54 protein-coding genes, 2 pseudogenes and 1 riboswitch (2 of these 57 only partly in view) are annotated in these 57,671 nt (G+C 46.4%); of the genes and pseudogenes, 40 read left to right on the top strand and 16 right to left on the bottom strand.

Annotated elements, in window-relative coordinates:
- Both IEX62_RS00850 and IEX62_RS00855 read right to left on the bottom strand, forming a co-directional pair.
- A protein-coding gene (locus IEX62_RS00850; protein ID WP_188773521.1) for an efflux RND transporter permease subunit crosses the window boundary here: on the bottom strand, positions 1-2,025 show its 5' portion. The gene continues 1,098 nt to the left of window position 1, outside the view; only the first 2,025 of its 3,123 coding nucleotides appear in the window; its start codon is at positions 2,023-2,025; its stop codon lies off the left edge, out of view.
- Positions 2,018-3,535 carry an efflux RND transporter periplasmic adaptor subunit gene (locus tag IEX62_RS00855; protein WP_188773522.1) on the bottom strand — a complete coding sequence of 506 codons (1,518 nt, stop codon included), beginning with the start codon at positions 3,533-3,535 and terminating at the stop codon, positions 2,018-2,020. The genes IEX62_RS00850 and IEX62_RS00855 overlap by 8 nt, the downstream gene beginning before the upstream one ends.
- A gap of 440 nt (positions 3,536-3,975) precedes the next feature.
- Here IEX62_RS00855 and IEX62_RS00860 point away from each other — a divergent pair, with 440 nt between their 5' ends.
- The gene (locus IEX62_RS00860; protein WP_188773523.1) at positions 3,976-4,146 is read left to right on the top strand and encodes a hypothetical protein; all 171 of its coding nucleotides are present in this window, start codon (positions 3,976-3,978) and stop codon (positions 4,144-4,146) included.
- A 322-nt stretch (positions 4,147-4,468) separates the two neighbouring features.
- Complete coding sequence (locus IEX62_RS00865) at positions 4,469-5,767, top strand: TolC family protein (protein WP_188773524.1); 1,299 nt, start codon at positions 4,469-4,471, stop codon at positions 5,765-5,767.
- A 291-nt stretch (positions 5,768-6,058) separates the two neighbouring features.
- On the opposite strand, the gene IEX62_RS00870 is transcribed toward IEX62_RS00865, so the two are convergent.
- Positions 6,059-7,318, bottom strand: coding sequence for an MFS transporter (locus IEX62_RS00870; RefSeq protein WP_188773525.1), 1,260 nt, complete (start codon positions 7,316-7,318; stop codon positions 6,059-6,061).
- 743 nt (positions 7,319-8,061) lie between these two features.
- Here IEX62_RS00870 and IEX62_RS00875 point away from each other — a divergent pair.
- From IEX62_RS00875 to IEX62_RS00895, 5 genes are all read left to right on the top strand, one after another.
- Positions 8,062-8,751: a GntR family transcriptional regulator gene (locus tag IEX62_RS00875; RefSeq protein ID WP_188773526.1), complete on the top strand. Its 690-nt coding sequence runs from the start codon at positions 8,062-8,064 to the stop codon at positions 8,749-8,751.
- A 148-nt stretch (positions 8,752-8,899) separates the two neighbouring features.
- A complete protein-coding gene (locus IEX62_RS00880; protein ID WP_188773527.1) occupies positions 8,900-9,643 on the top strand; it encodes an ABC transporter ATP-binding protein in 744 nt (247 codons plus the stop codon).
- On the top strand, positions 9,640-10,527 hold the full coding sequence (locus IEX62_RS00885) for an ABC transporter permease (RefSeq protein WP_188773528.1): 888 nt from the start codon (positions 9,640-9,642) through the stop codon (positions 10,525-10,527). Before IEX62_RS00880 ends, IEX62_RS00885 begins: the two co-directional genes overlap by 4 nt.
- A gap of 275 nt (positions 10,528-10,802) precedes the next feature.
- Complete coding sequence (locus IEX62_RS00890) at positions 10,803-11,876, top strand: ABC transporter substrate-binding protein (RefSeq protein ID WP_188773529.1); 1,074 nt, start codon at positions 10,803-10,805, stop codon at positions 11,874-11,876.
- A gap of 395 nt (positions 11,877-12,271) precedes the next feature.
- Positions 12,272-13,678, top strand: a complete 1,407-nt coding sequence (locus IEX62_RS00895; protein ID WP_188773530.1) for an allantoinase — start codon at positions 12,272-12,274, stop codon at positions 13,676-13,678.
- Between the two features lie 260 nt (positions 13,679-13,938).
- Here IEX62_RS00895 and budA read toward each other — a convergent pair whose 3' ends face one another.
- From budA to queC, 6 genes are all read right to left on the bottom strand, one after another.
- Positions 13,939-14,664, bottom strand: a complete 726-nt coding sequence (gene budA, locus IEX62_RS00900; protein ID WP_188773531.1) for an acetolactate decarboxylase — start codon at positions 14,662-14,664, stop codon at positions 13,939-13,941.
- A 91-nt stretch (positions 14,665-14,755) separates the two neighbouring features.
- On the bottom strand, positions 14,756-16,462 hold the full coding sequence (alsS, locus tag IEX62_RS00905) for an acetolactate synthase AlsS (RefSeq protein ID WP_188774012.1): 1,707 nt from the start codon (positions 16,460-16,462) through the stop codon (positions 14,756-14,758).
- A 1,338-nt stretch (positions 16,463-17,800) separates the two neighbouring features.
- Positions 17,801-18,298: a preQ(1) synthase gene (gene queF, locus IEX62_RS00910; protein WP_188773532.1), complete on the bottom strand. Its 498-nt coding sequence runs from the start codon at positions 18,296-18,298 to the stop codon at positions 17,801-17,803.
- A 29-nt stretch (positions 18,299-18,327) separates the two neighbouring features.
- Positions 18,328-19,065: a 7-carboxy-7-deazaguanine synthase QueE gene (gene queE / locus IEX62_RS00915; protein WP_229685584.1), complete on the bottom strand. Its 738-nt coding sequence runs from the start codon at positions 19,063-19,065 to the stop codon at positions 18,328-18,330.
- 248 nt (positions 19,066-19,313) lie between these two features.
- The gene (gene queD, locus IEX62_RS00920; protein WP_188773534.1) at positions 19,314-19,802 is read right to left on the bottom strand and encodes a 6-carboxytetrahydropterin synthase QueD; all 489 of its coding nucleotides are present in this window, start codon (positions 19,800-19,802) and stop codon (positions 19,314-19,316) included.
- Positions 19,799-20,527 carry a 7-cyano-7-deazaguanine synthase QueC gene (gene queC, locus IEX62_RS00925; protein WP_188773535.1) on the bottom strand — a complete coding sequence of 243 codons (729 nt, stop codon included), beginning with the start codon at positions 20,525-20,527 and terminating at the stop codon, positions 19,799-19,801. Before queC ends, queD begins: the two co-directional genes overlap by 4 nt.
- Positions 20,528-20,833: 306 nt before the next feature.
- Positions 20,834-20,877: riboswitch (PreQ1 riboswitch) on the bottom strand.
- 197 nt (positions 20,878-21,074) lie between these two features.
- Between queC and IEX62_RS24065 the strand changes: the two are divergent.
- The 5 genes and pseudogenes from IEX62_RS24065 to IEX62_RS00950 form a co-directional block, all read left to right on the top strand.
- Positions 21,075-21,269 (top strand): annotated as a pseudogene (locus tag IEX62_RS24065) (S8 family serine peptidase); the annotation flags it as partial.
- Positions 21,270-21,740: 471 nt separating this feature from the next.
- The gene (locus IEX62_RS00935; RefSeq protein ID WP_188773536.1) at positions 21,741-21,944 is read left to right on the top strand and encodes a CPCC family cysteine-rich protein; all 204 of its coding nucleotides are present in this window, start codon (positions 21,741-21,743) and stop codon (positions 21,942-21,944) included.
- Between the two features lie 273 nt (positions 21,945-22,217).
- Entirely contained in the window at positions 22,218-22,391 is a 174-nt protein-coding gene (locus IEX62_RS00940; RefSeq protein WP_188773537.1) for a hypothetical protein, read from the top strand.
- 213 nt (positions 22,392-22,604) lie between these two features.
- Complete coding sequence (locus IEX62_RS00945) at positions 22,605-22,937, top strand: hypothetical protein (protein WP_229685540.1); 333 nt, start codon at positions 22,605-22,607, stop codon at positions 22,935-22,937.
- A 733-nt stretch (positions 22,938-23,670) separates the two neighbouring features.
- Entirely contained in the window at positions 23,671-24,276 is a 606-nt protein-coding gene (locus tag IEX62_RS00950) for a hypothetical protein (RefSeq protein WP_188773538.1), read from the top strand.
- 219 nt (positions 24,277-24,495) lie between these two features.
- Here IEX62_RS00950 and IEX62_RS00955 read toward each other — a convergent pair whose 3' ends face one another.
- The 3 genes from IEX62_RS00955 to IEX62_RS00965 form a co-directional block, all read right to left on the bottom strand.
- The gene (locus IEX62_RS00955) at positions 24,496-25,161 is read right to left on the bottom strand and encodes a toxoflavin lyase-like VOC family protein (protein WP_188773539.1); all 666 of its coding nucleotides are present in this window, start codon (positions 25,159-25,161) and stop codon (positions 24,496-24,498) included.
- Positions 25,162-25,442: 281 nt separating this feature from the next.
- Entirely contained in the window at positions 25,443-26,150 is a 708-nt protein-coding gene (locus IEX62_RS00960; RefSeq protein WP_188773540.1) for an AIM24 family protein, read from the bottom strand.
- A 115-nt stretch (positions 26,151-26,265) separates the two neighbouring features.
- On the bottom strand, positions 26,266-26,679 hold the full coding sequence (locus IEX62_RS00965) for a hypothetical protein (RefSeq protein ID WP_188773541.1): 414 nt from the start codon (positions 26,677-26,679) through the stop codon (positions 26,266-26,268).
- Positions 26,680-27,464: 785 nt separating this feature from the next.
- On the opposite strand from IEX62_RS00965, the gene IEX62_RS00970 reads away from it, so the two are divergent.
- Positions 27,465-27,632: a hypothetical protein gene (locus IEX62_RS00970; protein WP_188773542.1), complete on the top strand. Its 168-nt coding sequence runs from the start codon at positions 27,465-27,467 to the stop codon at positions 27,630-27,632.
- A 256-nt stretch (positions 27,633-27,888) separates the two neighbouring features.
- A complete protein-coding gene (locus IEX62_RS00975) occupies positions 27,889-28,722 on the top strand; it encodes an EcsC family protein (RefSeq protein WP_188773543.1) in 834 nt (277 codons plus the stop codon).
- A 281-nt stretch (positions 28,723-29,003) separates the two neighbouring features.
- Here IEX62_RS00975 and IEX62_RS00980 read toward each other — a convergent pair whose 3' ends face one another.
- Positions 29,004-29,522, bottom strand: coding sequence for a hypothetical protein (locus IEX62_RS00980; protein ID WP_188773544.1), 519 nt, complete (start codon positions 29,520-29,522; stop codon positions 29,004-29,006).
- Positions 29,523-29,718: 196 nt separating this feature from the next.
- Here IEX62_RS00980 and IEX62_RS00985 point away from each other — a divergent pair, with 196 nt between their 5' ends.
- Complete coding sequence (locus tag IEX62_RS00985) at positions 29,719-30,435, top strand: metal-dependent hydrolase (protein WP_188773545.1); 717 nt, start codon at positions 29,719-29,721, stop codon at positions 30,433-30,435.
- 259 nt (positions 30,436-30,694) lie between these two features.
- Here the strand turns inward: IEX62_RS00985 and IEX62_RS00990 are convergent, their stop codons facing one another.
- A complete protein-coding gene (locus IEX62_RS00990; protein WP_188773546.1) occupies positions 30,695-31,108 on the bottom strand; it encodes an ImmA/IrrE family metallo-endopeptidase in 414 nt (137 codons plus the stop codon).
- Positions 31,109-31,201: 93 nt separating this feature from the next.
- Positions 31,202-31,645, bottom strand: a complete 444-nt coding sequence (locus tag IEX62_RS00995; RefSeq protein ID WP_188774013.1) for a helix-turn-helix domain-containing protein — start codon at positions 31,643-31,645, stop codon at positions 31,202-31,204.
- A 456-nt stretch (positions 31,646-32,101) separates the two neighbouring features.
- On the opposite strand from IEX62_RS00995, the gene IEX62_RS01000 reads away from it, so the two are divergent.
- The 20 genes and pseudogenes from IEX62_RS01000 (at position 32,102) to IEX62_RS01095 (ending at position 48,569) form a co-directional block, all read left to right on the top strand.
- On the top strand, positions 32,102-32,608 hold the full coding sequence (locus tag IEX62_RS01000; protein ID WP_188773547.1) for an ArpU family phage packaging/lysis transcriptional regulator: 507 nt from the start codon (positions 32,102-32,104) through the stop codon (positions 32,606-32,608).
- A gap of 236 nt (positions 32,609-32,844) precedes the next feature.
- Positions 32,845-33,309, top strand: coding sequence for a hypothetical protein (locus IEX62_RS01005; protein ID WP_188773548.1), 465 nt, complete (start codon positions 32,845-32,847; stop codon positions 33,307-33,309).
- Between the two features lie 474 nt (positions 33,310-33,783).
- Positions 33,784-34,722 (top strand): hypothetical protein, encoded by a 939-nt coding sequence (locus tag IEX62_RS01010; RefSeq protein ID WP_188773549.1) that lies wholly within the window; start codon positions 33,784-33,786, stop codon positions 34,720-34,722.
- Positions 34,715-35,053, top strand: coding sequence for a YqzN/YkzM domain-containing protein (locus tag IEX62_RS23655; protein WP_229685542.1), 339 nt, complete (start codon positions 34,715-34,717; stop codon positions 35,051-35,053). Before IEX62_RS01010 ends, IEX62_RS23655 begins: the two co-directional genes overlap by 8 nt.
- Position 35,054: 1 nt before the next feature.
- A complete protein-coding gene (locus IEX62_RS01020; protein WP_188773550.1) occupies positions 35,055-36,512 on the top strand; it encodes a phage tail sheath subtilisin-like domain-containing protein in 1,458 nt (485 codons plus the stop codon).
- 82 nt (positions 36,513-36,594) lie between these two features.
- Positions 36,595-37,002 carry a phage tail tube protein gene (locus IEX62_RS01025; RefSeq protein WP_188773551.1) on the top strand — a complete coding sequence of 136 codons (408 nt, stop codon included), beginning with the start codon at positions 36,595-36,597 and terminating at the stop codon, positions 37,000-37,002.
- Positions 37,003-37,239: 237 nt separating this feature from the next.
- Complete coding sequence (locus IEX62_RS01030) at positions 37,240-37,674, top strand: phage tail assembly chaperone (protein ID WP_188773552.1); 435 nt, start codon at positions 37,240-37,242, stop codon at positions 37,672-37,674.
- Positions 37,675-37,869: 195 nt separating this feature from the next.
- Entirely contained in the window at positions 37,870-39,540 is a 1,671-nt protein-coding gene (locus IEX62_RS01035; RefSeq protein ID WP_188773553.1) for a hypothetical protein, read from the top strand.
- Positions 39,541-39,572: 32 nt separating this feature from the next.
- Complete coding sequence (locus IEX62_RS01040) at positions 39,573-40,217, top strand: LysM peptidoglycan-binding domain-containing protein (protein WP_188773554.1); 645 nt, start codon at positions 39,573-39,575, stop codon at positions 40,215-40,217.
- Positions 40,214-41,197, top strand: coding sequence for an XkdQ/YqbQ family protein (locus tag IEX62_RS01045; RefSeq protein WP_188773555.1), 984 nt, complete (start codon positions 40,214-40,216; stop codon positions 41,195-41,197). The genes IEX62_RS01040 and IEX62_RS01045 overlap by 4 nt, the downstream gene beginning before the upstream one ends.
- Before the next feature lie 31 nt (positions 41,198-41,228).
- Entirely contained in the window at positions 41,229-41,600 is a 372-nt protein-coding gene (locus tag IEX62_RS01050) for a hypothetical protein (protein WP_229685585.1), read from the top strand.
- A complete protein-coding gene (locus IEX62_RS01055) occupies positions 41,593-42,051 on the top strand; it encodes a DUF2634 domain-containing protein (RefSeq protein ID WP_188773557.1) in 459 nt (152 codons plus the stop codon). The genes IEX62_RS01050 and IEX62_RS01055 overlap by 8 nt, the downstream gene beginning before the upstream one ends.
- Before the next feature lies 1 nt (position 42,052).
- Entirely contained in the window at positions 42,053-43,192 is a 1,140-nt protein-coding gene (locus IEX62_RS01060) for a baseplate J/gp47 family protein (RefSeq protein WP_188773558.1), read from the top strand.
- Entirely contained in the window at positions 43,185-43,802 is a 618-nt protein-coding gene (locus IEX62_RS01065; RefSeq protein WP_188773559.1) for a putative phage tail protein, read from the top strand. The genes IEX62_RS01060 and IEX62_RS01065 overlap by 8 nt, the downstream gene beginning before the upstream one ends.
- Positions 43,792-46,035 (top strand): hypothetical protein, encoded by a 2,244-nt coding sequence (locus IEX62_RS01070; RefSeq protein WP_188773560.1) that lies wholly within the window; start codon positions 43,792-43,794, stop codon positions 46,033-46,035. The genes IEX62_RS01065 and IEX62_RS01070 overlap by 11 nt, the downstream gene beginning before the upstream one ends.
- Positions 46,036-46,049: 14 nt before the next feature.
- Entirely contained in the window at positions 46,050-46,373 is a 324-nt protein-coding gene (locus tag IEX62_RS01075; protein ID WP_188773561.1) for a YomQ N-terminal domain-containing protein, read from the top strand.
- 1 nt (position 46,374) lies between these two features.
- Positions 46,375-46,539: a hypothetical protein gene (locus tag IEX62_RS01080; RefSeq protein WP_188773562.1), complete on the top strand. Its 165-nt coding sequence runs from the start codon at positions 46,375-46,377 to the stop codon at positions 46,537-46,539.
- A 52-nt stretch (positions 46,540-46,591) separates the two neighbouring features.
- A pseudogene (locus IEX62_RS01085) lies at positions 46,592-46,999 on the top strand (phage holin family protein); the annotation flags it as partial.
- Positions 47,000-47,299: 300 nt separating this feature from the next.
- Positions 47,300-48,259, top strand: a complete 960-nt coding sequence (locus IEX62_RS01090; protein WP_188773564.1) for a glycoside hydrolase family 25 protein — start codon at positions 47,300-47,302, stop codon at positions 48,257-48,259.
- A 34-nt stretch (positions 48,260-48,293) separates the two neighbouring features.
- Positions 48,294-48,569, top strand: coding sequence for a holin (locus IEX62_RS01095; RefSeq protein ID WP_229685543.1), 276 nt, complete (start codon positions 48,294-48,296; stop codon positions 48,567-48,569).
- A 453-nt stretch (positions 48,570-49,022) separates the two neighbouring features.
- Here the strand turns inward: IEX62_RS01095 and IEX62_RS01100 are convergent, their stop codons facing one another.
- Entirely contained in the window at positions 49,023-50,885 is a 1,863-nt protein-coding gene (locus IEX62_RS01100) for a 5'-nucleotidase C-terminal domain-containing protein (protein WP_188773565.1), read from the bottom strand.
- Positions 50,886-51,383: 498 nt separating this feature from the next.
- Between IEX62_RS01100 and IEX62_RS01105 the strand changes: the two genes are divergently transcribed.
- From IEX62_RS01105 to IEX62_RS01125, 5 genes are all read left to right on the top strand, one after another.
- Complete coding sequence (locus IEX62_RS01105; RefSeq protein ID WP_188774016.1) at positions 51,384-52,994, top strand: ABC transporter substrate-binding protein; 1,611 nt, start codon at positions 51,384-51,386, stop codon at positions 52,992-52,994.
- A gap of 58 nt (positions 52,995-53,052) precedes the next feature.
- Complete coding sequence (locus IEX62_RS01110; protein ID WP_188773566.1) at positions 53,053-54,057, top strand: ABC transporter permease; 1,005 nt, start codon at positions 53,053-53,055, stop codon at positions 54,055-54,057.
- A 10-nt stretch (positions 54,058-54,067) separates the two neighbouring features.
- Positions 54,068-54,964 (top strand): nickel transporter permease, encoded by an 897-nt coding sequence (gene nikC / locus IEX62_RS01115; protein WP_188773567.1) that lies wholly within the window; start codon positions 54,068-54,070, stop codon positions 54,962-54,964.
- A 580-nt stretch (positions 54,965-55,544) separates the two neighbouring features.
- Positions 55,545-56,963 (top strand): deoxyguanosinetriphosphate triphosphohydrolase family protein, encoded by a 1,419-nt coding sequence (locus IEX62_RS01120; protein ID WP_188773568.1) that lies wholly within the window; start codon positions 55,545-55,547, stop codon positions 56,961-56,963.
- 31 nt (positions 56,964-56,994) lie between these two features.
- A protein-coding gene (locus tag IEX62_RS01125) for an MsnO8 family LLM class oxidoreductase (protein WP_188773569.1) crosses the window boundary here: on the top strand, positions 56,995-57,671 show its 5' portion. Its footprint extends 277 nt past the window's final position; the window shows 677 of its 954 coding nt (coding positions 1-677); its start codon is at positions 56,995-56,997; its stop codon lies beyond the right edge, outside the window.

The following is a 57,671-nucleotide window of genomic DNA, read 5'->3' on the forward strand; positions in this document are numbered from 1 at the left end:
ACCCAGTACGCGGATCGATACGGCTTTACCAACCGATACGCCGACTGCTGTACCACTTACAGTCGTCTGGATACCGGGATAGTCTTTATCCAGCTGATCTGCCCAGCGGTCTGTCGTTTGCTTTACATTCATGCCATGCTGTCCAGTGATTAGAATCTGACCGACACTGGAGCCACTACCGGACAGTACGCTCAGGTTGGTGAACAATTGTGGTGCGGCACCACCCGAAGCATATGCCATATTTTCAACCTCAGGCTGCTTTTTCAGCCATGCCGCCATATTGTGGACGACCTTATCGGTTTCTTCCAGCGATGTACCGGAAGGCATACGCACATTGACTGTAATCTGCGGATCTTCCGAGGTTGGGAACAGCTCGATCGGTGTGAAGGCTGCCAGTCCATAGGCAAATGTACTCACAACCAGACCGATCAGCGCGACGATCATTGGACGCTTCAATACTTTTGGCATCAGACGGTGCGCATAGCCATTGCTGACTGCTTGAATTTGTCTACCGAGCAGACCAGCCGGGCGATCCTTACGACGACGTCCGCGCTCGATCTGACGATTTTCATACCATTCCCGGAAAATAGGAATAATCGTCAGCGACATGATCATGGAGGCGAGCATACAGAGCGAGATAATCGTCGGAATCGGACGAATAAATGCACCCATATCACCCTGCAATACCATAAGCGGCAGGAAGGCAGAGATCGTTGCCAGTGTCGCTGTAATGATCGATATAGCGACTTCCTTTGTTCCTTTTAAAGCGGCATCGGTCGGGCTTTCACCGAGCGTGGATAGCCTTCGCTCGATATTGTCATTGACGACGACCGCGTCATCGACCAGTATCCCGAGTACGATAATCAGACCGACAATCGTAATCTGATTGAGTGTAATGCCCAGACCAGGCAAGAAGATCAAGCCCAGCGCAATCGAGATCGGAATCGCTAGTGCAACAAAGCCTGCTGTCAGCCAGTTCATACCGAGCGTACAGATCAGGATAACCGCAGCGATAGCGATAAGCATTTCACGAATCAGATCACCGAAAATCCGGTTCACCTCATCATTTTGTGCGAATAGCGATACCATGGTGACATTAGAAGGCAATGTCTTTTTCAAAACATTCATCTTTGCCGTCAGACGCTCATTCATCGTTGGTACGTCAGAGCCCGTCTGGCTACTTACGTCCAGTGAGATCGAAGGAACGCCATTGTAATAGCTCAAGTACGATTCGGTTTCTTTGGTCAGCTCGACATCGGCAACATCCTTCAGGTAGACAGGAATACCGGCATCGGTCTGAGAAACAACGATATTTTTTAATGTGTTATAGTCGGTAGCTTTATCAACAGTTAATTGATAGTTACGATCCTGATACGTGATATTACCGGTAGGTACACGGTTATTTTCCGATTGGATCGCCTGTCTTACCGTTTCCCACGAAATGCCGTATTGCTGTAGCTTCGACATATTCGCATCGATACGTACCTGCTGATCTGGAATACCTTGAATATCTACATTTGTAATACCAGGTACAGAACGAAGCTGATCACGCCATGTGTTCATCAGATCGCTCAGTGCATAGATGTCCTGCTTTGTTTTGCCATAAATCGCGAACGATTGGACAAAGGTCTGAGTCAGATTATCATTAACCGTCGGCTTGTCTGCATCGGCAGGTAGCTCTGCCTGTGCATCCTCCACCTTACGGCGTAGCTCATTCCATGTATCCTTGGCATTGGCATTATCCTCCGCTTGAACTGTAATAGAGGAAACGCCATTGCTTGAGGTGGAGGAGATCGTTTTGAGGTTGGTGACCTCCTTGATCTTTTGCTCCAGCACCTCGGTAACGGTCTGCTCCATCAGCTCTGGACTGGCGCCTGCATACGTAGTGGTAACAATTGCAGTTTTGATCACGATATCCGGCATCAGCTGCTTCGGCATCTGACCAAGCTGTACCAGTCCGAACAGAATGAGCATCACAAAGAACAATAATGTGATTTTACGTTTCTGAACGAAATACTTAATCATTGGCGCTTGCCTCACCGTTTGCATCGGTTGAAGCTGCACCCGACTGGGCATTACCGTTCGTACCCTTAGCGTTCGTTGTCGCAGCTTCACTTACCTTCAGATCATCACCATTGAAGAGACGGTCGGCACCGCGTGTTACGATCTTGTCGCCCACTTTCAGACCGCTGGTCACTTCATAGTTATTATTGTACAGATTGCCCAGCTTCACAGTCGTTTTTACAGCCTTCTTATTCACAACCTTGAATACATAAGGCTCACTACCGGAGCTAACGACAGCTTGAGCAGGGACGAGCAGCCCTGTTTCGGAAGAAGCCTGACGAGACGCATTCACGACCTGACCGGGCTTCCAGTCCAGATTCGGATTGCTGATCGCAACCTCAACGCTGATCGAGCCTGTATTTTCGTTCGTTTGTGGATATAGACGAGTTACTTTACCTGTGCGAACGGCGTCATACAGGCTAATGCTAACTTGCTGACCGACACGCCACTCATTAATCTCGCTATCCGGTACAGGCAGCAGTACTTTAAGGCGATTGATCTCACCGATCGTATACATCTCTGTACCCGCGCTTACCGTTTGTCCCTCCGAAATCGCTTTGGTCAAAATCGTACCGGAAGCCGGAGCCTGCATAGCAGCACGAGTCAAATTAAGCTGTGCCGTATCACGAGAAATGACTGCCTGGTCATAACTAGCCTGCGCTTGTTCGACCCCAGCGTTCGCTTGCTCGACTGCGGCATTCGCTTGAGCGACACTAGCCTGTGCATTTTCAATCCCTACCTGTGCTTGCTTGACCGCAGCGGCAGCAGAAGCACGATCGGAGTTTTTCGCACCAGCGAGGGTGAGGGAAAGCTGCTCCTGAGCATCCTTGAGACCAGCTTGAGCATTTTCCAGTGTCGTTTCTGCTTGTTCCTTTTCTTGTTGAGTAAGAAGACCATTATCGAAAAGAGTTTGTGCGCGGGTGGCAGCAGTTTTGGCTTGATCATAGGCGATCTGAGCTTTGTTGACTGCATTTTGTGCTTGAGCGCGTTCCTGTGGACGTGCACCATCAAGTACGCCTTGCTGACTTGCTTTTGCGCTCTCAAGCTGTGCACTTGCAGACGCGACTCCAGCAGCGGCAGCCTGTTGACCTGCTCGTGCATTGGTCATCGATGCTTTGGCGCTCGACAGGGAAGCTGCGGCTGCGGCAACCGATTGATTCGCATTTTCGACCTGTAGCTGTAGGTCGGCAGTGTCCAATGTTGCCAGTGTAGCTCCTTTATTGACGCGATCCCCAACATCAGCTCTCACCGAAGCGACGGTTCCGTTGATGCGGAAGGATACAGGTGTTTGATCATAAGCAGCAAGTGTACCGGACAGGTCATAGACCGCATCAAGCGGTTGTTCCTTTACGGTTGTCACTTCGACGGTTGTCGTTGCCGGCTCGACAGCAGCATTATTTGCTGTTGAACATGCCGTCAGACTTCCAGCAAGCAACATCGCTGTAATGGCCAGAGGCCAACTTCTTTTCATGTTACAGGTTCCCCCTCTAAACTCTCCAGTTTTTTTTATACTCTCTAGTTCATGGCTGAATTATAGAATTAATTCAGACTACTTGTCAATTGTAGCAATCCTTACTTAAAGTGTACTCAATCCATGGGTTGAGATTGTTCATCTAACAAATCAGTCTTGGAACGGAGGCAAAGGAATTAATTGGAAAAATAAAATATGCATAGCCATTCCAGGAAGTGTTCGTAACCTCTTCATTTGAATTTCGATACAGGTATGTTGGCGTAGTAAACGATCATACATTTATATATGTAGAAAAGTGATATATGCAGAAAATGTAGATGGGTAAGGTGGGTAGAAAAGTATTCCAGAAAAAGGCAGGATTATTTTGTGAAAAGATTGTGAACGTCAGCAGAAATTCGTGTATAATTGGTATACAGAATATGGAAAGAAGGGGATGACTAATGAAAACGGGCGATGATCCGCACCATGATCCGGAAGGAATATATGCAGAGACACATCAGCCGAGAGATTTTGCCGTCAAGCCGTCCATATCCAGTGAGCGTACCCAGCTACTTGTAGCCGCTATTGTGCTTGTTGTGACAGCCGTGCTGTTAATTGAGTGGCAATGGTGAAAGGAATCGTACAAGGAAGAAGATGAAGATGATGAGCTATCCAGTATGATGCTATCTAGTATCTTGTGCATAGGATGCAGGATTAGCTACCAATATTATACAATGAAACCTGGTTCTATACATTATACTTCTATATAATGGAAGGTGGCACAATAAGCTACCTTTTTATTTTGTTTTAATTTGGAAGAGTGTGCGGTTAGAGGTTGATTTATTTTGTTAGGAATGCTAAATTAATTTTATTAGTATTACTAACTGTTTTTGAGGATCGTATCATTTGTCGGTAATCGGTTCGCTGAAATACATGAAGGAAGGAATTTGTACAATGAAAAAAGCAATGGTCGGTGCATCCGTATTCGCTGTTATGCTGGCTGCAACACAGCCTGCATTCGTACATGCTGCGGATAGCACAACTACAACTGCAACTCCTACAACAACAACTACTGCGCCTGCTACTACAGATCCAGCAGCACCTGCTGCTAACGCTACAGGAGTAGAGACGCCACAATCTCAAATCTCCGGTGTGCGTACACCGAAAAAAGTCGATAGCCTTGACCTTGATAAAGTCATCGATCTCGCGATCAATGATTCGTACAATCTGCAATTGCTGCAACTGAAATACCGTGTACTGGATCAACAAAATGCCAGCCTCGGTCTGAACTATGTTGACTACCTGAACGCATCACCAGGTCTAAGATATGTAACGACCAATCGCAGCAATGAAGTATCTCTGGCTCAAAGCTCCCAAACAGGACAGACACTGGACAGCAATATTCGTGATCTGGACAACCAGAAGCTGAACACACAGCTTCAAGTGGACGAAGCCAAAGAAGGTACACGTCTGGCAATGACTGGACAATATGTACAGCTGCTGTCGACTCAAAAACAAATCGCTCTGTCTGAGGAATACATTCAGGTGCTGACACGCGACGTACAGCGTGCACAAACTCTGCAAAGCCTTGGCTCCGGCACACAGGAGGATATCGACAAAGCGAATCGTGCTCTACAAGCTGAACAGGATAACCTGACCAAGCTGAAGGACTCGTACCAGGAAACATTGTCCACACTGTGCTACGATCTGGGTATCGTGTACGATCCTAACATCCAGCTCAAGCCGCTGGAAGTGAAGCTTGATCCAGTACCAACGGTGGATGCAGACACACTGCTCGGCAAATCGTACCAGATCCAATCACTGGGCAACAGCCTGAACAAAGCTCGTGAGGACGAAGAAAAAGCGATCACTGACAACAGCTTCCAGGAGCAAGCGAACAAAGCCACAACCGATATCGCAGCACAACAACTGGAGCAAGGTAAAGTAACCTATGCCAAAGCGATCCAGTCGAACCTGCAAGATATGGATACAGCGTACAAAGCTGTACAAACTGCACAACGTGAAGCACAGGATACAGCGGTAGATGGCGTAAATATGCAAATCCGCTACAACGCTGGTGTTGTAACGAAGTACGATCTGCAAAAATATCAGTATCAAGTGGATGCTACCCAAGCAAAAGCTGAGCTGACAAGCATGCAGTATTATGTACAAAAAGCAAAAGTAGACGCGATGAGCAAAGGCTATATTGCGAATAGCTCCGCTTCTAGCGCATCTGCTTCTGCACAACAATAATCGATGAATGCTGGGCAAGACGGGTCACTTCAGTATGAAGGAATCGATCAAGCTCTGGTGTTACAAGATAGAATAACGAAAAGCCCCTGTTCCTAGAAACAGGGGCTTTTTCATGCCGATATTAGCGATTTTGGTATTCAGGGTAGCCATGATATGGATGCCGTATACGATGTGTTTAGATAGAGCGTGTTTGCTCAGATTAAGCATACACCTTCAAAGATCCATCATCGTCATATTCATTATCCTAGCTTTAGAATGACAGCTATTCTATTATAGCTTCCTAATCGTTCATCAATCCGACGCGCCATCCGTCCATTCACTAAGCTTCTGATCTGAAGGCAGCAGGAAGGTGAGCAGACCAAGAATAGGCAGGAAGCTACAAATCTGCATAACAGGCGAGATGCCAATAGCATCGATCATATTGCCCAGCACCAGTGCGCCGATCCCGCCAAGTCCGAAGGCAAGCCCTGTGATCAGACCGGATACCATACCGATTCGTCCGGGCACCAGCATTTGCGCATATACAACGGTAACGGAGAAGCTGGAGGTTACGATAAAGCCTACACAGGCGAGCAATATGCCTGTCCATAGTAGATTCGCATAAGGCAGAAGAAGTGCAAGTGGTGCAGCTGCTGCCATCGAGATAAAGATCAGATTACGTTTACCAAAGCGATCAGCAAGTGGCCCACCGAAGAAGGTACCAACTGCACCAGCAGCGAGGAACAGGAACACATACAGCTGCGCTTCACCTACGCCCACCTTGAATTGATCAATCAGCAGGAAGCTATAATAGCTACCGACTGATGATACATACCATGAACGAATAAAGACGAGCAGAATAAGCACAACCATAGCAAAGCGAATCCGCTGCTTCAGCTCCGGCTTGATCGCTCTCGCTACACGAGCTTTTTTGTTTAAAGCCCCACTTTTCAGTGTTCCGTTATACCATCTCGCAATGAAAATCTGCACGATAATCCCTGCCGCGGCAACGCCTGTGAATCCAATTGCACCAAATTGTCCAAATGGTACAAAGATCAGCGAAGTAAGCAGCGGTGCCAGCGACTGTCCAGCATTACCCCCTACCTGGAAAATAGACTGGGCGAGTCCGCGACGATTCCCTGCTGCCAGATTGGATACCTTCGAGCCTTCCGGGTGAAAGGCAGCTGAACCAAGTCCCACAAACACAACAGCGACCAGCACCGCTGTATAGCTAGGTGCCAGTGCGAGTAGCAGCATTCCAGTAAACGTAAATGCCATACCAAGCGGAAGCAGAGCAGGCGTAGGACGTTTATCTGAAAACAATCCCACAAACGGCTGCATAATGGAAGCAGTAAAGTTAATCGTAAAGGCGATCCAGCCAATCTGCGTATAGCTTAGCTGCATCGTCTCCTTTAAAATCGGAAAAATGGCTGGAATAACCGACTGCATTGAATCATTGAACAAATGAACCAGTGAGATTGCCAGCAGCACACTAAAAATCGTGCGCTTCGCATCCGAGGCTGACGCGGATGGCGGTGTCGTACTCGTTTTGGGCAAACTGCTTGAAGACACGTACAGGACTCCTTTTGTATTTTTATAGTATGTAATAGGGTGAAAAGTGGTAACAACAACCAGAAATTAGCTTCTAGTATATCAAAAATAGTTTGGATTTAAATGAAAATTCGCAGATTTAGAATAAGAAAAATAAGCATATTTTTACATACATAATGCTGGAGGGAGTAGTGGCAAATGGCATATACAGTCAACCCGTTGTTATTACTCTAGCTAAAAGGTGATGAATAACTGACGAAGAAAGAAGGAGGCAGTAAAAGAAATAATAGACTGGAAAGCTGAAAAAACACTTGAACGAGTAAGCTACAGACGAGTTATGTTATGGACGAGCGCATAGACGAGCGATTTATTATGCAAGATGAGAATAATATTCGATGTAAATGATTCAAATGTAGGTCATCTCAAGTGCATATCATTATATATGTAAAATAACCTAACACGAATCAAACGGAATACGAGTGAACCCTCTTCCCTTTTCATGACTACACTATTCCTTCAAATATCCGTTTGTTCCTCAAAACAAACCTATTCATCATACGGAATTAACGTAAAAATACCTTACATAATCATTATTTTTAGCAAATAAACAAAACAAATCCGTTTCCATAGTGCATGATCATAGAAAATAATGATTATATATGTAAACTATATTGACTTATAAAATGACATCGACCTATAATCCATGTAACAAAACCAAACATTAAATCACAACTACATGCAACCCGGATCGTGAGGGATACGATATGGCCAGTCAACAAGAACAAGAAATGTATCAAGCAATCAAGCAGGCGATCATGGAGCAGAAGATGCGTCCGAATATGCAGCTTGTCGAGGAAGCTTTGGCAGAATCATTTGGAGTGAGTCGGACCCCGGTTCGCAATGTGGTACGCAGACTGGCGGCAGAGAAGCTGGTCACGATCATTCCATATAAAGGAGCCTTTGTCTCCTGTCCTACGATCCACGAAGCGAGGCAAGTATTCGAAATGAGACGAGTGATTGAGGTGGCGATCGTACACAAGGTATGTGCCAGTCTAACGGATGAACAGTACCAGCTGCTGGCAAGTCTTATTCAAGAGGAGCATGAGGCACAGCATGGTGGACGAATCTTTGAAGCGATTCGGATCACAGGCGATTTTCATCTCCGATTGGCAGAGGCTTCAGGCAATAGCTATTACTATCGTTATCTGGAGGAACTCGTTTCACTATCGTATGTCATTATCGCGCTCTATGGAGAACAGAAGACGAAATGCTGTGATGATCATCAGCTTATTTTAAATGCGATTCGGCAAGGCAATGTGAATAGGGCTGAACAGCTGATGTTGGAGCATCTGAATGAGATCGAGCAGGCGCTTCGCTTCGAGGAGCAGTATGAACGACCGCTTTCTTTAACGGATATATTTGCAAGTGGACGCAGCGGTGTAGGAAGTAGCTGATTCTACGATAGATGGACAATGACAAAGCAATCAAGAGCATGGGCTCATCAGTACCATTGTGCACAACATTGTATACAATCTTGGATGCCATATTGTCGCCAATTGATGCACAGTATGGAAGCATACCACATCTATAAGAGGTGAAGAGATGAAATTAACAGTAAATAATGTGCAGAAAAGCTTTGGTGAACGGACGATTTTGAAGGATATTCATTTGACGGTTCATGATAATGAATTTATCTGTATTCTCGGTCATAGTGGTTGTGGCAAGTCGACCCTACTGAATATGGTCGCTGGCTACATGTTTCCCGATTCAGGGACAATCGAAATGAATGGACAGGCGATCGAGGGGCCTGCCAAAGAACGCGGGATGGTATTTCAGGATCATGCACTGTTTCCGTGGTGTACAGTGCTGGAAAATGTATCCTTCGGGCCAGAGGTACAGGGTACACCGAAAGCACAGGCACGCGAGATGGCGATGGACTTTTTGAAAATGGTAGGGTTGGATGCGTATGCCGCTCATTATCCAGCCGATCTGTCCGGTGGTATGAAGCAACGTGTCGGCATCGCTCGTGCACTTGCCAGTCATCCAGAAGTGCTGCTGATGGATGAGCCGTTTGGGGCGCTGGATATTCTCACTCGTGATCTAATGCAACGTGAGCTGAGACGCATTTATGAAAAGCTGAAAACGACGATTCTATTTGTTACCCATAGCATTAGCGAAGCCGTTTATCTGGCAGATCGGATTGTTGTTATGAAGCATGGGGTGATTGCGGAGATATTCGAAGTGGGATTACAGCATCCACGTACCTTTGAGACACCAGGCTTTGGCGAAATGATGGCAAAGATCGAACGACTGCTAATGGAAGACGAAGAGGAGGCATTAGTATGAATGAAGTACCGAACGTGTTAACCAAAACGAAGCCAGCTACAGGCGCGACACTGCTCTCTACATCCAAGAGTAGTAAAAAAGCCGACTGGTCATTCCTGAAAAGCGCATTGCCTTACGTGCTATTCTTCGTCGTCTGGGAAGCCTTCTCCCGCTTGAATATGCGTATCGAAATGTTCAATCCGTTATTTCTACCTGCACCATCTACACTTGTCCATGATGGCTGGGCACTTGCGAAAACAGGCGTTATTCTCGATAGCATCATGGCGAGCTCGGGCCGCATTCTTGCAGGCTTTGCGATCGGCTCCGTTGCAGCTGTGATGCTAGCCGTACTTATTAGCAAATTCGCTACCTTAGAGCGCTGGGTATCGCCGATTTTGACACTCATCAGTCCAATCCCTTCGCTGGCACTGTTGCCCCTGTTCATTATCTGGTTCGGGATCGGCGAATTTCCGAAAATCATGCTGATCGCTTGGACAACATTCGTCCCGGTACTCGTCAACACCGTAGATGGCTTCAAATCCGTACCGTCCACACTGATCCGTTCGGCGCTTAGCCTCGGTGCCTCCCAGCGCCAGGTATTCACCAGAGTTATGATCCCGTCCGCAGTACCAAATCTACTCATCGGTGCGCAGATCAGTCTGGGTCTATCCTTCTCCGCCCTGATCGTATCCGAAATGATGGGTGCTGACTCCGGTCTTGGCTACATGATCGTCGATGCTCGCAACTACTTCAAAGTGACCAACATGTTCGTCGCGATCATCCTGATCGGCATCGAATACAGCATCTTCGCTATGCTACTCAAACTCCTGGAACGCCGTGTCCTCGGCTGGCGCAAAGGCGGCATGGGACAAGCCGTCGAAAAGGCTAAACCTACACGAGGGTAAATAAGCATTGAAGAGCATTTAAGTAAATGATAGCAAGTGAAAGATGTATATGAGTATATATTAAATGGTTATAACAACGGATTATAAATATCAAATATACATTCATCTACTTGATTACATCTGTAGTTCCATAACATTTGCAAGCACAATCAACTCAGCAAATTGCTCTCTACACTCAAATTCAAAATGCATACCACCTCACCACAGAACGCACCAACCACCCAGCCGGTATCCATATAAATGTACACATATAACCATTTGGAAGGGGTAAGGATATGAAAACAAACTGGTTCAAAATGATGACAGGGGTAGCGATGGTGGCGCTTGTAGCCACAGCATGTTCAGGCGGCGGAACAAGTAATAAGGATGCAGGAGCGAATCCATCTGCTTCCGCAAGCAGTGGCTTGGAGCAAACGGATGTAACGCTCGTCGGTGTACGGGATGCACAGATTTCCTCCCAGCAGATTATCGCAGACAAGCTGGGCTATTTTAAAGAAGAAGGCTTGAATGTAGAAAGCAAGCTGATCGAGAGCGGCCCGGATATTGGCCCGATGGTATCGGGTGGTAGCGCACCGGTGAGCGTACAAACAAACTTTATGGATATTATTTTAAAATCCAACAACATCGATGTGAAAATCGTAGCGCCACTGGCACAGATCGCGGGTACACAGGCAGTCGTAGGCTCGGCGAAGCTACAGCTTAACTCCGCGAAGGATCTGGAAGGCAAAACGATCGGTATCCCGAATGGAGCCGATGTGAAGATTGCTATCGATAACATGGGCAAGGAGCTCGGCGTAGACGTTAGCAAAATCAAATTCGTGAATCTGGCACCAAGCGACGCGGTAGCCGCACTGCAAAATGGCTCGATCGATGCGATGGCAGCATGGGAACCTTTTATCACTAAAGCGATTCAGGGTGGTGGCAAGTTTCTGTTCAGTGGTACCAAGAGCGAGCTTCCTGACAAAAAAGGCGATGTGAACTGGATGAGCGTACATACGACCATGCAGGTAACCGACAAGTATTTGCAGGAAAATCCGAATACGATCAAAGCGATTCTGCGTGCACTGGAAAAAGCGACCAAGTACATCAATGAGAATCGTGCGGACGCAATCAAAATTTTGGCACCAGAGCTGCATTTGTCCGAAGCTGAATTGACAGAGATCATGAAGCGTAATGTGTACTCGATGGATGTGGATGATTCGTATGTAAATGGAAGTAATGGTGCAGCAGTTGGTAACTATCTGTTGTCTGTTGGTAATATCACTTCGATTCCAGCGCCAGCATCGTACCATGATCTGAGTCTGTTGAAGGAAGTTGATCCTTCGCTGATCAAAGCAGAATTTAAATAATCCGTTGGAAAGGGAAGAGCTAGAATCGTATGAGCTAGCGTATGATCCAAGCTATAAACGATTCGATGCTAAGCGATTCTAATGGAAGTGACAGCGATCCACCGGATGGACATGACCATAACGGATATTAAATGTATGGATATCGAAATAAATGAGGATATCCTGATGAAGGAGAAGGAAGCGATGCTGATGCTACGGCATCGCTTTCTTTTCTAATCATCTATTCATCGAATCAAAAACACATTTATATACATAGGATGCTGCTATATGCGGTCGATCTGCTAAACGTTCAAATGGGCGTATAAGCAAGTCATACGGCAAGTGGCCATTCGTCTATTTTATCCGCAACATACAGCAGGAACACAATATAAATGACAGATAGGAGCGTGCTGGATATGAAAAGATTGGATACGATCATTGTAGGTGGAACTGTTGTGTTTCTGGAGACGATTCAGCGCTGTGATATTGGTATTCGTCAGGGCAAAATCGTGTATATTGGAGCATTCGATTCGGATGAGGGAGTACAGGCAGAGCAGATCATCGATGCGACTGGACTGCATGTGATGGCAGGCATGATCGATGCGCATGTCCATTTGAATGAACCGGGGCTTGGGGATTGGGAAGGGTTTGTAACAGGTTCAAGTGCACTGGCAGCAGGCGGCTGTACGACCTTTTTAGATATGCCGCTTAACGGTATTCCGCCCACCGTCACTGTGGATGCGTTACAGCAAAAGGTCAGCGCAGCAGAAAATGCGACCTATATCGATTATGCCTGCTGGGGTGGATTGGTGCCGGGCAAGCTAGAGCATTTGGAGCCGCTTGCCGAGGCAGGCGTATGCGGATTCAAGGCATTCATGTCCGCACCTGGTGACCCGGATGAAGAAGCATTTCGTAATGTGGATGACGAGACGCTGTTAGAAGGCATGCGGCGTATTGCTCGCACCGGACAGGTGCTTGCCTTACATGCAGAATATGAGCCGATCGTATCGCAGCTTACTATGGCATGTCTGGCAGAGCAGCGCCTTTCACCTGCCGATTATACAGCTTCGCGTCCGATCGCTGCTGAGGTGGCAGCTGTGCAGCAGGCACTTGGCTTTGCCCAGGAGACAGGCTGTAGACTACATTTTGTACATATTAGCAGTGCAGAGGCTGTTCACATGATCCAGCAGGCACGCGCAGAAGGTATGGATGTCACGTTGGAAACGTGCCCGCATTATCTTGCATTAACCGACCACGATCTGGAACAGATCGGCGCTGCTGCCAAATGCGCGCCACCCTTACGAAGTGCAGCGCAGCAGGAGCAGTTATGGCAGTGTATCGCCAGCGGCGAGATTGATATGATCACCTCTGATCACTCTCCATGTCCATCTGCCCTGAAAACCGAAGCAAGTAACATCTTCGACGCATGGGGTGGAATCTCTGGCGCTCAGCATTCGCTGGAGCTGATGCTGGAAGAAGGACATCTACGTCGTGATCTACCGCTGACCTTGCTGACTCGTCTGCTATCATGGGAGCCAGCACGTCGCTTTGGACTATTGCCACAAAAGGGTGAAATTCGTATCGGTGCAGATGCTGATCTGGTGCTGGTTGATTTACAGACCAATTACCGAATTGAGCAGGAGCAGCTGTATTATCGTCATAAGCATAGTCCGTATATCGGTCGCGAGCTGCATTGCCGGGTGGAGCAGACGATCAGCCGTGGACGTGTCGTGTATACGAGGGGGCTTGGCATGATAGGCAAGCCGATGGGGCAGCGGATTGGTATTACAAAGGAGCAAGCAGCAGAGATCGCACCACGATGAGATAAACAGGTGAAAAGGCTCACGTAGGAGTTCAACTCAACGAACACAAGGAGTCAAAAAGCAACAAATCCAAAGGCTAAAAGCAATCATTGAAATATGAACAACAAAAGGTAAAAAGCAAAAAGTAACCATTAAACAGCGCATAGTACATGGCGAAAAATAATAGACGAAGCCCCTTTCGCACCATGCCAGAGGGGCTTCGTCTATTTAACGCGATCCTACGAACAGGACGCACACTCTTACTACAGCTCTTACCACACTCAAACGCCTACGCCAGCACCTTCCGCTGTCATAATTGCTTGCTCCAGATCCGGTGTATGCAGATCAGCCTTGAGATAATTTTCATCACCAGGCAATAGCAGATTGAATTGTTCACTACTGCAAATGGAAATTTTGCATTTTTCCACGACAAAATCAAGCACATGACCGCCGCCATTACGCTGCTCATTAATAAAATGTAGATGGTATCCAGCGACCCCAATTCCCTGCGCGAACGCGGGTGTCCAGAAGCCTGCAATCACACCGTTTGTCCGTTCAAAGTGGAAGGAGGATTGGGATTTGGTCACTTCAACGAATGGCTTGTAGGGCTTGCTCTGATGAGTGACCGTGCGCGTATTCACCTCACGGAATGTACCTTCAATCCGAATCGCATGGAAAATGTTCGGGCTGGAGATACGATCATTCAATATTTGCTCCAGCTGCTGACGTGTAAAGGTTCCATTCAGCTCAAACGTCTGCTCTGGCTCGAAAAAGGTCACAGTTGAAAAAGGTGTAGACTCCTGCAATTCCACCTTCCGCGCGGTTCCGTTCGGATACAGATGATAGTAATCACCATCAAAGGCAATCATCTCTCCATCCAGCTGATGAAAGGTACCGATTCCAAAATCGCCATATTGCTGTAATTTATCAAACGTAATCGCACCATCGTACAGTCCGCTTAGTAGCGCGACCATGGTAGATGCTTGATATACGGTATGGTTACTCATGTTGATTCGCTCCTTTTTTAGTTACAGATCCTTGATCGAATACGGTCGTTAGCCTGACCTCCACATAAGAGATCAGGCTAACTTCGTTGATTTAGTTCGTTGTACCAGGTAGTAGCTTCTGTCCGAGCTTAATGTTGTCTTTGTAATCAATCGGTACATCGATCACGACAGGGCCTTGCTGCTGTAGTGCTTCACGCAGTACGGATTCCAGCTCGCCTGGCTCATATACGCGCATGCCCTTCGCGCCAAAGCTTTCAGCATATTTTACGATATCCACCTCGCCAAAATGAACACCGGAGGTACGTCCGTATTTCATTTCCTGCTGGAAGGCAACCATATCATACGTTCCATCGTTCCAGACGATATGCACCATTGGTGTTTGCAGACGGACAGCTGTTTCCAGCTCCATCGAGGAGAAGAGGAAGCCACCGTCACCGGAAATGGAAACGACCTTCTCGTGCGGATTCACCAGTCCAGCAGAGATTGCCCAAGGCAATGCTACACCGAGCGTCTGCATACCGTTACTGAACAGCAGGCGGCGTGGCTCGTAGGAGCGGAAGTAGCGCGCCATCCAGATATAGTGCGAGCCTACATCACACGTAACCGTCACATCATCACCGATCAGCTTACGCAGCGTCTGAATGAAGAACAGTGGATGTACACGATTATCGCCGGAAGAGGTATAGCTCAGATCATCCTGATTCAGTCGATTTTGCAGTGGAGATAGAATCGCCTGTGCTTCTGCAGCCAGTCGCAGACCGTGCAGCTTCGGTGTTAATTCTTTCACGTTCATCGCAATATTACCGATCAGCTCCAACTGTGGCTGATAATCCTGATCGATATCAGCTTTGCGATTGTCCAGATGGTAAACGCGGCGCTGACCATCCTTGTTCCATTGGAAAGGATCATACTCGATCGGATCATAGCCAATCGTCAGCACCAGATCGGCTTGCTGTAGCAGCAGGTCACCCGGCTGATTGCTGAACAGACCGACACGTCCGTAAAAATGATCGACCAGCTCACGCGAGATGGCCCCTGCTGCCTGGAACGTTTCAACGACAGGCAGATCGGTATGACGAATCAGCTCACGAACCGCCTCTGTCACCTCAGGCGCGCTTGCCTTCATGCCGAGTAACAGTACAGGCAGCTTGGCATGACGAATCTGCTGACACACTTCATCAATGAGCACAGCTGGAGCAGTGCCAAGCTGTGGCATAGGTGAAGATTGAAAATGAAATGGCTTCGCTTCACTGAGCAGCACATCCGTAGGCAGACTTACAAAGGCTGCACCTGGCTGCGAAGCAGAAGCTTCACGAAAGGCATTGGTGATCGCCTCGGCAACATTGTCCGGGTGACCAACTTCAACGCTATATTTAGTAACCGGAGCGAATAGCCCGGCATTATCCATCGATTGGTGGGTACGCTTCAGACTGGAGCTACGCGGCACCGCACCAGCAAGCGCCACAACCGGATCACTTTCTGAATTGGCAGTTACCAGTCCCGTAACGAGATTTGAAGCCCCTGGCCCCGAAGTCACCAGACATACGCCCGGCTTGCCTGTCAGTCGACCTACAGCTGCCGCCATAAAGGCTGCATTCTGCTCATGACGACATACGATCAACTGCGGCCCACGTTCTTGCAACACATCAAAAACCGGGTCAATCTTAGCGCCCGGAATCCCAAATACATATTCCACACCCTGTGCAATCAACGTATCTACAACCATATCTGCACCTGTTGTGTGCTGTTGTACCACTGGCGCAGCAGCAGCGATATTCGCTTGATGCTCATTGGGCATGTGTAAATTACCTTTACCAGTTGCTTCAGCAGTAGCTACTCCAGCAGCCGAAGATACCGATGTAGCGTTCGCTGTCGCTCCTGCCATACTGGATGGCAATACCGCCTGTTCTGTAGATACCTCATGTTTGTTCACACTTGCTGTCTTTGTACTCAACCTCTCCATCTCCTCTTTCATTTGTCTTTTCCTGCGATCAGGACTTTCCCATCCGAAATTCTTTTTCTGTATTTACATGTAAATATGGAAAAGAGTACATTTCTATTTTATTACCATAAAAAGTAAAATCAACACTTAAAATTTAAAATATTAACTGGAAGCGATAACAAAAAGAGGATAGAGATAAGATAGATATCATATGTTCAAAATTTAATATTAATCTTGAATAAACAGGTGAATATGAACGTTTTTGAATGTATATGATCGATTTTGATAGATAATTAGAAAAGAGAGGTTTATAAAAGCAGAAAAAACTAAGAGAGATAGCGAACGTAATTTCCAGCTCGAAAGCACGAATTAAATACAAAATATGTAATTTTAAAATTGTGAGACAGTATACAATCAATCCTAAAATGATAAGAGAAAGGGGTAAATCTTAACTCATATATATCACGAGTAACAATGCCAGTTAACTTCAAACTAGACCAGAATTACTAATCACCATCCTTGCATGAATTGCAATATTCCACCATGAATATCAATGCTGTTTATGTTATTTATACTATTTGTGCTATTGAGGATATTACTAACAAGAGATGCAACCATATGGTTTACCCACAAGCTTGAACTTTGGCAAGCAAGTTTAACTTTTCATACTTAGTTTTAAATTCTTGCATGTATGTAGGTGTAGGGGTGTAAGCTTTGAAAGTGATTTTAGCAATTTAAATGTAATTTTGAACTTCTAGATACAGTTATGAACTCTTAAATACGAGTGCGAATGTGAGTGCGAATACGAATGTGAATGTAAATGTGAAAATGAATTTGATTTGAATATAAATTTTGGTTCAGGTTTAGAACGTAATATTTCAGTTGCAATCTGCACATAACGAAGGCAAGGAAATAAGGGAAAAGGACTCCTTTGGAGGGGCGGGAATCTTCATTCCTTCCTAATCCAAAAGATTCCCGCGGCTCCACCCGAGTCCGTTCCCTTATTCCTTGCCGGAGTGATCCCCATCCCAACCGACCACAATCCATCCCACACCCAACCACCACCTTCACATTCCCCTTACTATCATGGCAAAACAAAAACCACCACTCTTCCATTCAAGAGCAGTGGTTCTCATCATTCATCCCAATCTATTCACATCACACATGCCAATTCAAAGCCCAAAACCAAAGTAATCAACGATTATCCACAGTCTCCGGATACATATCATGATTCATCATCCGATGCTCTGCCATTTGCTCATATTTCGTGCCCGGCTTACCATAATTCGTATACGGATCGATGGAAATCCCACCACGCGGCGTAAATTTACCCCATACCTCAATATAACGCGGCTCCATCAGCTTCACCAGATCGTTCAAAATAATATTCATGCAATCCTCGTGGAAATCCCCATGATTGCGGAAGCTGAACAGGTATAGCTTGAGCGACTTGCTTTCCACCATTTTCACATCGGGAATATAACTAATATAGATCGTCGCAAAGTCCGGCTGGCCTGTGATCGGGCACAAACTGGTGAACTCCGGGCAATTGAATTTTACAAAATAGTCGCGATATGGATGCTTATTATCAAAGCTCTCCAGCACACTCGGATCGTACGAAAAGGTATATGTTGTTCCCTGATTACCGAGCAGCGTCAGGTCTTTCATCTCATCTTGCTGTCTTCCTGCCATCGTTAAAAGCTCCTTTGTATGTCAATTATCTATACGCCGCGTTTATTGCCCCACACGAGCGTATGCAGCTGCGGTAAAATACGCGCATCGTTAAACGAACGACGCTCCATTGCCTGATCGATCAGCCACTCATAGCGACGCAGTAGCGATGCCGCCATATCATCTTCCTCACGCAGCACATCGGGATTCCCTGTTTGCATATAAAAAGGAAGCGAAGGATAGCGCAGATGCACCTGCTCGGCGTAGTCCAGATCAGCCTCATCGAAAATAACAACCTTCAAGCTGACCTGCTGATTCAAGGCGCGTAGCTCGCTACTTTCCTCGTCATCGTCAGCAAACATAATCTGCTGCATCATCGATTCAACCGGGCTACGGCTCAGACGACGAATGATATCGTCCAGCACGGTAAAGTCCGTGTTCATCCCTGAGCTTGGCGGCTTCGGTGAGATGGTGACATCGTCGATACCGAGCAGCCAATCCTGCCAGCGTGAGCCTTGCGTTTCGACAGCGGTACGAATACCGTTGGCACGCAGCAGGCGTACCAGCTCACCAATCGAACCGAGCAATGCGGGATTGCCCCCGGAAATCGTTACATGGCTAAAACGATCGCCACCGATTGCTTGCAACTCTTCCCAGACCTGCTGCGCACTCAGTTTGCGAATCTGGTCTTTCGCACTGCCATCCCACGTAAATGCGGAATCGCACCAGCTACAACGGTAGTCACAACCAGCCGTACGGACAAACATCGTTTTTTGCCCGATCACCATGCCTTCACCCTGTACCGTTGGTCCGAAAATCTCCAGTACCGGGATCGAGGTAGCAGCAGAAGCTTTAGCTGGACGAGCAGCATGCCCCTCTGTCGTAGACAGGTGGTTACGTTCAGTCGAAGTATCGACAGTAGGATCGTTCTCGTGGATAACGGTAGCGGTTGAATGCGTAGCTCGATCCGACTCCTTTTCCGAAACCGCTCGTTCTGTACAATCAGCGATTGGACGTGGTTCTTCCCATACTTTACTCATTCGTACATCCACTCCCGTCTTGCTTCGGCATAGCTTGTTGGTGTTTCGTACAATTGTACAAATTCCGTGCGTCCACCTTCGACCTGTCCAGCATAAGGCTCGCTCTGTAACGCTTGCTCCATTTGCTCAAACAGCCATACGACCATATTTTCAGCAGTCGTATTCATCGGTGGCAACGTTTCATTCAGATAACGGTGATCCAGATAAGGCTCGATCCGTTCTTTCCAGATCGTTTTAATATCGCCAAAATCGACGACAATGCCATTGGCAGACGGAATGCCGCTAATGCCAAAAATAACTTTATACGTATGTCCGTGCAGATTCATGCATTTGCCTTCATAAGCATGCAGATGATGCGCCGCATCGAACGTAAATTCCTTATTAACGAGCACACGTTTACGATGGTAGCGTAGCTGCTCATGCGTAATGTCTGTGCCATACTGCTGTAGCTTTTCCACAATGCGAAATGGGCCGGGCTGACTCATCGTGTAGACCCTCCCAATGTGGATGCATCCGAATCGTCCAGCTCAATCGAGGCGCGCTTGAAGGGAGCCGCTACTGCACGCTCTTGCAGATATTTATCCAGACCTGCTTTACGTAGCTTACAAGCCGGACATTCGCCGCAGCCGTCGCCAATGATGCCGTTATAGCATGTGAGCGTACGCTCGCGAATGTATTGGAATGCGCCCAGCTCATCTGCCATTTTCCACGTTTCGGCTTTGTCGATCCACATCAGTGGTGTATGAATAACAAACTGATGATCCATCGACAGATTCAGCGTCACATTCAGTGATTTGACGAAAATATCACGGCAATCTGGATAACCACTAAAGTCGGTTTCGCACACACCGGTAACGATATGGCGCGCCCCCTTTTGCTTGGCAAGAATGGAAGCGAAACTCAGGAACAACAGATTGCGTCCATCGACAAATGTACTTGGGAGCTCGCCTTCCTCATGCGTAATCTCGATATCCGAGCGAGTCAGTGCATTCGGTGCCAGCTGATTCAGCAGACTCATATCCAGAATCGTGTGCTGCATGCCCTGCTCCTCCGCAATCTGCTGGGCAACCTCGATCTCTGCACTGTGACGCTGACCGTAGTTAAAGGTCACCAGCTCAACCTCAGCAAACTGCTTTTTCGCCCAAAACAGGCATGTTGTACTATCCTGGCCGCCGCTAAATACGACAACCGCTTTTTCATTTTTAAGCATAAAAAAATCTCTCCATTTCCTTAAAAGGGTATCGGTGAGCATAGCACGGAAGAAGACTCGATATCGAGCCGTGGTGATTAATTGCAGATCGGCATTGACCATCTGCAATCCCTGTTATGATGCGGACGGATCGCCTGCACAGTAACAGCATCTTCCATTAACTATCTCTGTCGTCCTTCGGGAAGCGAGAGATTCATGAACCTTGTCTATAGGCATTTCAAGCACGTAAAACAGAAATGCAAAAACAGACCTTGCCTGTACAGCTGAAAAATGACCCTGTCATTTCGCCAGCTTATACCGTCCAAGGCGGTTTTAGTTTTTTATAGAGGGAGTTCGCGAACCTCTCCCGCGTTGTCTCTATATTAGAATAGAAGCTAATAGAAGCAACAACGGACTTTCTTCTGTTCAGGATGCGGCTTTGAAAAACCGCTTAACCAGTATAGCATATTTGGATTTTAATAAAAGAGGGATTTGTTGTTATGTAAGACTTTTGAAATAAAATCATTATGATCATGTTACTCTAGGTACCAATGTATTAAGCACGCTAAATCATAACAAGTATGGTGTACTATCAGACACGTCGTCTGCTACAGCATTTGCTTCTGGAGCAGCAGCTTTATTATGGGAGCACAACCCTGATTGGACTGCTGATCAAGTGGTAGAACAGCTATACCAGACAGCTACATCTCTAGGAGAATCCATACAATATGGTAAGGGACTTATTAACGTTGCTAAAGCTTAGGTATTGTTGGTGGTTCGATAGCGCTATTAACAGATGGTAAATATCCTTCTCTAATTACAATGCCAACTGAAGAAGTCGTTGCACCACCGGCAGTTTCACTTAATTTGCAGTGGAGTTCGAACGGAGAAAATGTTCATCCTCGTATAATAATTACAGTCGCTCCAAAAGACGATCCATCCAAAATGACAAGAAATTTGAAAGTCATTATAAAGACCATGTTGAAAAAGGAATGAATGGGGAATTAAAATATCAAAGGAACAATATCTTGCAGGAGCTAGAAGTTTACTTTCGTCTCCAGTAGGCAATAAAAATCTAGGTTTTACTGATAACGAAGTTTATGTTTTTAGATATAATATGGCAAATGACGAATTTGCAATTGGTAGACCGGATGGTCATTTTAAACTGGTAGAAAAATAAGTTTACTGGGAAGAGCAAAGTAGGCTTTATGAGCCTAAACAAGAAGGAGAATAAGTGGAAAAATTTCCTTGTCCATGCTGCAAAAATTTTACGCTCGATGAACAGCCTCCAGGAACATTCGATATTTGTCCAGTTTGTTTGTGGGAAGATGATAATGTTCAATTTTATAATCCTTCTTATAAAGGAGGAGCTAACCGTATTAGCTTGCAAGAAGCTCAAGAGAATTTTAAAAAATTTGGTTCTATAAAAAAATATTGACTATTCAAAAGATTATTAAGGAAGCGAAGTGGTATAGATAATAAAAATAGTTTTGATTCCATTCCTTGGGTTTTTAAAATGAAAAGTTGAAGATCATATCAAGTTACTTTAAAGGGGTATTTCTTTGAAAACATATCATATGGAGCCTTGTGCCCCTTCTCTTTTTTATTCAAATTCCTATCTTTTCTACGTCGGGAGTAGCGCAACAATACATTCCAGCTGCTGGAGTTTATATCTTAACAGGATATCCGATATTTTAAGGAGAGTAGACGTATGAATGAACAGGAGTTTCTAATATTTAAATTTTTTGTAATAGCTTATAGTTCTGTTGCTGGAGATTATGAAGGATTATTAGAAGTCACACAGGAATTTAAGAAGTATGAGAAGGATACGGCTGTTCAAGAGCTTATTTTAGAGTTGTCTAAAATTAAAGAGATGCAGAATTAGAGAGAAACCCAAGAATTAATCATTGATTGGGTAGTATTGAAAGACTTTGATTTTACTGAATAGTATATTGAATTTCTGTACCGATTGCCCATATCACCTTTCTAGAGTACACTGACATAGGAGAATCGACAGATTTTTTCTGTGTAAAAAACATATAAGACGATATTTCTTATAACTAACAACTATACAACCATACAGAAAGGCGGAAGCGAAATGGCAACTATTCATATTCGTCAGCCGAAGTTAGAACGATTGGAAGAGCCGGAAAAGGGCTTTCTTGGACGGGTAGAGCTTGAGGTAGAAGGACATACACAGCCGTATGAGCTGACCCTGTTCTCCAAGCGTGGACATGATTGGGATTACAGCCTGCATTTTTTAAATGAGTCCGGTAAGGAAGAAGAGATTGAAGCGGTGGAGCAGATCATCGAGGAAGATGACGATGAATTTGACCGTATTATCGAAGCGATCTGGGAAGTATACCCGGGTCCAGAAGAGCATAAGCCGAAGGATTATCGTTCTTCATCGGATGAATCCGACAACAGTTAAACCCTACCATAGCTGCTTTCGTTGTATGTACAGCGAAGCAGCTATTTATATTACCATTTACATATTCAATGCCTATCTATGTTCACATGAATAATAGGGTATAAAGACATGCGTCTAAAGGTTTGACTACCTTACTTAGCAATAGCAGAGAACCAACGATGTAACAGCTTACTTTTGAATTCATTATTCACGTTTAAAAGATATTATATTTCAAAAAAATGCTGTATTACGGGCTTTTTTAGCTTTTCAATTGAAAATATCGTGGGTATATATGACTAGCACTTGCATTTGTGTGTAGCTACATTATGACAAATATCTTCAAAATTTGAAGCATGGAGTCTTTAGACTCAGGATTTTATAGCCTATGCCCTGTATATTTAGTAATACCTGGATGATACGCAAAAGGGACACTCTAATAAAATGAGAAGCGATAAGGCAAAACGAGCTTCCTATGGGGACAAGGAAGCATCTGAATGATTGGCTTGTATTCGTATTCTCCTATCGGTTATGATAACGAAGGCCCATATCGGGCTGAGACAAATCGAATCGATGGATGCACGTAGGTGCTATATTACAGTGGTGTAGATATCCATGACTTCAAACATTTGGCGAACAACACAATAGATGCGAACGAGTGGTACGGCACCTTAGTACCACTGGAATAGTGGAAGCGCGACGAAAAGGGACGTTAAAGAATGCCAATCTGATCGATTGTCCAGAGAGGAGATTAGTAATGATCAGTTTTTTTCGCAATAAAACGATTCCGTTAGCTGAGCAATGGAGTAAGCTACAGGAAGCAGGAATTCATCTCCAGGCAGATATGGACATGGAGCAGGTTGTAGCTGGCAATTCGCTGTCCTGGTATGAGGAAAAGCCGTATACGCACCTGCTAATTTCGCTTGGCGAAAAGGTGTGTAAAGAAGATGCAGATCCAGACTGTGCCTATCCAAGCGACCAGCTGTGGTACGTCGATCTGCAAGCTGTAGAAAATACCGATCTGTACAGCCAGCTCGCTGAGCGTATGGTGGCGATGACAGGCGGACAACTGGATATAACCCATGTTCGTAGCTGCCTTGACCATGAGCAGGAACGCGTGTTATTCAGCTTCCTGCACGGCGGTGAGCGTGTAGAATGGGATGTGCAGTATTATAGCGAATGGGTCGACAAATCATTTTTTGATCGTATTATTCAGCTGGATCGCCAGCGCGGTGGAGAGCGTGAATTTGTGTATATGGCGCTGGGACAACATTTGCTGATTGCGTATATTGACCAGACGCAGTTCAAGCTGCTCAACAAGCTTGTCGATCCGAAGTTTAATGTATGGACGATGAAAAAGTAAATGCTGGATTGCTCTGACCTGGAGTAGATACGGTATCGTGTGAGTTACAAGCCGATATGATGGATGATATGTAAAAGAATATGTAAAAGCTAGAGTGATCTGTATAGAAAAGCCGAGCTTCGTGCGTACAACCTGTAATGGTTCAGCTACGAAGCTCGGCTTTTTGTATCTATATGATCAATAGAAGCGATTGCTGATGGACAGCGAGTGATAAGTGAGTTAGATCACCAGTTCACCTGTCTCTGTAATCGCCAGACTGACGCCGTTATCCAGCTCCATCTGTAACGGATAGATCACGGCTACGCGTTCTGAAAATAACCAGCGTCGTCCTGGAGGACCCAGCAGCAGGAACAAATCCTGATCACCAACAAAATTTAAGCCTGCTGGCTCAATCTGGTCTAGCTTTACAGGCAGTTCAGCTTGCTTTAATCGTGTTGCAGCTTGCTCTACATCGCTGGTTGTTATATTAATCTCACCGATGCTTAGTAGCTGATCCGCTGAGAAGGGCTTATCCAGTACAGGTGCAGCTTGCTGACGCGAGATGAGTTCAATAATATTACCAGACGGGTCTTCTACATAACAGGAGTACGCGTCAAAGAAGGGAAAGTATGCCTGATCTTCACCATTTTCCGTTAGCAATTCACCAAAGCCGCTGAGCCAGGCTTTTCCCTCTTGAAAATGGTTTGCCGCGATATTGATAGCAATATGGTAAAAGGGCTTTGTTCCATCAGCCACTGCACGAAATTGAAGCTGTGATACTCTTAGCTGGATCGTAAACGCATCTGCTTGCTCATGCACATGCTGCGCACCAAGCATATTCGTATAAAATGCTAGCATCCGGTCAAGCTCGGCCGTATACAATGTAAGCTGTTTAATCGAAGTCATCTCTATCTCCTCCAGGCTGTGTATAGTATAGGATTGGAACCTGCGATGAAGCTAAACAATATAGGCTTGGTATGACTGCTTGGATCACTCCCAGCCATTCGTTCCTTCCAGCTCATCAACAACATGGCTGCATAGGAGAATAGAAGGAACGGCTACTGTGTATGGTTCATGTCAGGTATAAGAAGATTATAGAGCATCGACAGCGAATAAAGTGCAGAATCATCAAAGCTTCAGCAACAACTCAAAAATCGTTTAGCAAAACTTCATAGTTTAGGAAAACTTCATTTAATGAAAATCCCGCCAAATGGAATCACTTCACGTAAAATGCGCTTGAACAGACTATTATCCTCGAGATGCTCCTCCAGTTCACCATGATCGTGACCACTATGCAGCAGAACAGAGCCACTACCCGTAATCGCCCACTGATAATGCATATGCTGACTGGCAAGATGATTACCATAGACGCTAAGTCGCAGATCAGCATTTTCGGGATAAGCGAGCAGGCTACGTGAGTCGACATAGATCGGCTGGTTAGGATGCAGCTCCAGCTCGACGACTGCACCGCGAGTGAGCAGACCGATCTCGCCCTCGCCGCCGAACTTTACTTTAATAATATCGCGTGTGATCAATATATTTTTCAGCTTGAGCAGACGGGTCTGCATCGTAATCCCAGCGGTATAGTAGAACAAATGACGAAAATCATACAGCAGATCACTGCCAGCATCGATGCGAATCGGGATGAGATTAAAGCCCGGTGGTAACGAGCTAACAAAGCGGCAAGGCCCGGTAAAGTCGGCGCGAATCAGATTGCGTTTGCGATACATGCCTTTCACATCCATCAGGCGATCATTGCGCCCTGCGGAAGGCCCTTCATAAGCAATAATCTGACCTGGATGCAGCATATGCAGCTTTTCGGCTTCAGCTAGCTTTACGATCATTGCCTGACCGCCATGTGGGAGTGTTGCAGATTGCTGCCATTCCAATTGCATCGGGCAAACCTCCTTAAAATACAATACATGGATTGAATATGAGTAATGAATGGATCATCTATTGTTATTTATCTACCCAATCGCCAGTAGCACCGCGCAAAAAACCGCCGTAGCATTAACGGCGGCGTAGTCCGAAGCGGACGAGGCGGGTGAAAACGAACCAGAGTAGCACAAGACCGATTGCGGAGAACAGTAGCGTTTTCCAGAAGCGGGCACTTGCTGCGCGTTCGGCTTCCGCTTGCTGCAATTGCTTAACCGTCTGGGCGAGTAATTCATTTTGCTCGGCGAGACGTGTATTTTCATCGCGAAATGCCTGCATGTTTTGCTTGGCTTCATCTAACTGCGTCATCGCTTGATCATAGTTCTGCTTGAGCTGATTCACCTCCTGAGGTAGCTCGGTGAAGCTCTGGATTCCATTTTTGTAATCTTCCCACCAACCGGCATGAGCTGTGGACTGATCCAGCAGTATACCGGTGCTTGTCAGCATCAATGTAATGAGGGCGGACAGCATCAGGCGTTTATATTTCATTCGTGTGGTTGTTCCTCCTTCGGTGTGTAGCGCATGGATATAGGGTGATACGGGTAGGCTCATCGAGTCGTACAGTAAATAGTAAAATAAGCTGTACAGTAAGTAGTAAGAATAAGCTATACAGTCATATCGTAGCGATCAGTAGTAAAAAGTAGTCAAGCTGCTGTAGGGCATCCCTCTATCGATATTGCGTTCAGATCAATACATGATGCAGAATCGCCTAGCACGACATTTCATTTGTATAGTAGTTATGGCTAATAAGAATCAGACGTAGTATAAGAAGTCGTCGTAAAGGAAACAAAGGATGGTCAAATGAAAGGCATATCTGTTTTAAATTACCGTCATTATATACGTAATAAACACAGAAAAGGTGCCGAATTTGAAACTTTTATCAAAAAAATACCAAATAGAACGTTGACAATACCCAAATTTTAGAGTAAAGTAGACCAAATCTTCCATGCAGTCATCTTTTCTATCATTGGGATTACATGTATCGATGACATCCGTTATCGATTGGCCTGCTGAGGTCAGATTAGATGGCATAATGATCTATAGCTAGCGTGCCTATGTTTAAAGTGGAATAAGACAGGGTAATAGCTATTTGTCCTGAACAACAATGTGAATAGCTCTCGTCCATGCGTTGCGATTCACACATTACTTTTCCTATTTTTGATTCCTGTGGTTACAGGATCAACGACACTATATATAGTCGGATTATTCGTAAAGAATAACGATGATCCATTCCCAACAACAAAAACAACCATAACAGCAAGGAGTGACACACTATGCATCAAACAAACTTTGAATCGAACTTCAAAAAAGTCATGATTACCGTAAACGGCGAGCCTGTAGGTAAAGGCCTTGTGATCGACAGCGTAACTTACGCACCTGTTCGTGATCATGAAACAACTGCATCTTTGATTGACCAGGAACCGACTGCGCCAACTGCTTAATCGGCGGCATACGATGATCTTTTATACTTCTGCCGCTGTACGGCAGTATCATACCAATAACACGCAAGACGCAGGCTTATGGCACTGTGTCTTTTTTGTATGCATGGAATGGTTGAGGATAGTTATCTAAATAAAATAGCATCTTGCAGGGTCAAGCACGTGTTTCAAGTCGCCAGCTTGAGTATAATAGTCATAAAAAGCTCGAATAGGGCAAGCTAGCATAGACTATGAATTGAGAAAGCTGGAGGGATCAGATATGGAGATACAGGAGACACGGGAACAACTGGAGCAGGAGCTACAGCAGATAGCCAAATGGGAAAAGGAACAGAACGGTTCATCATGGCTGGATCGAATCGGACGTATTCCATTTGCTGTGCTGGATCGCTTAACTCCCAAATTTATTCGTGATAAGCTGGGGGTTGCTCTGAATGAAATTGGACGCTTTATCCAATCAGGCGGTTCCTATCTGATCTCTCCGAAAGCGATGATGAAAAAGCTTGCCAAGGCGAGCGGACAGCCGGATGCGGAGCTGAAGCCCAAGGATGTAGCTCGTCTGCCGCTTCGGGTAATGGATGATACAGCGCTCGATCTATCTCGCAGCCGTGCTAATCTGGCAGCGATCGAGGGAGCTGCTTCGGGGATCGGTGGAATTTTCACCATTGCTGCGGATATTCCAGCCATGATCGGTATTTCGTTAAAGGTGCTACAGGAAATTGCGCTTTGTTACGGCTACTATCCTGCTGATCCGCAGGAGCGTCTGTTTATTCTTAAATGCTTGCAGTTCGCTTCCTCGGATGTGGTAGGCAAAAAAGCTGTGCTACAGGAGCTAGCGAACTTTGAAAAGGCGGATACGGGAAAAGAGGTATTTTCGCAAATTCAGGGCTGGCGTGAGGTCGTAACGACATACCGTGATAATTTTGGCTGGCGCAAGCTATTTCAGGCGGTTCCGGTTGCAGGTATTCTGTTCGGCTCAGTCGTTAATAAAAATTCACTGGATGGCATTGCAGAGGCAGGTCGCATGCTGTATCGTAAGCGCCGTATTATGGAGCGCTTGCGTGAGCTGGATAGCCCGGTTGCGCTGGAAGGCTAAATTACAGCTGCAACGTATAGAAAGTAGAAAAAAACGCCGATTTTGCATGGATGTGCAAAAATCGGCGTTTTCTTTTTCACAAAAGCGAACGTATGTGCTATAATACGAATAGCTGTTCGCTAGCCTTCTACATATCATGATTCATCTATGTGTTCCGTAGTCGTCGCGCGCTGCGGAGGTTCAATCGATCAGGTAAGTCCCTGCCTGCCAGATGAACGAGTAAGAGTAGGAATTGTTTGACATGATACGCTATGAAGATCATACAGATAGAATAGGATGAATTATTGAATATTATCGCCTGCTGGCGTCAGGTTGCCTACACGCATGTTTAGTATTGTATGATTCGGATACTTCGGATGATGCTCGGCGAATACGACAACAATTCCCTTTTGATGCTGTGTATTCGTCCAGAGCTGGCGAAGTTTGCTTTGTTCTTGCTTACTGTAGGACAATGTATACATAGATCCATCTCCAGTAAACGCTTGTAATGTATCCAAAAAAGCATCCCAGCTTACTTCGCGCTTGAATTGATCAGACGTTTGAGAGTAGATCAGCTCATAGTTACCGTCTTTAATATTATTAATCAGCTGTTCAGGCGGAAGTGGATATTCCTGTGCAGATCTGGCATGAGTTATATTCGGCTGCGATAGCTTGATCATCGACAGATGATCTCCGCCTTTGCGTGTCAGTGGATTCTGTTCAGCTACCGAATGCGCGCCTGAAAGGCTACAGCCGCTGAGTAATAGTGAAGATACGATCATGACCGGTACGATGCGTCGCCAATGCTGTAATGGATTCATAAAAAGCTCTCCTTATGTGCCGGACTGCGTGCCCGGTCATGTAGTGAATCCGGATCAATGTTGGGAATCATCCGGGTATAGATTAACGATACTACAAAGCAAAGCGTTAGCTATACCATTTTCCAAAATTTAACACAACGTTAATGGAATGAAAACAGCGGATTTACAAAAGTACAGAAGGGAAGAATATCGCATCATGATGGGTAAATCCCACTTCATCATTAGTACAGGCTTAACTGTCTCGATTATGACAATGGCAGGCGTTCCCGTTACATCCGCTGCCGTTGTTGCCGCTGCCGTCAGTTCATTATTACCCGATATCGACGAGCCTAATTCAATCCTCGTTTCCAAAACATTGTCTGAGCCGATTTTGCGCATCCTTCAGACGATTATGCTGGGAGCGGTGGTCTGGATTTTGTGGAAAGGTCTGTTCGGTATGCCGTGGGATCTTGGCATCGCGGTTGCTGTTGTATTTGTCGCCTTTTTACCGCTTCGATCTCTACGCAAGGTCGTCATGTGTCTGATCGGAGTTGGCATTATGATATATGGACGAGAGATTTCACCATGGAATTACATGGGTGGTAGCCTGCTGATCATTTGTACCTTTTTACCACATCGCGGCTTAACCCACACAGTCTATGGCACCGCAGCCTGGACTGCCCTGCTATATGGCACCACCGCCCATACTGGCAATAGCATCTGGTTTGCTGGCGGCGTATCCTATCTGCTTCACCTGCTAGCCGACTCACTCACCAACCGTGGCGTGCGACTGCTGCCACCACTCAAATGGCGTCTACGCTTCAATCTGATGAGCACCGGCACTCGCAAAGGCTCTGCCGTAGAAAATGTCTGCATCCTGCTGACGATTATTATTACGGGATTGGTGTTTCTACCGAAGTTAACAGGTGGCTGAAGAGGGAAAGGCTCTACCTTTTGGACAAGGTTTTTAAAAAGGAGAAGGTCTTTTATTTCTTCTAAAAATGGTTGCTGTTCTTAGCATATAACATTATAAAAGCACTCTACATGTAATTCGATTAACCGCTACAAACCTCAAGAAAGTAGCATAACAGGTGTAACCAAACGAGCAAACCCTGCCCTTCTAGAACGCATCTGCACAGCAGACTGCAAGTAGAAAAGCAGGGTTATTTCATAATAAAAGAACATATGTTCGATCAAACATCAAAAAAATATAGCATTTCCTGTGGAATGCCAGTACGCATAGCAAATGCCTCCAGCGTCTCATCATCACGCTGCTCGCGGCCTGTCGTTAGAAGCGTAATCGCAAATGAGTTCGCCTGCCGCTCCAGCTTGCCCGGCCAGAAATAAGAGTGCTCTTCTAAAAAGAAGCGGCTAAGTCCCTTGTGCAGACGGTCATGTCCTAATTCGTGAGCACATACGAAGCGCTGCCATTGCTCGGACAGTCCCTGATTAATGACGATAAAGCGTCGTCTCAGCTTGGCGTAGTACAGCCCTTTGGTGGATTTGCCGAGGTCCATGTAGCGAATATGTATGCCGAGCGCGGTAGCAATCTCGAAAGGGCAATTGGTCTTGTATTGATGTACGAGCCTGGCTGCGATATCATCCATCGGTATCATTCACCTCGATTAAGCATTAGGATTAAAGCATCCGGTAGGGAGTAGTGTGGACAGGATGATGACAGAAGCACATCACTTGCCTGATCAGGAGCCACGCCTTTCCTTGGGAGCAGGGGTTACCGGCTTACGCTTGTTCATATGCTTGGCTTCCCAGAATAATCCGGTCAGCACATCCTTGATCCGCTGTCTGTCTTCTTCATCCAGTGGAACGCCATCGAACATTAATTCTCCGTCTTCTTCCAGCATCTTTTTAAAATCACGCTTATCGCGAGAGCTTGCCCACTCTGGAATCTGCGTATGCTCTTCAGGACGCAAATATCCGGCATGATCCATCATTTCGGCATAGGAGATGCCCAGCGCACCAGCGATCTTTTCAATCGTTTGTGGCTTAGGAACACCGCGCTTTCCATTTTCAATGCGCGAGATTTGGGAGGTGCTAATACCGGCTGCATCTGCCAGCTGGTTAATGCTCCATTTTTTCTGTTCACGCATATGCTTCAAATATAGTCCAAATGAAGATTGCTCCACTGACAAAACATCCTTTCTCCCGGCCTCTTGCACCGTAGACTGCAATATCAAAGCTGTATATGACAAATGATCCGTTCCAGCTCCGTATATCTTCCTTCTTTAACTATACCCCATTATTGCCATTAGGTAAACATTGGAAATGTACTCTTTGCCAAAAGGCATAATCGAGTGAGGAAAAGAGAGTAAATGAAGGATTGAATGGGAAAAACTGCTGAATTTGGCGGTTTACGAAAATGAATAGACATGATATCTTAAATATACGAAATGCGAACAAAATACGAACACTACCAAAAAATTGGAATTGAGATGATAGAAACTAAGCTTTAAAACGTCTATCGTCCACCAAGCTATTGTGTTTTTATTGCCAAAAGGCAAAATTAAATATCGTCAGTATCTACTGTCTCTGACCGTTCCTTCATGCTAGCCCCACTTATCACACCAAAGGAGTGTTGTACAATGAACCCGATGATTTCCCTACCCGAGCTAGACCGCCGTCAGACCCGTACTGCTGTGGAGGCTGTATTTGAAAAATATCGTATTTATAAAACAATCACATTTGAAATTCGTGAAACATCACTTACTGCTTCCTATGAAGCGAGAATGCATGGCCCAACCAATGTCACCAGTGATCCGACCGCTGGCGCAGCCATTTATAATGTAGATACACCTGCGGCACGACGTGCCTATTGCGAACGTGTGGAGGCGATTGTAGCTCGCCTGAGTGAACGGGAGCAGCTACTCATTCGTGAACGGTATTTGAAGCAGGATGATGTGTTTGATTACAAGGTGTACAGTCATCTGTTTGATCCGCCGATCAGCAAGGACACCTACGTAAAAATTCGCAGCAAAGCCTTTTATAAGCTGGCACTAGCTTTTGCCGATAGCAGTATGATTCGTCTGGACGAGCTGGCGCCAGCGAAGAAGCGTGCGCGTCGTGCGGATATGAGTTGTAGCTCGTTATAATAGAATACTCTGTTTGCAGAAGTGGAAAGACTGCCCAGAAGCCGGGCAGTCTTTTTATTTATCTGATTCGAAGCATGTATGCTCCGGTTATGTACACATAGAGAGAAAGATACTGTACGGGTAAAAAGTCACCATAATCGGAGAATGGATAGCATATTTCGTTAATTTATGTTATTTTATGGTAAAAATAAATTGTGCAACCTACATAATTATGTATAGATAGGAGTTATTGTTCTGTGAGAAGTGAATTGCCTGCCACTACCCCATCTGGATCAGAGCGCGTCTGGTCCACATATGTCCGTCGTGCCTGGCTGTTTGATAGTACAATTGTGTCGCTACTGGTCGGATTGTTTGGAGCGATCTATTTGAATTTTGCCTTGCAGCAGACGATGGTGCTGGAGACGGTTAGTTTGCGAGAGCAGCTGATGCTGTTTTTGCTTTTCTTTATTCCGATTGTAAGCTACGGTCTGATCGTGCTTGCACCGCTGAACAGCTGGATTCGTTCCAATATTCGGCGTGTATTGCTTCAGTTTCTTCTATTTAATATAGCGGCATTGCTGCTAACCCGAATTGTTATGAGCGCCCTTCCATTACCCGATGCGTTTGAGTCGCCGATGGTGCTATGGTGTATTCCGATTTTTGGGATGGTCTCTTATTTGTATTCGAGCTTGTTTTTGAGTCAGGCGCCAGCGGCGGTGTAGTCTAATAGAAGTAAAATGAAAAAGGTACATTTCATTTAAAGTAATACTGGAGGTATATGATTCGTCTCAAGCCAAGATGAACATTAAGCTATTGATTATCGAAAAATCCTTATTTGTTGAATTAGAAATTAATGAAAGAGCTTTTGGCATAAGTGCTAGAAGCTCTTATTTATTATAAATGCGCACTGTATCAAGGTTTATACAAAAAGGGACTTCTTTTTTACTCTCCTCCCACTCCATAATCTCGCATACTTCCACTGATAATCGTCTTTTTTCCGTCCTATACACCGTCTCCATTAGGAGAGAACCGGTGTATTATTGTATTATCGGAAATGAAGCAAAGGAGCACATCACCGAAAGCACATACGCTAATGTACAGGGCCAGCCAATTGAGCTGGTCCTTTTTAATGCGGTACGCTGCGACTGTGCTTCATTTCTGTTTTGTTGTATAAGCTTGAATCTGCAAGAAAGGAGGTGAGCAGGATTCCGAAGATCAGAGCAACGTTGAAGGCGAAGCTGGCTGAGCTCATTCCAGCATGGCAGGGCAAGGTACTGGATATTCTACCCGTTACGGCGGCACTCGCTGGCCCCTGTGCAGTGATTACCTTTGCGGAGGAAGTGCAAAAGTCATCCTGGGCGGGCTACCGACGGATTGTGAAGATATGGCCATACGCTGCACCGACAGCAGGCGGGATGGAGCAGGTGGAAGCCTGGTGTGATGTGTTGATTCGTAAGCTGCATCAGACGAGATTGGTCGATGACACTGGAGCTGCCTTTACCTGTGTATATTTAGGAGCAGCGGATAGCGATCATCTCGATCTGGCTGGCGCGCTGCTAACAAGACCGATCCGCTTTGGTGTGTATGTACCAGAGCCAACAGACGAAGAAGATAGGGTGATAGCAGCGGAGTCAAATACAACTACGGTTACAGAAACAGCGACAGCTACATCGTTAATCGAGCAGATCGAACCTACCGATCCTTGGCTGGACGCGCTTAATCGCTGGACAAGTGAGCAGCTGGGCACAGGCTGGACATTATATAATGATGCCTGGCCATCCGGTTATGTAGCGCCATCGATTTTGTGGCGGTTGACGGGGGTGAGCAGTACAGCAGCAGGCACATCTGCCTTTGAGCTGCGTAAGCAGTGGGTCGGTCATGTGTATGGCACCAGCGAGCAACAGAACAAGCGTATCGCTGGCGAGCTGGTAGAGCGGCTGAATGCAGTGGTAAAGCTACCGCTAAATAAGGAAGAGCGCCGTTATGTGACGGTGGGTGAGGCATCTGCGGATTTACAGGCAGATGCTTTTTTGAATGGGCAAATTCGTTTGACCCTCTTCCGGCGCACATCGCGCGATTTGCCCAATGCACCGCTTATTCGCGAGGTGCATCAGAATCCGGTGCTGGATGAGTAAGGATACGATGCTCCATCGGTTATTGCAGCGTGCACGCGGATGGATTCGTATCGAAGCAAAACAACGTGAGCGCATGCTTGCTCAGCACCCGCAGCATCTTTTTGAGATTATGAACAGAAATGAGGTTGATTCCATGACGGTAACGACCGAGGTATCGGCTAAGCAGCAGGCGCGTTATTCGCTACAGGAGCTGCTACCGTATGCGCAAACGACATTTGGTGTCAAACCGGAAGTCATGCATGGTGTATTCCATGATGCAGCAGATCGCACATTTACGATTGAAGAAGTACACACAAACATCCAACAATTTATGAAAGCGAAGGTGGAGTAATATGGCAGGCGGAACTTGGGAAAGCACGAATCGACCGGTATTACCGGGTTTGTATATGAATTTTCAGGCGGCAGCAGCTTCGGCTATTCAGGGCGGCGACCGTGGTACGGTAGTTGTTCTGGTCAAAAGCAACTGGGGTCCGGAAAAGCAATTTGTTGAAATTGGTAGTGAAACAGCGATTACGACCACATTCTCAGGTGACAGTGATAATGGTGCAACCGCATATGGTTCGCTGTATCTGGCACTGCTGGGTGGCCCGAAAAAGCTGCTCGCTTACCGTCTGGCAGACGATACAGCAAAGGCTGCAAGTATCAGTCTGAATGCAGATACGACAGCTATATTGAAGCTGGAAGCCAAATATACCGGTACACGCGGCAATGGCTTTAGCATCACTGTACAGCCAAGCATTGCGGACAGCACAAAGCAGGAGCTGCACCTGTATGAAGGCACACGTCTGCTTCGCTCGTATGTATCGGCTTCCGGTACAGCAGCAGATTTTGCGTCACAGATCAATGGCGACATTGATAACGCCTATGTGATTGCATCTGTGCTGGGTGCGGGTGGCGTGCTGTCGAATGTAGCAACAGCTGCATTTGCAGGTGGCATGAGCGGTAACGCAGGTCTGATCAATGCGGACTACATTGCAGCTCAAGAAGCACTGGAGGCAGAGAACTTTGACGTGCTCGCACTGGATTTTGCGGCGGATTCTGCACTGCTGCAAAGCTTCTCGGCATGGGTAAAACGTGTACGTAGCGAAGGCAAAGGCATCACGATGGTGGTGGGTGGTAGTGCAGCGGACGATGTATCCTCCAAAGCAGCGACAACCGCAGCAACACGCTCCCTCGCGCTGAACCATGAAGGTGTGATCAACGTTGGTACAGGTGTACGAATCGGTACAACGGATTATAGCTCTGCCCAAACGAGCGCCTATGTGGCAGGTCTGATCGCTGGTCAACGTCTGAACGAATCGACCACCTATCATGTCGCTCCATTCGACGATGTGACTCGCCGCTGGACACGCTCTGAGCAGGAGCAGGCTGTGAAAAATGGTTTATTCATTTTCTTCCACGATGGTCGTCAGGTGAAGGCACTGCGCGGTGTGAACAGTCTCGTTATTCCAGGTGCAGGTCAGAACAATGCCTGGAAGAAAATTCGCTCTATTCGCGTAATGGATGCGATTAACAGCGATTTGCAGCGTGCAGCTGAAGACTCCTATATCGGCAAGGTAAACAATACTGAAGAAGGTCGACTTGCGCTGATCGGTGCGATGAAGGACTATCTCGGTCTGCTGGCACAGAGCAGTGTAATTGAAGCGTCTGGCTTTGATGTCATTCTCGACCCGGCTTATTATGGCGATGCGCCAGTCCAGAAGCCAGAGGCAGATCAAGTATTCCTGCAATGGAATGTGAAGCTGACGGATGTGATGGAGCAGCTGTTTGGCACATTTTACGTGCAGTAATCAGTGACAGCTGGCGATTGAATCTACGCAATAAAGGCAATACCCAACAACCATACTAACGATTCCTGAGGAGGAACAAACTATGCTGGACGCTTCAAGAGTAATTCTCGGTACACATGGACAACTGCACATTGATGGTGTGTGGCAAACACATATTAACAAGCTGGAAGCAAGCGTGGAGATTGAAAAGCGCGAGCTGAATCTGGTCGGTAATGACTGGAAAGTGCACAAAAATGGCGTGAAAAAAGGCACTGGCACGATGACCGGTTACAAAGTAACGTCCGATATGATTCAACGTGGCTTCCAGAAGTTCGACATCATCTCCAAGCTGGACGATCCCGAATCCTACGGTCACGAGCGCGTACGCCTGATCCGCTGCATGGCTGATAAAATCCAGCTTGCTAACTGGACAGCTGGCGAGGAAGTACCGGAGGAAACGACGTTTACATTTGAAGGCTACGAGCTGCTTGATCCGATCGTAGCGAACTGATCGGAGCTTTTATTTGGTGGGAAAGAAGTCGCGGTTGAATAGATGGTAATAAATGGTGATGCACAATAGCGTATGATCGTGACAGCAATGTATAAAGAAAAAGGTATGGCACACAATAGCGCAGATCGGCTAAGCTAAGCGGATTTGCCATGTATCGCTGTGCCTTTTCTTTATCTTGCCAGTGGATAGGCTGCTGTGCGAATACAATATCTATTATTTTACGGGAGGCATTTACTTATGAGCTTGAATGAAAATATGTCAGAGGAACAAATTTTGGACAGTCTGTTTGAAGCAGCGGATAAGCTACCGGAGGAAACGGTGCGTATTCAGCGTTTGGATATGCTGATGACACTGCGTGGATTGACTTCGAGTAAGGTGGATAGCATTCGGGAGCGTTGTACGGTGCGGAAGACGGTGAAAGGGCGGACGGAGGAGAAGGTGGATGGAGAAACTTTCAATGCATTACTGATTTCAGAAGCTACTGCAAAGCTAGAAGTTAAAGGACTTTCACTGAATGGCTGGGGCGATCCACGTATTACAAGTCGTTTGAAGCTGTCTGGTGGCGAACAAGCAGTACGTCGTATGTTACTAGCGGGAGAACTGAATGCTGTTGGAGATAAAGTGTTGGAGCTATCTGGTTTTGGTGTGGAGCTTGAAGACTTAAAAAACTAATCCACACCGGCGGAATTACGACGATGATGTACCATATGTGGACACGTCATCATCTCCGACCGGGCGACTTTTGGCATTTGCCAAAGGGAGAGCGTATGATTCTATTGGCATTTACTCGGCAAGAGCTGGAATCCATCAGTGCATCTTCATCTAAATAATCAAGTAGAGGCATATATGATATAAGGAGGTGAAAAAGTGGCGGATTCCAAAAATTATAAGGTCAATTTAGTAACTGATGTTCAGGATCTCGTTAAAGGTAATAATGAACTGCGTGCTACCAGTCGCTATATTGATAGTGTGAAGCGAGCAGCAGAACAATTCGGCAGAGCGAGATACCAGAGTTTAATTAAAGTAAATACTGAATTGAAATATATGGAACGTCATCTTGGTAATATTTATAGTTTGGCTGTGCGCGTAGGACGATTACGGGTCACGCCGACTGTTTATTTAATTGATCAGGCTACACCAGCATTGGAACGACTGCTAAAAAAATTGAAAGAGGTAAGTTCGTATGCAGTCGTAGCAAAAGCAAATATACATTTTAAAATGCAAGCAATACCTGCTGCTGCAACAGTCATGACCAAAGTGGATACAACGACTACTACGACCATTACAGGCTTAAATATGGATGGATGGATTACGGCACTCAATACCAATACTGCTGCTATTAATGATCTCAGTAGTAAAATTGGCTCGGCAGGTGGAAGTTCTACTAGCAAACCTAAGGGGCTACTAGATTATATTATTGGTACTGCTACAGGACTTAAAGATTTAGGTGGTGGTATTAAAGCCGCTGGTGAAACTGTAGAGTCTAGTAAAAAGCTTCGTGATGCTTGGAAATCAACACCTACTACAAAAGCCGGGAAAATACTAAAATGGGGAACAATCATTAAAGAAGGAGGTAATATTTTAGGTCAATCAGGAACTTTCTTCTCAGGCATATTAGGAGGTAGTAAGGGAATAGTTGAGAATATTTCAGGAGGTTTTAAAAGTTTGCTAGGCACTGACAATGCTTCAGCTGCACCTAGTGCTTCTACATCTTCTGCATCTTCAACTTCCAGAGTTATCGCAGAAGGTTCTGAAGGTGCAGGGAAAGCTCTAAAAGGATTTTCTAAATTTTTAGGACCCTTAGGATATGCGTTTGATGCTATAAATTTTGCGACCGCAGAAAATAATGAACAAAGAGGAGCTGCTATTGGATCAGCTGCCGGAGGAGCAATTGGCGTAGCTTTAGGTGGAGTTTTAGGGTCAGTAGTACCCGTGCTTGGCAATGTTGTATTAGGAGCAGGCTTAGGTGTTGGAGGAAGCTTGCTAGGAGATAAAGTTGGGGGGATGATTGGACAGTTGTTTGATTCTCCTAGCGTGCCATTAGATAAAACAGTTACGGAAAGTCTAAAATATGGCAATACTATGCCCCCTATTGACTTTTCGCATGTAACTGGTTTCCCTGAAGGTCCACCTAAAATACCAAGCATGATGTTAGCACCTAGACCATCATTTGCAGATCGATACATTGTACCAAATGTTGAGAATTACATGAAGCCAAAAGTAGAGGCTATGGCTCAACAAAATGCTAACAAGGTCACACCATCGACCACAATTACAACTACAACAAAAACAAGTGTCCAATCTGTTGTACAGCTGAGTGATGCGCAAATGGGAACAATTTCAGGAATGCTAAAAGATTTTAAAACTGAACTTACAAATAATATAGCTGTTAATGTTCCAGCAGGTGCTGTTCAAGTTACTGTGAAGGAAAACAAAATTGATTATGACCTGCTTGCTAATCAAGTCGGTCAACGAATTATGGTTGAGGTTAGAAAGGCTCTAGAAAATCAGAAACCTCCTGCTCAAGCTGCCCAGTAACTATTTTATTATTAGATGAAAGGAGGAACACCATGGATATCTACCTGATCGACGGTACACGAAATTTTTTCCACTTCCCTGTCAATCCAGAAGAAATTACGATCTCTCGCTCTAAAGGCTATGAGACGATCAATATGCTGGAATATGGCGAATTTGATTTTACTCAAGGCGATAAGATCAAGGAAATCAGTTTCTCGTCCTTCTTCCCCAAGGATTACGATCCGTCCTATTGTCGATACAGTAATTTGCCGACTCCACAGGCAGCGACCAATCAGCTCAATCAGTTTCTCATCTCCAAAAAGCCTGCGCAGCTCGTGATCACGGGCACTGGCGTTAACGTACCTGTGTATTTAATCACATATAACACAACCTTTCGTGGCGGTGAGCCAGACGATATCTCATTTGACCTGACTTTTCGTACATGGCGGGATGCTAAGGTGCAGACTAAAAAAACTGCTTCTCAAGGTAAAACGACTGGACAATCCGGTTCTCGTACCGATCTCAAGCAAACGGGAAAAACGTACACCGTCAAGGCGGGAGACTCCCTATCTAAAATCGCCAAGCTAGAGCTGGGCGATAGCTCGAAATGGAATGCCATTTACAAGCTTAATACAAAGGTGATTGGCGGTAACCCTAACCGTATCAAACCAGGGCAAAAGCTGGTGATGCCATCATGAGCTACAAGGTGATTGCGAAAAATCAGTATGATCTAACCTCGCTTGTAGAGACAATCAGTCTCAAAGATTCATTGGATCAGATTGCGTATCAGGCGAGCATTCGTTTGGCGGTACGAAGCGGTGCAGGTCTACCAGCCTTATCGCCAGGAATGGACATTCGAATCAGCGGTGTCCCATTTGGTAGGAAGGAGCTGCATCCAATCTTGCATCCAGGAGTCATCTGGGAGATTGAAAGTACGAATAGCGGAAGTAAACGTTTGAATATGACCGTTTACGATCGGATGATCTATTTGGAGAAGTCTGAGGATGAATATTTGCTACCAAAAGACCAGACAGCGAGTCAACGACTCAAAACGTATGCGAAGGACTGGAAAATCAATCTTGGTACAATTCCAGACACGAAGACCAAATTAGGCAAAGCTGTTTACCGATCGCAAACGATCTTTTCGATGCTTTTCGCTGATCTGAAAGAAACTGCCAAATCCGGTGGTCCCATGTTCCATCCCCGTATGACGAGCCGCGGGCTGGAGCTATTTGAGCTGGGCAGCAATAGTGAGGTGCTCCAGCTAGATCGTCTTATTGATCTAACCCAGCTGCGTACGCTAGAAGGCGCGATTACCAAAGTTAAAGTACTCGCTGCCAATGAAACGACGAGTGGCAAAGAGGTCCCCTCTAAAGTACTAGCTGTAGAATCCAAAGACACCGCTACGCTTGGTACGCTACAAAAGCATGTGAACGATGACCAGATCAAAACCGCAGACGCTGCCAAAAAACACGCCAAAAACATGCTCACAGGCATACAGCAGACATTTACCGTAACCGCACCAGATATCAATACGATCCGTGCAGGTGATGCGGTCATATTAAGCGGCATGAATCTGATCGTCATGACGGTGAGTCATGATCTGGGCAATCCTGGCACCATGACATTAGAGCTGGCAACTCGCGATTATGTCAGAAGGAGGTATTATCTTGAGTAAAAAAGATCCATACGGACATTTTGCTGATGTGATGCGTTCCACAATGTCCAAGCATACCCAGCAGGCAGTGAGTGGTCTGGGTGCGGTATTGGGTACAATGACTGCATCGGGTGTGAAGCTGGACGACTTCAAGCATGAAATTCAGGATTATATGGTCGCCGAGCTGCCAGGTCTATTGCAAATGCCACAACGCATCTATACAGGTAGTGTGCATCCGCAAGGACAGGGTACGTTTCATGGAGGCGCTACGCTAAGCGATTATGCATTTGATGAATCCGAGGTGGAGGATACGGTGCTACATGTACAGCAAGGCTTGAAGCCAGGCGACCGTGTGCTGGCCATGCGTGTGAACAGCGGCAATGATGTAGTTATCGTATGCAAGGTGGTGAGTGCAGGTGGCTAATTTATTTCCGAGCACAGATGATTTTATCTGGGGCGATGAAGAGGCGGTAGCGGCTGCCGATCGTAATGATATTGAGTTTGGACGTAGCTGGCGGTACGACTATGATGCAGGTGATTTTGTAATGACACCGAGTGGACGCGTCGCTGTTGCCGATGGCAAAGAAGCATGGGTACAGTGGTGCCATAAGGCATTGCTCACGCCGCGTTATCGGCATGTGATCTATTCGCGTGATTACGGGAGTGAGCTGGATACGCTGATCGGTACAGGTCAGGGACGTGCAGTGCTGGAAAGTGAACTGACACGTATGGTGACCGAAGCGTTGCTGGTCGATGCGCGTACAGCTTCAGTAGACCAGTTTACCTTTAGCTGGGCGGAGGATCATTGCCAGATGACCTGTCGTATTACGAGCGTACAGGACGATGTTGAAATTTTGGAAAGCGAGGTGATCTGAATTGGCAGATTTTCCTTATTATCTGGATGGACAAACAGAAGAACAGATTATGCAGCGTATGCTGGACAAAGTGCCTTCGGATATCGATAAATCCGAAGGTTCTTTTATTTGGGACGCTGGAGCGCCGGTCGCCTTTATGCTATCTGAGGCAGCGATCTGGGCGCAGGAGCTGCTACACCGGGGCTTTGCCAGTACCGCAGCAAGCAATGACGATAGCTATCGCTCGGAGGAGCTGGACTTGCGTGCTGCTGAGCATGGCGTCACTCGCCGCGCAGCAGTCTCTGCTTCCGGTACGATCCGCTTTACAGGTGAGCCAGGCAAAATGATACCAGCAGGTACAGTGGTTGCTACGCCTGCTGATGACGTATCTGACGAGGCTTCACAGGAATACGAAACGACTGCTGCTGTGATGCTGAACGCATCGGGTACAGCTGATGTGCCGATTCGTGCACTTGTTGCTGGTAAAGCAAGTAATGTCGCTGCGGGAACGATTACCATTTTATCGACTGCGGTCAATGGTGTGACTGGAGTGACCAATCCAGCTGCCATTACAGGCGGTGCAGATGTGGAGAGCGATGTCTCCTTGCTGGAGCGTTTCTATGCCAAGGTACGTAACCAGGGTACCAGTGGAAATAAGGCACAATATATGCAGTGGGCAAGTGAGATTGCGGGTGTCGGGGCCAGTCGGGTGATTCCGTTATGGAAGGGGCCAGGCACGGTCGGCATGTATGTGCTGGATACCGATAAGCGTGCAGCCAATGCAGAGATTGTAGCGAATGTGCAAAAGTATATCGACCCTACACAGGATGGACAGGGTGAAGGCACAGCACCCGCAGGGCCGATCGTCACGGTGATGCCAGCGGAGGAGGTTGCGATCAATATTAGCGTGCAGCTTACACTGGCCAGTGATGCAACCCTGGAAGGTGTAAAGGCATTGATTCAAAATGGAGTAACGAGCTATCTCAAACAGCTGGCATTTACCGATTCGCTGGTGCGTTATACACGAATCGCAGCGATTTTACTGGATATTCCGCCGATCATCGATTACTCCAACCTGACCGTCAACGGTATCAGCGACAAAAATATCGAAATTGGCGCAAGCCAGGTGGCTGTGCTGGGGACGGTGACGGTCAATGGCTGATGTGGAAATTACCACGAATAGAGTACTTGATCCGAGTACGGCTTCTTTTGCGAGTGTAAAGGGAGCGGAGCTATTCTCGTACTTGCCTGCTTATTACGAACGTTCCCGCATCATGCGTCTGGATATGGATCGTAAAGGTACGGAAATGGACGCGTTATATGATGCGCTGGATGAGACGTTCCAGCAGTTTTTTGTTCGTACGGCGACCTGGGGAATCGATCTTTGGGAGCAGGAGCTGGGGATTGTACCGGATGCAACCAAGCCCTTGGAGCAGCGTCGTGCAGTGGCGGAATCGAAATTACGCGGTGGAGGAAAGTTCTCAGGCGCGCAGGTGAAGAATGTAGCAGCTGCATATGAGCGAGGCTCTGTCGGGGTTACATTTGACCCAGCCAAGTGGTCGTTTACCATTACGTTTTTAGATACGATTGGTGTTCCACCCAATCTGTCTGATCTACAAGCTATGATCAAACAGATTAAGCCGGCTCACCTGGTAGCTAATTATGTATTTCGTTATTTACGTATTAAAGAAATTCATCAAGCAATGACGATCAGCCAGCTTCAAAAACGAAAAATGTCAGATTTCGCAGGAGGAAACGTACATGTCGAGTAATACAGAGAAATTAAATCTGCTCAAAGTAGATCCAGTCGCAGATGGAGAACAATATTTTAATGTGGATACGATGCTTAATGCGAACTGGGATAAGGTTGATGCCTTTGCCGATCAGATGAGTGATAAGGTTGATGGCGATTTGTTACCAAGGTTGAATACGGCTCAGACGAATACAATCACCTTCAAACCTGGTACACAAACAATTACCGTAGCGCGAGATATGCCAGTGAACGTAACAACTTTGCAGGGAAAAATGCTACTGAATTTGACAGGACGATCAGGCGGCTTTGAGCAATTGCCAGGATTTTTCCTGAATGCTTCAGGCACATTGGATACAGTCAATAAAGTATCTGGAAATAGTGGATTAAAAGTAACAATCACGAATAATGGCACTGGTATAGCAGGTGTTCCAATTTACAATCCTAAATTGGGTGCGAATGGAGCAAAGTATTTGATTAGAGGCGTAATTAAAAATGGTAATCTGTCAGGCGATGGTGCCTATATCCAGATTACTGATACTGTGGCTTATGCTGCAAATAATTTGCCACTGATTAAAACGAGTGAGAAGTTCGTTAATTGTTTTGCATTATACGATGGTACAAAGTCCAACAATAATACAATTTCCGCTTATATGGCTCTAAAGGGACAGAGTGGAGAATATGCTTATTTTGACGAAGTAGCTGTCTATGAAATCTCGAATGAAGAATATATTCGCGTATCTTCTTTAACAGCAGACGAAGTAGCATCCCAGTACCCTTATACAGAAGGACTCGCCGGAGTAAAAAATCCATATGCGATTCGCTGGACGAACTCATCGAAAACGGATATTGCTTCGATGCTAGCATTCGATACGGAATTACTTGCGCCGCCTGTTCCAACAAGTGATGTGGAGCGGGATCGCTTGGAGCAGGGAGCAGATGGGCAGTATTACAAAACGAGTGTTTGGAATAAGATTGTTCTAGATGGTAGCTTGCCGTGGGCTTTTGCCCAGTCTTGGACAGGATATAAGGCTGTTACATGGCAAGATGTGCCTGCTCCTGTTTCTAATACCGGTTACATCACTAAGTACAACAAAGTTGTATTATCCCGATGGTTAGCTGGTAGTGGTGCTACTTCGGCAGATTCGCATGTGCTCGACGGGACAACTTCTGATTTATGGATAACAGTCTCAGCGGCAGATTCAGGATGGGGAGATAATTATACCCCTACTAACGATGAGATCAAAGCCTATTTTTACGGTTGGAAGATGTACGATGCTTCTATAAGCACGGATGGATCAAATATTTATAACCGTACCGATGGTACAAACAAAGCCTGGTGTCGCCGTACAAACGGTTTTAGTTCCGATAATGGGTATGCTGACGGTTCGTTTACTCTACCCAATACACTAGCATTCAAATTTTCTCCGTATGAGCTAATGTATAAGCGGCTTTCAGCAGTGATAGAGCCAACTCCTTCAGAAGGTGTGCTTAGCTTTGGAGCAGGCGAAAATATTATTGAACTCGGTAGTGGCTTAGTTTTGAGAGAGCCTGTAAAACCCTACCGAGATAATCTTTGGAACATTAATAATGGTTCGCCTAGTTATGAATCATCTTTAACCAAATTTAAAATTGATCGTTTCATCGGTGTATACAAAAATGGATATCTAGATAAATGGATTTTTTATCCAAATAATGTTACTAAAGCAGGCGCTTTGGCACAGAAGAGTGCATTAGACTATGACCCGACTGGAGCCTATACTGCAAGCTATATCCGATTAGATAAATTTCCTGTCTCCGTGATTCAAAGTAGTATACCTATTAATGAACTTGCTATTCTAAACGATCTAATCCGTGATGTACAACAAGCTACAAGACGAGTGTCAGCAGTCGAGTTGGAAAAAGCTGAAAAAACTCAAATTTCCTCTCCGTGGATTGTACCTACATTACTTAATGGATGGACAGCTATTTCCGGTTATCGTACTGGATATCGCAAAATCGGTAATAGCAACATCGTACAGATGAGTGGAGTGCTGACTAATGGAGTTACAACAGTAGGTACAGTATTGTTTTATTTGCCACAAGGATATCGACCAGCCTCCTCATTTGTATTTACAGCGAATAGTAGAAATAATAGCGGTAGCTACAATTCCATTACATTAGACGTAAGAGACTCTGGAGCAGTCTTGATCTCATTCGGTACTCCATATACAGGTGCATTAACTTTTGAAGTAACATTTGAGGCAGAACAATAAAGGAGGTAGTAAATATGAAAGCTGTACCACTCGTAGATAAGAATGGTCATTTCATCGAAGATGTACTTGTTGATGTTTCGTTTACTGGCACTTCATTATTAGGAGATAAAGGTACACTCATTGCTGAGGCTGTTCCATCAGGCTTATATAAGCCATATTGGGACTTTGAACAATCTCGCTGGGTAGAAGGTATGTCAACGGAAGAGATTGCTGCACTCCAGCTTGTGATGACCGAATCATCGGAGCAAAAAATTGCGCGACTGGAACAATCCGATCTCGATAACAAAGAACTAATCGCCTCGCTATACGAGATGCTGATCGCTCAAGGAGGTCAGTAATTTGAACAGTGTAAAAATGAAGTTTGCTGAAGCTTATTGGACGCTTGTACAGGCAGGGCGTCGTTCAGAGGATTCCATTCCGGAAGAGCTGCGCACCGAGTATGACATGCTGAAGAAGAACGAAGCTGGTAAAGCCTCAAGCCTGTCGGATTCATCTATAATGTAATCTTATGCAACTATGTAAAATGTAGAACCACACCGAAAGGAGAAGGAAGGGGATGGGGGAGCCTTGGCCGCAAATCATCAAGATAGTCTCGACAGCGTTTGGCGGTGCTGCGGGCTACCTGTTTGGGGGTTGGGATGTGTTGATCAATCTGTTATTGTTACTTGTCGTTGTAGATTGGTTGTCCGGGTGGGCAGCCGCATGGATGCGGGGAGAGCTGAAGAGCCGTGTTGGTTTTAAAGGTATCATCCGCAAGGTTACGATTTTTGTCGTTGTAGCGATTGCCCATTTTATTGATCAGGCGCTTGGAAGCTTACGTTACTTCCAGGATGCAGTGGTCTTTTTTTATTTGGCGAACGAGCTATTATCCGTCATTGAAAATATGGGTAAAATGGGGCTTCCGATGCCAGATATTTTACGGAATGCGGTGCAGATTTTTGAATCCAAAAAAACACCGCAGGAAAATCCAAACCTGATCGAGGAAGCTCAGCCAGAAGCGGTCAAAGTGAAGGATGAAGAGGCGGCTATATCGGAGGAGCCACCGCCTTCTTCGGAACTAGATGAATCCGGTGCTGCTAATAGTAGCTCTGAGCTTGCTCCATTGGTGTCAGAGCAGAATCAGTCACAGCGGAGTGATCACGAATCAGAGCGGTCTTAGTATGATGCAGCAGGGAAGAACAAGTCTTCTTTCCTGCCACCGCAATGGGATAGCAGGTTAACTACAATCATTAGGATGTAGGTTGTGAAGGGAGGAGAGGTCAGTATGCAGGGGAGAAATGATAATCAGGTGCAAGGAATCGACGTATCCCACTGGCAGGGTAGTATCGATTGGAGCCGGGTGAAGGCATCCGGTAAGCGGTTTGTGTTTATCAAAGCGACCGAAGGCAAGAGCTACCGGGATCAGGAATTTTTGAGCAATGTGAATGGGGCGCGTCTGGCAGGAATGCTCGTAGGAGCCTACCATTTTGTGAATGCAGTGACGGTAGCTGATGCGAAGCTGGAGGCAGCTAATTTTGTTAGTCGCTTGCAGGCTGCGGGCGGGGCTAGTCGTTTTGAGCTGCCTCCGGTGATGGACTATGAAAATAATCCGGGTAATCTGAGCCGAAGTGCGATCGATACGATTGCACTTGCTTTTTTGCAGGAGGTTGAGCGGTTAAGTGGGCGCAAGCCAATCGTGTACACAGGTAATGCGTTTGCTCAAAATTTCAGCTCTGCGCTCAGCGGCTACGATCTATGGATCGCTCGTTACAGCAATACACGTGTTCCAGACGATGCGCCAGCGTGGAAGACATGGCATTTCTGGCAATATACAGATTCAGGTCAGGTGGACGGTATTCGTGGTGGTGTCGATGTGAATGTGTATCGCGGAACACTGGATGAATTAAAGGCACGTTATACGACAGCTACTGGAGGACAGCAGGGAGGTGACAACCCGATGACGACAGAGGAGAAGCAAGCATTTGCTGCACTGCAAGCGATGGTCAAGGCACAATCCGACCGTATTGCTTCATTGACAGATAGCCGTGATCTTTTAAAAACAAGCATTTCTGGTGTGGATCAGCGTCTGCAAAAGGTAGAGCAAAGTCATGCGATGCCTATTCCAGCCTGGGCAAGCGAAGCCGTCCAAAAGGCAGAAGCGGCTGGACTGATTCAAGAAAGCGATGGTGGAAGCTACGACTTTTACCGCCTGTTGACAGTGCTTGACCGTAAAGGTCTGATCTAAATACACCAACAAAAAGCTCAAGGAGGATCACAACATGACAAATGATCTGCTGAATAGTGTACTTGCCTTTGCATCGACACTGGCGGTTGTAGTGCTTGCACTGGTACAGCTGGTAAAGACGACCGTTAATGTGCCCAAAAACATGGTGCCCTTGATCGGGCTTTTCGTAGGGTTGGTAATTGGAGCGGTAGCGTATCCATTTACGGAGCTGGCGCTTGTCCCTCGCCTATGGTCTGGTGGTCTGGCAGGGCTTGCCGCAACAGGTCTGTTTGAGCTAGCCTTCAATCCGAAAAATGGAATGACTCGCTAGGGTTAAGCCACTAGATTAGTCGTTGCCTTATGCGTGAAGGGCAAATACAATCCTTGCGAAGCACGAAGCACGAAGCACGAAGCACGAAGCACGAAGCACGAAGCACGAAGCACGAAGCACGAAGCACGAAGCACGAAGCACGAAGCACGAAGCACGAAGCACGAAGCACGAAGCAACTATAAATAAAAGGCGCTCCGTGCTCTTCGGATGGGATAGCGCTCTTTGGCATGGCTACCAGCATATGCTCCTGTCACAGGAACCTGCTGCTCGCTTACCATAGAAGCTCTATCCATCAGAAAAGCTTAGGATCGCCTTTTTGTTGCATTCGCGTTCAGTTTAGTGAATACAGTCGCGCTTAGAACTAGCTATACGTTTCTTCATATTCAAACTCACTATTCCAATGCACTTCCCCATACTCTTCCATTTTCTCTTCATTTCTCGATCTACATCCCATTACGATGCAGCTGGTAGCTCCAGCTTCTGACCTGGATAGATCCAGTGTGGATTTTTCAGGTCGTTCAGATCGCGCAATACTTTCCAGGTGGTACCGTGATTTTTAGCAATGGAATACAGTGTATCCCCACTTTTTACTACATACACATCGCTATCACCGGATACAGGTGGTGCAGGTACAGGCTTGATCGGATCGGCTACGATAGGTGGCTTCGCAGGCGTTGCTGGTTTAGCTGGTGTCGTTGCAGGCTTACCTGGTGTTGGTGTGCCTGTAGCCGGTGTTGTTGCTGGCGTCGCGGCTTCTACAATGCGTTTGCCAGAAGTGAGACTTTTACTACCATTTTTCTGCATGTATTCGATCAGCGCTTCATCCAGTGTACCGTACGTACCGGTTTGCTGCTTACCAACGAACATTTTGTATTCGTCTCCACCAGCGACCATGAAGTCATTCGTTGCGAGATTATACGTTTTGTTGAGATCCAGCGCTTTACCGCCAACCGTTACGGAATGTACACGGCTGCCCGCAGGCTTGGAAGGATCGATTTTGTACGTAATGCCAGACACATGGGAAAATGCGCCTTTTGGTGTTGGATAGTCGGTTGCCCCATTTTCAAGGGCTGCCAGAATATCTTTACCTGTAACTTGAATGGAAATGACCAGATTACCAAATGGAAGCACTGTTACGATCTCGCCCTTCGTCACCGGGCCTGCATCGATAGATGCGCGGATACCGCCGCCATTCGTAATCGCTGCATCTGCACCAGAGATGGAACGCATCGCATCGGTGATCAGGTCACCCAGATTCGTTTCACCAGCGCGTACCTTTTCGCGTGCGCCTTCAAGCGCAACTGGAGATTGAGCAACCACCTCATTCAGGATCGGCTCCTGGGATGCTTTGATGGAATCGATCAGGCTCGCTACCTCTGCATTAGGCGTCACATTGGCAGCGGCTTTCTCATCGACCGTGTACGCTTCTTTTTTAGTCACTGCGCCTTTGTCGACCCATAGATCAACAACGCCCAGATGCTCGCCGTATTCACCTGTGCTGGCGATCAGTGTACCATTTTCCGTCTGCCCATTCGTCAGCAACGTATGGCTATGACCGTCGATGAATACGTCGATGCCAGGTACAGCCTTCACGATATCGATGCTCGTTTGCTCTGTTGATTGATCCATACCGATATGACCGAGTGCCACGATCACATCAACCTTGCCTTTCAGCTCAGTGACCATTTTGCGAGCGGCTTCGGTTGGATCGGTGAATTCAACATTTTTTACGTTGTTCGGATTCGTTTTGTACGCTGTCTCCGGTGTTTCCAGACCGAAGATACCTACCTTCACGCCATCCACTTCACGGATAATATACGGCTCAAATGGAGCTTTCCCCGTATCCTTTTGAATAATATTGGAGGAGATTACTGGGAAGTTTGCCATTTTAGCAAGCTCCAGCAGGCGCTCGTAGCCATAATCGAATTCATGGTTACCAGGCTCCATGGCAGCATAGCCCATTTTGTTCATGACCTGAATCATGCTCTCACCGCGTACGAGTGTAGCGAAGGAAGTACCATGTACGGCATCGCCATCATCAAGTAGCAGTGTATTCGGGTTAGCGGCACGGTACAGATCAGCCAGCCCTGCAATTTTCGCCAGACCCATGGATGGAGATTCTTCCACCGCATGAGCATGGACGTCGTTCGTATGTAACAGTGTAATATGTGTGCCTGTGCCAGCATCCTGCTGCATTTGCTGCTTAATTCCGTCTACTGTCAATGTAGCGGGAGCTGCCGCGCTTACCAGGCTTGCCGCATTGAAAGTCATAAATGCTGACATGGCGAGTGCAAAAACCGTTTTGCCTTTGAACATAAGTAAAATAAGCCTCCTTTTGAATCAATTCTTATTCATTCTATCAGCTTTATATTAACGCTGGGAATAGATTTATTGGTTTAGTATGTAAAAAAATTGATTAGGAGCACTATATATGGAATAAAATACATAAAAATAATGATTAAAATTTAATATACACACCGTGTCACCCGATATATGACCTAGAAGAGAGTATAAATTACAACACAACATCCAAAATATTATATCTAAAATAGAATAATTTAGGTGATTACTGTTATAATATGACGTTTGAAGTCAAGTAAGTATAAATAAAACGAAGTGTTGTAAAATATGTTGCCAAAAGAAGATATGTAATGTACATTGTATTCACTTACGTTCTATTCCATCCATTTGGAATTCATACAATATTACATAATGATTCATAAAAATTGTATATCTGTGGAGGGTAGACTTAGATCTACATGCTGAAAGGGGAAAAGGAATTTGAGAAAATACGGAATTTTTGTCGTCGTGTTCATGTTGTCCTTTGCTTTGATCGTTGCCGGTTGCAGTGGTGGAGGCGGCAGCACATCATCTGAACCTGCAGCATCTGGAGAGGGGGGAGAGACTGCAAGCGCTGGCGGCACCCTTATTGTGGGGCGTGGCGGTGACTCGGCAGCTCTTGACCCGGCAATCGTAACCGATGGCGAATCGATTAAGATTGCACAGCAGGTATTTGATCCTTTGCTTGCTTATAAGTCCGGTACGACAGAGGTAGAACCAGCACTCGCAGAAAGCTGGCAAATCTCTGAAGATGGCTTGACGTATACATTTAAGCTGCGTCAAGGTGTGAAGTTCCATGATGGAACAGACTTTAACGCGGAAGCGGTTGTCTTCAACTTTGAACGCTGGAACGATCCGAAGAGTAAATATAAATTTGAGGGCGACTCGTTTGATTACTATGATTCGATGTTTGGCCCTGAAAATGCACGTATCATTGCAAGTGTGAAAGCGGTTGATGCTTCTACGGTAGAGTTTAAGCTCAATCATCCACAGGCACCATTCCTGCAAAATCTCGCAATGCCTCCATTCTCGATTGCAAGCCCGACCGCAATTGAAAAGGAAGGCGCTGAATTCAAGTCCAACCCAGTAGGTACAGGACCATTCGTATTTAAGGAATGGAAACGCAGCGATTCGATCACACTGGAAAAGAATCCGAACTACTGGCAGCAGGGGCTGCCGAAAATGGATCAGGTTATTATCCGCTCTATTCCAGACAACACCGCTCGCTTCAATGCATTGCAAAATGGTGAGATCGATCTGATGGAGGATCTGAGCCCGGATGATCTGGCTACACTGGAAGGCAATTCTGAGCTGCAAAAGTTCAACCGCCCTCCATTTAACGTTGCTTATATCGGCTTTAACCTGACGAAGAAGCCGTTTGATAATCCGAAGGTACGTGTAGCGCTTAATCATGCTGTCGATAAGAAAAGTATTATCGATGCTTTTTATGCAGGACAGGCAGAAGCGGCCATTAACCCGATTCCACCAACGCTATGGGGCTACAATTCCAATGTAAAAGACTACGACTATGATCTGACAAAAGCCAAGCAATTACTCGCTGAAGCAGGCTTCCCGAACGGAATTGATCAGGAGCTGACCTTCTATGCGATGCCAGTATCTCGCCCATACATGCCAGATGGTAAAAAGGTCGCTGAGGTTATTCAAGCGAGCTTTGCTCAGATTGGTGTGAAGGTGAATATTCAATCGCCAGAGTGGGCAACCTATCTGGATGATCTGAGTAAAGGGGAGAAGGACGATCTGTACATGATCGGCTGGACAGGCGATAACGGTGATCCAGATAACTTTTTCTACCCACTGCTAGATAAAGATTCAATCGGTGGGAACAACTACAGTCAATATGCTAGCGAGCCATTCCACAAGCTGCTTGTTGAAGCACAGCGTGAAACCGATCAGGATGCACGTGCCAAGCTGTATGAGCAGGCACAGGTGATTGTTAAAGAAGATGCACCGTGGATTCCGCTTGTTCACTCCACACCGCTGCTAGCTGCAAGCGTCAAAGTAAAAGGCTATACGCCTTCGCCTACCGGCTCTGAGCCTTATGCCGATGTGTACATGGAGCAATAATCACAGCTCCGTCAGCTAGACAGGGCGTATAACGAACACAAAGCGGGTGAGCATCCATATGGGTTCCTACATTGTAAAAAGGCTACTGGTGCTGATTCCGGTACTATTTGGAATGACGCTGATCGTTTTCTCGATCATCCATGCGATTCCGGGTGATCCGGCAGATACCATTTTAGGTGAAAAGGCAACGGAACAGTCCAAGCAAGCGCTTCGTGAGCAGCTTGGACTGGATCGTCCATGGTTAGAGCAATACACAGCGTATCTGGGTGATCTGATCACAGGTGATCTGGGGCGCTCGATTCGGACAAGAGCGCCGATTACAGAAGAGATCGGGCCCTATTTAGCAGCGACGATTGAATTAACATTTGCGAGTATGCTGTTTGCGATCATTATCGGTGTCAATGCCGGTATCGTTAGCGCATGGAAGCATCGCTCATGGTTCGATTATGTCTGTATGCTGATTGCGCTCGTAGGTGTATCCATGCCAATCTTCTGGCTTGGTCTGATGGAGCAGTGGATTTTTGCGAATAAGCTGCACTGGCTACCGTCCATCGGTCGGATGAACCAGCGTGATCCGCTGGAGAGCATTACTGGCTTTTATGTCATTGATGCGATGCTATCCGGTCAGTGGTCGCAGCTATGGACAGTGCTCAAGCATCTGATTTTACCTTCTATCGCATTGGGAACTATTCCGATGGCAGTTATTGCGCGGATGACACGCTCCAGTATGCTAGAGGTCATGCAATCCGATTATATCCGTACCGCCAAAGCGAAGGGCATCTCGCAATTTCTGGTCATTTATCGACACGGTCTGAAAAATGCTTTTATTCCGGTGCTAACCGTTATCGGTATTCAGACGGGCTCGCTGCTGGGCGGTGCGGTATTGACCGAGACGATTTTCGCCTGGCCTGGAGTCGGACGCTATATTTATGAAGCGATCAGTAATCGGGACTATCCGGTCATTCAATCGGGTATTCTGATTATCGCGCTTATCTTCGTTCTTATTAATCTGCTGGTGGATCTTCTATACGCATGGTTTGATCCGCGTATCCAGTACAAGTAGAGGTGATTCCATGACACAGGCTTCGCTGGGTACAGGATCAGACAGACCTGCCAAAATGGTTCGCTCTGGCCCATGGCGCGACGGTATTCGCCTCTTTATGCGCAACCGTACCGCTGTAGTTGGGCTGATCATCGTACTATTGTTTATTGTCCTTGCATTGATCGCGCCGTGGATTACCCGATACGAGTATACCGCACAGGTGCTGGCAGATCGGCTTCAGCCTCCATCCGCCAAGCACTGGTTCGGAACAGACGATCTGGGACGGGATATTTTCACCCGTACGATCTATGGCGCACGCATCTCCTTATGGGTCGGCTTTTTGTCGGTAATCGGCTCGATTGTGATCGGTACGCTGCTTGGAATCGTAGCTGGCTTTTATGGCAAATGGGTCGATATGATTATCTCGCGCGTCTTTGATATTTTGCTCGCTTTTCCGGGTATTCTACTCGCGATTGCGATTGTCGCCATTCTTGGACCATCGCTGCAAAATGCACTGTATGCGATTGCGATCGTCAATATACCGACGTACGGTAGGCTTGTAAGGGCGCGTGTATTGTCATTACGGCAGGAGGAGTTTATTACCGCAGCACGGGCAATCGGTGTGCGAGACGCGCGTTTGCTGTTCCGGCATATTTTACCGAACAGTCTAACGCCGCTTATTGTACAGGGTACGCTGGGCGTCGCGACAGCTATTATCGAAGCAGCAGGTCTGGGCTTCCTTGGTCTGGGTGCACAGCCGCCAGAGCCAGAATGGGGTAAAATGCTGTCCGATTCACGTCAATTTATCCAGACGGCACCATGGACAGTTATTTTCCCGGGTGTATGTATTCTGCTCACCTCGCTGGGCTTCAATCTGATGGGTGACGGACTTCGCGACACCTTCGATCCGAAGCTGAAAAATCGCTGATATTCGCTATCATGGGCGGATGGTGCAATGGCTGGCTAGCAGGATATTGTAACATTACAATCATGGCGAAGCAAGCACATATAGTCTGATGTTCTGCTATTATAGTACCCGGCTAGACGGCTCCAAGAGCATTTCGTTGCCGAGTCAATTTGCTCCTATACGATCATTTTCTAGCATCCGGGCCTATGGGTCCGGATTTTTTTCTTCTATAATATAGGCTCAAATATAGACGCCAAACTACAACGCACTTCATGCACGAAAAGGGCTATTATGTTCAATACAATATGAGTCTGCATGCTCGACTAGCTTCAGCTAGTCCATGATACATTTTAAGCGTCAGCCATCTCTTGAAGGCAGGTGCGCCAAAGAGATGGATTACGAGTAAGCTACGGAATGATGTCTTTATGTACCGTGCGATCCTTCGCGCTCCATTCCATCGCTTTCATTATTAAAAAGAGAAGGCTTACACATCCCATCTAGCGACGGATTTGCTTATTGATCTTTTCGCCAATGCAAAAAGCGTGTATAATCACTCCAACTATGAACAAATAGGATGCCGAACTGACAGGAGAACAATGCCATGGACAAATTTGCACAACTCAAGACGCTGCGAGAGCATCGTCAATATGCTGAAGATAAGCATGAGGCTTCGCGTGAAGCCTATGAACGTGACTATTCACGACTCATTCATTCGCCAACCTTTCGCCGTTTGCAGGGGAAATCGCAGGTATTCGGTGCGGGAACAGGCGATTATTATCGTACACGTCTGACACATTCGCTGGAGGTTGCTCAGATCGCTCGGCAGGCAGCGAAAAGTCTACTGACTCGCCATCCCGAGATTCGAGAGGAGCAGGCGGACAGTCCGGGCTTGATCATCCACCCCGAAGTGGTGGAATGTGCCTCAATCGCGCATGATTTTGGTCATCCGCCTTTCGGTCATAAAGGGGAAGAGGTGCTGGCAAGCATTCTGGATGATTGGATTGCCAGTAAAACGACGGAGGCGCTACGCGGCAAATCGGTGACCGAGCAGGAGTATGAGCGTATCCATGGAGAGATGCGTGCGAAGTATGAGCATTTTGAAGGCAATGCTCATAATTTCCGTCTGATTATGTTTTTGGAAAAGCGCGAGAATCTGGATGGCTTGAATCTATGCGATGCTGTGCTACTAGGTATCAATAAGTATCCGTATTCAGGTATAGATAATAAAAAGGGACTATATGAGCGTGAGTGGCAATATATTCGCGATATCCGTCATCGCTGGGGCATTCCAGATGGCAAAACAACGCTGGAAGCACAGCTAATGGATCTGTGTGATGATATCGCTTATTCCGCACATGACCTGGAGGATGGCATCAAGGCAGGCAAGATTGAAGTGCATGAGCACTTTATGAATGACCCGCATATTCATAAGCTGATTATTGAGAAAATTATGACGCTGGAGGACTGGTTCTGGAAGGACTGGGAATATGATGGGATCGCCTTGAAGGTAGAAGAGGTGCTTACTGCCTACCTGCGTGTATGGCGCGAGAAGCTGCCGACCTGTGGGAATGATTATTCGCGTACCCGGCGTGAGGTCAAGGCATACTGGGTAAATCATTTTGTAAGCCAGCTTGGCGTAATTAATGAAGCCGATTGGAAAAAGATTACGTTCGTTAGCCATGGTCGTGAGGATGACGATATGCTACGTACGGTAAGCGTATTGAAAAGCTTTGCCTGGGTGACGATGATTCGCGATCTACGCGTACAGCGTCTGCAAAAACGCAGTGAATGGATTATTCGCCGTCTATGGAAAGCCTTTATCGATCAGGAAACCTCCATGGCGATTATGCCCTCTGATTGGTTACAACGATTCCAGCAGGATCAGGCAAGCGACCATCCGGTATGGACATGGGAACGAATGATCATTGATTATATCGCGGGGATGACGGATGCCTTTGCTGAGAAAATTTATAACGAGCTGTACGGTCTGAAGGTCGGCTCGATCTATGATGTGGATTGAAGGTGGACCGGCAGCGGAAGGAGGAAGCAGCATGAATCATCATCAGCCCATTCCGCTGGGCATACTGGATATGTCGCCGCTATTAGAACAGGCTTCGGCAGAGGAGGCGCTGGAGCGTTCCGTGCAGCTGGCGATTGCAGCGGAGCAGTGGGGCTATCATCGCTTCTGGCTATCAGAGCATCACGATATGACACAGCTTGCCTGTACAGCACCGGAAGTGCTAATTGCACATATCGGTGTACGTACTTCATCGATTCGGCTTGGCTCGGGAGCCGTGCTGTTGCCGCATTATAGTGCGATGAAGGTGGCTGAGACGTTTCGTATGTTGTCTGCATTGTACCCGGATCGTATCGATCTTGGTATTGGCCGAGCGCCAGGTGGCTCAGCGCATGCCACCATTGGACTAAGCGGTAATTATCTGGCGCATGTTGCCGAGATGCCAGAGCGTGTACGTGATCTGCGCAGCTTACTGGATGATCGCTATACTGTAGAAGGAGCGCCTGTAATCGCACGTCCTGTCGCCAAGTATTCACCGCAGCTGTGGCTACTGGGTACGAATCGGAAAAGCGCAACGCTGGCAGCCGAGCATAGTGCAGGCTATGTGTTTGGTCACTTTATGAGTGCAAGCGATGGACAAGCTTCGATTGTGCAGTATCGAGAACAGTTCCAGTCCACCCCATCTCAAACGGAAGCAAGGGTGATACTGGC

Source organism: Paenibacillus hunanensis (genome assembly GCF_014645615.1).
GTDB lineage: Bacteria > Bacillota > Bacilli > Paenibacillales > Paenibacillaceae > Saccharibacillus > Saccharibacillus hunanensis.

Coding starts and splice junctions, on each gene's coding strand:
- IEX62_RS00855 (WP_188773522.1), bottom strand. CDS start 3,535: ATGAAAAGAAGTTGGCCTCTGGCCATTACAGCGATGTTGCTTGCTGGA.
- IEX62_RS00860 (WP_188773523.1), top strand. CDS start 3,976: ATGAAAACGGGCGATGATCCGCACCATGATCCGGAAGGAATATATGCA.
- IEX62_RS00865 (WP_188773524.1), top strand. CDS start 4,469: ATGAAAAAAGCAATGGTCGGTGCATCCGTATTCGCTGTTATGCTGGCT.
- IEX62_RS00875 (WP_188773526.1), top strand. CDS start 8,062: ATGGCCAGTCAACAAGAACAAGAAATGTATCAAGCAATCAAGCAGGCG.
- IEX62_RS00880 (WP_188773527.1), top strand. CDS start 8,900: ATGAAATTAACAGTAAATAATGTGCAGAAAAGCTTTGGTGAACGGACG.
- IEX62_RS00885 (WP_188773528.1), top strand. CDS start 9,640: ATGAATGAAGTACCGAACGTGTTAACCAAAACGAAGCCAGCTACAGGC.
- IEX62_RS00890 (WP_188773529.1), top strand. CDS start 10,803: ATGAAAACAAACTGGTTCAAAATGATGACAGGGGTAGCGATGGTGGCG.
- IEX62_RS00895 (WP_188773530.1), top strand. CDS start 12,272: ATGAAAAGATTGGATACGATCATTGTAGGTGGAACTGTTGTGTTTCTG.
- budA (WP_188773531.1), bottom strand. CDS start 14,664: ATGAGTAACCATACCGTATATCAAGCATCTACCATGGTCGCGCTACTA.
- alsS (WP_188774012.1), bottom strand. CDS start 16,462: ATGCCCAATGAGCATCAAGCGAATATCGCTGCTGCTGCGCCAGTGGTA.
- queF (WP_188773532.1), bottom strand. CDS start 18,298: ATGGCAGGAAGACAGCAAGATGAGATGAAAGACCTGACGCTGCTCGGT.
- queE (WP_229685584.1), bottom strand. CDS start 19,065: ATGGTGATCGGGCAAAAAACGATGTTTGTCCGTACGGCTGGTTGTGAC.
- queD (WP_188773534.1), bottom strand. CDS start 19,802: ATGAGTCAGCCCGGCCCATTTCGCATTGTGGAAAAGCTACAGCAGTAT.
- queC (WP_188773535.1), bottom strand. CDS start 20,527: ATGCTTAAAAATGAAAAAGCGGTTGTCGTATTTAGCGGCGGCCAGGAT.
- IEX62_RS00940 (WP_188773537.1), top strand. CDS start 22,218: ATGAATGAACAGGAGTTTCTAATATTTAAATTTTTTGTAATAGCTTAT.
- IEX62_RS00945 (WP_229685540.1), top strand. CDS start 22,605: ATGGCAACTATTCATATTCGTCAGCCGAAGTTAGAACGATTGGAAGAG.
- IEX62_RS00950 (WP_188773538.1), top strand. CDS start 23,671: ATGATCAGTTTTTTTCGCAATAAAACGATTCCGTTAGCTGAGCAATGG.
- IEX62_RS00955 (WP_188773539.1), bottom strand. CDS start 25,161: ATGACTTCGATTAAACAGCTTACATTGTATACGGCCGAGCTTGACCGG.
- IEX62_RS00960 (WP_188773540.1), bottom strand. CDS start 26,150: ATGCAATTGGAATGGCAGCAATCTGCAACACTCCCACATGGCGGTCAG.
- IEX62_RS00965 (WP_188773541.1), bottom strand. CDS start 26,679: ATGAAATATAAACGCCTGATGCTGTCCGCCCTCATTACATTGATGCTG.
- IEX62_RS00970 (WP_188773542.1), top strand. CDS start 27,465: ATGCATCAAACAAACTTTGAATCGAACTTCAAAAAAGTCATGATTACC.
- IEX62_RS00975 (WP_188773543.1), top strand. CDS start 27,889: ATGGAGATACAGGAGACACGGGAACAACTGGAGCAGGAGCTACAGCAG.
- IEX62_RS00980 (WP_188773544.1), bottom strand. CDS start 29,522: ATGAATCCATTACAGCATTGGCGACGCATCGTACCGGTCATGATCGTA.
- IEX62_RS00985 (WP_188773545.1), top strand. CDS start 29,719: ATGATGGGTAAATCCCACTTCATCATTAGTACAGGCTTAACTGTCTCG.
- IEX62_RS00990 (WP_188773546.1), bottom strand. CDS start 31,108: ATGGATGATATCGCAGCCAGGCTCGTACATCAATACAAGACCAATTGC.
- IEX62_RS01000 (WP_188773547.1), top strand. CDS start 32,102: ATGAACCCGATGATTTCCCTACCCGAGCTAGACCGCCGTCAGACCCGT.
- IEX62_RS23655 (WP_229685542.1), top strand. CDS start 34,715: ATGAGTAAGGATACGATGCTCCATCGGTTATTGCAGCGTGCACGCGGA.
- IEX62_RS01020 (WP_188773550.1), top strand. CDS start 35,055: ATGGCAGGCGGAACTTGGGAAAGCACGAATCGACCGGTATTACCGGGT.
- IEX62_RS01025 (WP_188773551.1), top strand. CDS start 36,595: ATGCTGGACGCTTCAAGAGTAATTCTCGGTACACATGGACAACTGCAC.
- IEX62_RS01030 (WP_188773552.1), top strand. CDS start 37,240: ATGAGCTTGAATGAAAATATGTCAGAGGAACAAATTTTGGACAGTCTG.
- IEX62_RS01040 (WP_188773554.1), top strand. CDS start 39,573: ATGGATATCTACCTGATCGACGGTACACGAAATTTTTTCCACTTCCCT.
- IEX62_RS01045 (WP_188773555.1), top strand. CDS start 40,214: ATGAGCTACAAGGTGATTGCGAAAAATCAGTATGATCTAACCTCGCTT.
- IEX62_RS01050 (WP_229685585.1), top strand. CDS start 41,229: ATGCGTTCCACAATGTCCAAGCATACCCAGCAGGCAGTGAGTGGTCTG.
- IEX62_RS01065 (WP_188773559.1), top strand. CDS start 43,185: ATGGCTGATGTGGAAATTACCACGAATAGAGTACTTGATCCGAGTACG.
- IEX62_RS01070 (WP_188773560.1), top strand. CDS start 43,792: ATGTCGAGTAATACAGAGAAATTAAATCTGCTCAAAGTAGATCCAGTC.
- IEX62_RS01075 (WP_188773561.1), top strand. CDS start 46,050: ATGAAAGCTGTACCACTCGTAGATAAGAATGGTCATTTCATCGAAGAT.
- IEX62_RS01090 (WP_188773564.1), top strand. CDS start 47,300: ATGCAGGGGAGAAATGATAATCAGGTGCAAGGAATCGACGTATCCCAC.
- IEX62_RS01095 (WP_229685543.1), top strand. CDS start 48,294: ATGACAAATGATCTGCTGAATAGTGTACTTGCCTTTGCATCGACACTG.
- IEX62_RS01100 (WP_188773565.1), bottom strand. CDS start 50,885: ATGTTCAAAGGCAAAACGGTTTTTGCACTCGCCATGTCAGCATTTATG.
- IEX62_RS01105 (WP_188774016.1), top strand. CDS start 51,384: ATGTTGTCCTTTGCTTTGATCGTTGCCGGTTGCAGTGGTGGAGGCGGC.
- IEX62_RS01110 (WP_188773566.1), top strand. CDS start 53,053: ATGGGTTCCTACATTGTAAAAAGGCTACTGGTGCTGATTCCGGTACTA.
- nikC (WP_188773567.1), top strand. CDS start 54,068: ATGACACAGGCTTCGCTGGGTACAGGATCAGACAGACCTGCCAAAATG.
- IEX62_RS01120 (WP_188773568.1), top strand. CDS start 55,545: ATGGACAAATTTGCACAACTCAAGACGCTGCGAGAGCATCGTCAATAT.